50 protein-coding genes and 1 pseudogene are annotated in these 55,001 nt (G+C 54.9%); 15 read left to right on the forward strand and 36 right to left on the reverse strand.

Annotated features, from left to right (window positions below; all coding sequences use genetic code 11):
* The 9 genes from M8006_RS12430 to M8006_RS12470 form a co-directional block, all read right to left on the reverse strand.
* The coding region (locus M8006_RS12430) for a retention module-containing protein (RefSeq protein ID WP_250082662.1) at nt 1–1,443 on the reverse strand (1,443 nt) is incomplete at its 3' end.
* Between the two features lie 233 nt (nt 1,444–1,676).
* Nucleotides 1,677–2,324 (reverse strand): response regulator transcription factor, encoded by a 648-nt coding sequence (locus tag M8006_RS12435; RefSeq protein WP_250082664.1) that lies wholly within the window; start codon nt 2,322–2,324, stop codon nt 1,677–1,679.
* Complete coding sequence (locus M8006_RS12440) at nt 2,324–3,751, reverse strand: HlyD family type I secretion periplasmic adaptor subunit (RefSeq protein ID WP_250082665.1); 1,428 nt, start codon at nt 3,749–3,751, stop codon at nt 2,324–2,326. Before M8006_RS12440 ends, M8006_RS12435 begins: the two co-directional genes overlap by 1 nt.
* A complete protein-coding gene (locus M8006_RS12445) occupies nt 3,751–5,919 on the reverse strand; it encodes a type I secretion system permease/ATPase (protein WP_250082667.1) in 2,169 nt (722 codons plus the stop codon). The genes M8006_RS12440 and M8006_RS12445 overlap by 1 nt, the downstream gene beginning before the upstream one ends.
* A gap of 123 nt (nt 5,920–6,042) precedes the next feature.
* Complete coding sequence (locus M8006_RS12450; protein ID WP_250082669.1) at nt 6,043–8,178, reverse strand: TolC family outer membrane protein; 2,136 nt, start codon at nt 8,176–8,178, stop codon at nt 6,043–6,045.
* 476 nt (nt 8,179–8,654) lie between these two features.
* Entirely contained in the window at nt 8,655–10,508 is a 1,854-nt protein-coding gene (gene glmS, locus M8006_RS12455; RefSeq protein ID WP_250082670.1) for a glutamine--fructose-6-phosphate transaminase (isomerizing), read from the reverse strand.
* A gap of 69 nt (nt 10,509–10,577) precedes the next feature.
* Nucleotides 10,578–11,963 (reverse strand): bifunctional UDP-N-acetylglucosamine diphosphorylase/glucosamine-1-phosphate N-acetyltransferase GlmU, encoded by a 1,386-nt coding sequence (gene glmU, locus M8006_RS12460; protein ID WP_250082671.1) that lies wholly within the window; start codon nt 11,961–11,963, stop codon nt 10,578–10,580.
* Nucleotides 11,964–11,967: 4 nt separating this feature from the next.
* Nucleotides 11,968–13,065, reverse strand: a complete 1,098-nt coding sequence (locus tag M8006_RS12465) for an FAD:protein FMN transferase (protein ID WP_250082673.1) — start codon at nt 13,063–13,065, stop codon at nt 11,968–11,970.
* Nucleotides 13,066–13,088: 23 nt separating this feature from the next.
* Nucleotides 13,089–13,889 (reverse strand): undecaprenyl-diphosphate phosphatase, encoded by an 801-nt coding sequence (locus tag M8006_RS12470; protein WP_250082675.1) that lies wholly within the window; start codon nt 13,887–13,889, stop codon nt 13,089–13,091.
* 186 nt (nt 13,890–14,075) lie between these two features.
* On the opposite strand from M8006_RS12470, the gene M8006_RS12475 reads away from it, so the two are divergent.
* Nucleotides 14,076–15,272, forward strand: a complete 1,197-nt coding sequence (locus M8006_RS12475; protein WP_250082677.1) for a cation diffusion facilitator family transporter — start codon at nt 14,076–14,078, stop codon at nt 15,270–15,272.
* Between the two features lie 4 nt (nt 15,273–15,276).
* Here the strand turns inward: M8006_RS12475 and mgtE are convergent, their stop codons facing one another.
* The 19 genes from mgtE to argC form a co-directional block, all read right to left on the reverse strand.
* On the reverse strand, nt 15,277–16,659 hold the full coding sequence (mgtE, locus tag M8006_RS12480; protein ID WP_250082678.1) for a magnesium transporter: 1,383 nt from the start codon (nt 16,657–16,659) through the stop codon (nt 15,277–15,279).
* Between the two features lie 153 nt (nt 16,660–16,812).
* Entirely contained in the window at nt 16,813–17,241 is a 429-nt protein-coding gene (locus tag M8006_RS12485) for a F0F1 ATP synthase subunit epsilon (RefSeq protein WP_250082681.1), read from the reverse strand.
* A gap of 24 nt (nt 17,242–17,265) precedes the next feature.
* Nucleotides 17,266–18,645: a F0F1 ATP synthase subunit beta gene (gene atpD / locus M8006_RS12490; RefSeq protein WP_250082683.1), complete on the reverse strand. Its 1,380-nt coding sequence runs from the start codon at nt 18,643–18,645 to the stop codon at nt 17,266–17,268.
* 75 nt (nt 18,646–18,720) lie between these two features.
* Nucleotides 18,721–19,605, reverse strand: a complete 885-nt coding sequence (gene atpG / locus M8006_RS12495; RefSeq protein WP_250082684.1) for a F0F1 ATP synthase subunit gamma — start codon at nt 19,603–19,605, stop codon at nt 18,721–18,723.
* A 68-nt stretch (nt 19,606–19,673) separates the two neighbouring features.
* Nucleotides 19,674–21,218 (reverse strand): F0F1 ATP synthase subunit alpha, encoded by a 1,545-nt coding sequence (atpA, locus tag M8006_RS12500; RefSeq protein ID WP_250082686.1) that lies wholly within the window; start codon nt 21,216–21,218, stop codon nt 19,674–19,676.
* A 16-nt stretch (nt 21,219–21,234) separates the two neighbouring features.
* On the reverse strand, nt 21,235–21,771 hold the full coding sequence (locus M8006_RS12505; RefSeq protein WP_250082688.1) for a F0F1 ATP synthase subunit delta: 537 nt from the start codon (nt 21,769–21,771) through the stop codon (nt 21,235–21,237).
* An 11-nt stretch (nt 21,772–21,782) separates the two neighbouring features.
* Entirely contained in the window at nt 21,783–22,253 is a 471-nt protein-coding gene (locus tag M8006_RS12510) for a F0F1 ATP synthase subunit B (protein ID WP_250082689.1), read from the reverse strand.
* Nucleotides 22,254–22,331: 78 nt separating this feature from the next.
* Nucleotides 22,332–22,559 (reverse strand): F0F1 ATP synthase subunit C, encoded by a 228-nt coding sequence (gene atpE, locus M8006_RS12515; protein ID WP_179930397.1) that lies wholly within the window; start codon nt 22,557–22,559, stop codon nt 22,332–22,334.
* A 59-nt stretch (nt 22,560–22,618) separates the two neighbouring features.
* Nucleotides 22,619–23,446 (reverse strand): F0F1 ATP synthase subunit A, encoded by an 828-nt coding sequence (gene atpB / locus M8006_RS12520; protein ID WP_250082691.1) that lies wholly within the window; start codon nt 23,444–23,446, stop codon nt 22,619–22,621.
* Between the two features lie 12 nt (nt 23,447–23,458).
* The gene (locus M8006_RS12525; protein WP_347709765.1) at nt 23,459–23,899 is read right to left on the reverse strand and encodes an ATP synthase subunit I; all 441 of its coding nucleotides are present in this window, start codon (nt 23,897–23,899) and stop codon (nt 23,459–23,461) included.
* Between the two features lie 178 nt (nt 23,900–24,077).
* Nucleotides 24,078–25,019, reverse strand: a complete 942-nt coding sequence (locus tag M8006_RS12530) for a ParB/RepB/Spo0J family partition protein (protein ID WP_250082693.1) — start codon at nt 25,017–25,019, stop codon at nt 24,078–24,080.
* Nucleotides 25,020–25,059: 40 nt separating this feature from the next.
* Nucleotides 25,060–25,827: a ParA family protein gene (locus M8006_RS12535; protein ID WP_250082694.1), complete on the reverse strand. Its 768-nt coding sequence runs from the start codon at nt 25,825–25,827 to the stop codon at nt 25,060–25,062.
* A gap of 34 nt (nt 25,828–25,861) precedes the next feature.
* Entirely contained in the window at nt 25,862–26,521 is a 660-nt protein-coding gene (rsmG, locus tag M8006_RS12540) for a 16S rRNA (guanine(527)-N(7))-methyltransferase RsmG (RefSeq protein ID WP_250082697.1), read from the reverse strand.
* On the reverse strand, nt 26,518–28,422 hold the full coding sequence (gene mnmG, locus M8006_RS12545; protein WP_250082698.1) for a tRNA uridine-5-carboxymethylaminomethyl(34) synthesis enzyme MnmG: 1,905 nt from the start codon (nt 28,420–28,422) through the stop codon (nt 26,518–26,520). Before mnmG ends, rsmG begins: the two co-directional genes overlap by 4 nt.
* A 549-nt stretch (nt 28,423–28,971) precedes the next feature.
* Entirely contained in the window at nt 28,972–29,730 is a 759-nt protein-coding gene (locus M8006_RS12550; protein ID WP_284047044.1) for an amino acid ABC transporter ATP-binding protein, read from the reverse strand.
* Nucleotides 29,731–29,740: 10 nt separating this feature from the next.
* A complete protein-coding gene (locus tag M8006_RS12555) occupies nt 29,741–30,412 on the reverse strand; it encodes an amino acid ABC transporter permease (protein WP_250082700.1) in 672 nt (223 codons plus the stop codon).
* A 124-nt stretch (nt 30,413–30,536) separates the two neighbouring features.
* Nucleotides 30,537–31,328 (reverse strand): transporter substrate-binding domain-containing protein, encoded by a 792-nt coding sequence (locus tag M8006_RS12560; protein WP_250082703.1) that lies wholly within the window; start codon nt 31,326–31,328, stop codon nt 30,537–30,539.
* 178 nt (nt 31,329–31,506) lie between these two features.
* Nucleotides 31,507–31,860, reverse strand: a complete 354-nt coding sequence (erpA, locus tag M8006_RS12565) for an iron-sulfur cluster insertion protein ErpA (RefSeq protein ID WP_250082705.1) — start codon at nt 31,858–31,860, stop codon at nt 31,507–31,509.
* Between the two features lie 102 nt (nt 31,861–31,962).
* A complete protein-coding gene (gene argC, locus M8006_RS12570; RefSeq protein WP_250082707.1) occupies nt 31,963–33,009 on the reverse strand; it encodes an N-acetyl-gamma-glutamyl-phosphate reductase in 1,047 nt (348 codons plus the stop codon).
* 181 nt (nt 33,010–33,190) lie between these two features.
* On the opposite strand from argC, the gene M8006_RS12575 reads away from it, so the two are divergent.
* The 8 genes from M8006_RS12575 (at nt 33,191) to M8006_RS12610 (ending at nt 41,159) form a co-directional block, all read left to right on the forward strand.
* Nucleotides 33,191–35,029 carry a chloride channel protein gene (locus M8006_RS12575; protein ID WP_250082709.1) on the forward strand — a complete coding sequence of 613 codons (1,839 nt, stop codon included), beginning with the start codon at nt 33,191–33,193 and terminating at the stop codon, nt 35,027–35,029.
* Between the two features lie 26 nt (nt 35,030–35,055).
* The gene (hemJ, locus tag M8006_RS12580) at nt 35,056–35,487 is read left to right on the forward strand and encodes a protoporphyrinogen oxidase HemJ (RefSeq protein ID WP_250082711.1); all 432 of its coding nucleotides are present in this window, start codon (nt 35,056–35,058) and stop codon (nt 35,485–35,487) included.
* The gene (gene thiD, locus M8006_RS12585) at nt 35,487–36,305 is read left to right on the forward strand and encodes a bifunctional hydroxymethylpyrimidine kinase/phosphomethylpyrimidine kinase (protein ID WP_250082713.1); all 819 of its coding nucleotides are present in this window, start codon (nt 35,487–35,489) and stop codon (nt 36,303–36,305) included. The genes hemJ and thiD overlap by 1 nt, the downstream gene beginning before the upstream one ends.
* A 52-nt stretch (nt 36,306–36,357) precedes the next feature.
* Nucleotides 36,358–37,644: a glutamate-1-semialdehyde 2,1-aminomutase gene (gene hemL, locus M8006_RS12590; RefSeq protein WP_250082715.1), complete on the forward strand. Its 1,287-nt coding sequence runs from the start codon at nt 36,358–36,360 to the stop codon at nt 37,642–37,644.
* Between the two features lie 26 nt (nt 37,645–37,670).
* A complete protein-coding gene (gene rdgB, locus M8006_RS12595; RefSeq protein WP_250082717.1) occupies nt 37,671–38,294 on the forward strand; it encodes an RdgB/HAM1 family non-canonical purine NTP pyrophosphatase in 624 nt (207 codons plus the stop codon).
* Nucleotides 38,287–39,453, forward strand: a complete 1,167-nt coding sequence (hemW, locus tag M8006_RS12600) for a radical SAM family heme chaperone HemW (RefSeq protein ID WP_250082720.1) — start codon at nt 38,287–38,289, stop codon at nt 39,451–39,453. The genes rdgB and hemW overlap by 8 nt, the downstream gene beginning before the upstream one ends.
* A gap of 32 nt (nt 39,454–39,485) precedes the next feature.
* Nucleotides 39,486–40,172: a YiaD family glycine zipper/OmpA-like lipoprotein gene (locus M8006_RS12605; protein ID WP_250082722.1), complete on the forward strand. Its 687-nt coding sequence runs from the start codon at nt 39,486–39,488 to the stop codon at nt 40,170–40,172.
* 141 nt (nt 40,173–40,313) lie between these two features.
* The gene (locus M8006_RS12610; RefSeq protein WP_250082723.1) at nt 40,314–41,159 is read left to right on the forward strand and encodes a 23S rRNA (adenine(2030)-N(6))-methyltransferase RlmJ; all 846 of its coding nucleotides are present in this window, start codon (nt 40,314–40,316) and stop codon (nt 41,157–41,159) included.
* Nucleotides 41,160–41,178: 19 nt separating this feature from the next.
* Here the strand turns inward: M8006_RS12610 and mnmE are convergent, their stop codons facing one another.
* The 4 genes from mnmE to rpmH form a co-directional block, all read right to left on the reverse strand.
* Nucleotides 41,179–42,549 carry a tRNA uridine-5-carboxymethylaminomethyl(34) synthesis GTPase MnmE gene (mnmE, locus tag M8006_RS12615; protein ID WP_250082725.1) on the reverse strand — a complete coding sequence of 457 codons (1,371 nt, stop codon included), beginning with the start codon at nt 42,547–42,549 and terminating at the stop codon, nt 41,179–41,181.
* Between the two features lie 101 nt (nt 42,550–42,650).
* Complete coding sequence (yidC, locus tag M8006_RS12620; RefSeq protein WP_250082727.1) at nt 42,651–44,348, reverse strand: membrane protein insertase YidC; 1,698 nt, start codon at nt 44,346–44,348, stop codon at nt 42,651–42,653.
* A 117-nt stretch (nt 44,349–44,465) separates the two neighbouring features.
* On the reverse strand, nt 44,466–44,831 hold the full coding sequence (rnpA, locus tag M8006_RS12625) for a ribonuclease P protein component (protein ID WP_250082729.1): 366 nt from the start codon (nt 44,829–44,831) through the stop codon (nt 44,466–44,468).
* Nucleotides 44,832–44,844: 13 nt separating this feature from the next.
* The gene (gene rpmH / locus M8006_RS12630; protein WP_009101657.1) at nt 44,845–44,979 is read right to left on the reverse strand and encodes a 50S ribosomal protein L34; all 135 of its coding nucleotides are present in this window, start codon (nt 44,977–44,979) and stop codon (nt 44,845–44,847) included.
* A gap of 523 nt (nt 44,980–45,502) precedes the next feature.
* On the opposite strand from rpmH, the gene dnaA reads away from it, so the two are divergent.
* From dnaA to gyrB, 4 genes are all read left to right on the forward strand, one after another.
* Nucleotides 45,503–46,969, forward strand: a complete 1,467-nt coding sequence (gene dnaA, locus M8006_RS12635; protein WP_250082730.1) for a chromosomal replication initiator protein DnaA — start codon at nt 45,503–45,505, stop codon at nt 46,967–46,969.
* 71 nt (nt 46,970–47,040) lie between these two features.
* Entirely contained in the window at nt 47,041–48,144 is a 1,104-nt protein-coding gene (gene dnaN / locus M8006_RS12640; protein WP_250082732.1) for a DNA polymerase III subunit beta, read from the forward strand.
* 100 nt (nt 48,145–48,244) lie between these two features.
* Complete coding sequence (gene recF / locus M8006_RS12645) at nt 48,245–49,384, forward strand: DNA replication/repair protein RecF (protein WP_250082734.1); 1,140 nt, start codon at nt 48,245–48,247, stop codon at nt 49,382–49,384.
* 73 nt (nt 49,385–49,457) lie between these two features.
* Entirely contained in the window at nt 49,458–51,878 is a 2,421-nt protein-coding gene (gene gyrB, locus M8006_RS12650; protein ID WP_250082736.1) for a DNA topoisomerase (ATP-hydrolyzing) subunit B, read from the forward strand.
* An 80-nt stretch (nt 51,879–51,958) separates the two neighbouring features.
* Here the strand turns inward: gyrB and gmhB are convergent, their stop codons facing one another.
* On the reverse strand, nt 51,959–52,525 hold the full coding sequence (gene gmhB, locus M8006_RS12655; RefSeq protein ID WP_250082738.1) for a D-glycero-beta-D-manno-heptose 1,7-bisphosphate 7-phosphatase: 567 nt from the start codon (nt 52,523–52,525) through the stop codon (nt 51,959–51,961).
* A 353-nt stretch (nt 52,526–52,878) separates the two neighbouring features.
* Between gmhB and M8006_RS18410 the strand changes: the two genes are divergently transcribed.
* A complete protein-coding gene (locus tag M8006_RS18410; RefSeq protein WP_430886828.1) occupies nt 52,879–53,016 on the forward strand; it encodes a transposase family protein in 138 nt (45 codons plus the stop codon).
* 51 nt (nt 53,017–53,067) lie between these two features.
* On the opposite strand, the gene istB is transcribed toward M8006_RS18410, so the two are convergent.
* Both istB and M8006_RS12665 read right to left on the reverse strand, forming a co-directional pair.
* Nucleotides 53,068–53,595, reverse strand: coding sequence for an IS21-like element helper ATPase IstB (gene istB / locus M8006_RS12660; protein WP_284047047.1), 528 nt, complete (start codon nt 53,593–53,595; stop codon nt 53,068–53,070).
* A gap of 220 nt (nt 53,596–53,815) precedes the next feature.
* Nucleotides 53,816–54,307: pseudogene (locus M8006_RS12665) on the reverse strand (IS21-like element ISCARN89 family transposase); the annotation flags it as partial.
* 175 nt (nt 54,308–54,482) lie between these two features.
* On the opposite strand from M8006_RS12665, the gene M8006_RS12670 reads away from it, so the two are divergent.
* Nucleotides 54,483–54,701 (forward strand): hypothetical protein, encoded by a 219-nt coding sequence (locus M8006_RS12670; RefSeq protein ID WP_250082740.1) that lies wholly within the window; start codon nt 54,483–54,485, stop codon nt 54,699–54,701.
* Between the two features lie 98 nt (nt 54,702–54,799).
* On the opposite strand, the gene M8006_RS12675 is transcribed toward M8006_RS12670, so the two are convergent.
* Nucleotides 54,800–55,001: hypothetical protein (locus M8006_RS12675; RefSeq protein ID WP_250082742.1), on the reverse strand; the 202-nt coding region annotated here is incomplete at its 5' end.

Raw genomic sequence — 55,001 nt, forward strand, 5'->3', positions numbered from 1 at the left:
GGCCAGCAGCGTGTCGGGCTGGATGGTCAGCGCGGTGTCTTCTTCGGTGGTCAGCGCGTCGTCGCTGGCATCGGTGGCGTTGTCGTCTTCCGGTGTCGGGGTGTCGTTGACCGGCGTGACGTCAACCGTGACCGTGGCGCTGGCCGTGCCGCCATTGCCGTCGTCAACGGTGTAGTCGAACTGGGCGTCACCGTTGAAGTCGGCGGCGGGCGTGAAGGTGATCGTGCCGTCGCCGTTCAGGGCTACCGTGCCGTTGGTGGCATTGCCCACGCTGGTGATGGTCAGCGTGTCACCGTCGGGATCCGTGTCGTTGGCCAGCAGCGTGTCGGGCTGGATGGTCAGCGCGGTGTCTTCTTCGGTGGTCAGCGCGTCGTCGCTGGCATCGGTGGCGTTGTCGTCTTCCGGTGTCGGGGTGTCGTTGACCGGCGTGACGTCAACCTCAAGAGTCGACTCAACAGTATCCTCACCGTCGGTAACTTGATAGATGGCAGACGCTACTTCGCCGCCGTAGTTCTCCGCAGGTGTGAAATTAAACTCACCAGTCTCGGCAATAGTGAGGGTGCCCACGCCTTCTTCGGTGAGTGTCTCACCAGCCGCTGCGGTTTGTTCGTACCAAGTGAAATCGACCACCGCGGCGGCATTCGGGCCGTCCGGGTTCTGAGTATTATCGAGGACGTTACCGGTGGCGGCCGTGTCTTCGTCAGTGGTAATTAACTCGCCTTCGTCCGTGAGGATATTTATTGGCTCAGGCTCAGGAGTCGGTTCGGGCTCTGGAGTCGGCTCGGGTTCCGGAGTCGGCTCGGGTTCCGGAGTCGGCTCAGGTTCTGGAGTGGGTTCAGGCTCAGGTTCTGGAGTGGGTTCAGGCTCAGGAGTCGGCTCGGGCTCAGGAGTCGGCTCGGGCTCGGGTACCGGAGTCGGTTCAGGCTCAGGGGTGGGCTCGGTTTCTGGGTCGTCGGCGACGGCATCGTCTAGCGCTGCAAACTCAACTGTATCAGGACCACCATCTACACCGCCCGCAAAATCAAACTGCAGGCCTTGAACGGATTCATCGATGCGCGCGAGCTGGACGAAGTCGGAACCTCCGCCGCCGCCACCGGCAGCACCACCGCCTGCGGCAGTCGCTTCTAAGAGCTCGAGCAGGTCACCGTCTTCTTCTTCCAGTGCAGAGAGGAGCGCTTCTACCTCTGCGTCCTGAGCGACGGTTTCTTCTTCGGTAGGGGCGTTTTCGGCATCCACGTCATTGGTGATAGCGACTGCTGCGTCGGCACCAATTGAGGTGGGCGGCAAGCCGTCGTCAAAATCAAGCTGTACATTGCCGTTGGTAGAGGTGACGAGCGTTTCGCCTTCCTGTAGAGCGTCGCCGACGGCCAGTTCGCGCAAGTTGCCGTCAGCATCGCGTGCCCAGGCCTGACCAGTAATGGTAACGACGGTTGCAATACTCATAGGAGTCATCCTCTAACAACAGAAATAAGGTTTTATATTGATAGTTAGATTAGACAAGGATTGGCAAGCTTAATATTGGACCGTGGTACAGGAGGGGGACTATTTCGGTAGGCACTTCATACATGCCGGGCTGATGGCGAGTGCATGCCCGGCGGCAGAGAAAACGCGAATAGCTGAGCGGCGAAGCTGACACATTGCTATCCCAAAATGGTGACATCGCCGCTTGGTACTGACTACTTGGAAGAAGAGAAGATGGGGGTGTCAGTCACCTTTGCTGCGGGACCTTTTCCGGTCAGCTTGATGATCAGCTGTAACCGGTCATGGATATCGAGCTTGGCGAAGATAGCGGTCAAGTGGGCTTTTACAGTTCTTTCGGTGATATCGAGCTCTCGTGCCACGACTTTATTGCTGGCACCCTTGGCAACCGCCAACGCCACTTCGCGCTCGCGTTGGGTCAGCGCTTCCAGCACCGATGTTTGAACCTGCTGGTCACCATTGAGTAACCGCCAGGTACTGCCCATGACGTGCGCCATCAGATCAGGTGGCACCCAAATACCCTGATGCATTACCACAGTGGCGATTTGCTTCAACGTATCAGCGGGGCTTAGCGCGTGGGCGTAGCCTCTTGCCCCTTGTTGCAGCGCGTCCATTGCCGCTGAGTTATTGGGCATCATTGAGAGGACAACGACAGTGCCGCGCTGCGCCAGACGGCGAATAAGAGAAGAGCCGTCAACGGCATGTTCTTCTTTTAGCACCCATACTAGAGTGTCAGCATCCGCCTGCGCCTCAGCTTGTTCGGCAGTAACGCATTTCGCCTCAGCGAAGGCGGCCTGCCAGCGGGGCATTAATGCCTGGTCTTGCGTGATAAAAAGGTGGTCCATCAGCGTTCCCCTAATGAATTATTCCACGCGCGCAGGACGGGTTTCAGGAGAAACTCCATCACTGTGCGCTTGCCGGTCATGATATCGACCTGGGCCGTCATGCCGGGAATGATGTCCATGTCTTCGTTATTGATCTCACCCTGTTCGGTACGTACCTTTACGCGATAGAAGGTGTTGTCATCGTCGTCGGTAATCGTGTCGGCACTGATGTTTTCCAGCTCGGCTTTTAAACCGCCATACTGGGAATAGTCGTAGGCCGTCAGTTTGACGGTTGCCTCCTGCCCTGGTTTCAGGAACGCAATGTCCTGGGGGGCGATGCGCGCCTCGACCAGTAGCCGGTCGTCAGTAGGAATAATATCGACGACTTCCTGACCGGCTTGAGCAACGCCTCCAATGGTTGTGATATGCAGGGTTTGCACGATCCCTTTTACCGGCGAGCGAATATCGGCGAGCTGGACGCGATTCTTTAAGCCCGAACTGCCTTCATTGAGCGCCGATATTTCACTTAGCGTATCGGCCAGGTCGTTGCGCCATTGGCTACGCCGTTCGGCGCCTAACTCGCGCAACTGTGATCGGCTTTCTTCAACGGCCGCTTCCAGCCGCTCAATGGCCGCATTGGCTTGATCCCGCTCACCCCGATTGCGGGACACTTCGCGTTCCAGACGCAGCACTTCGACTTCCGATACCGCTCCAGAGGCTAACAAGGGCCGCGTTAGCTGAAGCTCTTCATTGGCCATTTGTAGCTCGCGGCTGGCCGTATCTCGACGCAGCCGTGCTTCAAGCAGTTCGGCTTCACGCTGACGGATGCGGTCGCGAATGACGGTTTCCTGCTCGCGCAGCTCGTTGAGTCGGCTCGCGTAGACCTCGCGCTCCTGGGAAACGGCCAACGGCGCCTCAGCCAGCAGATCGTCGTCGGGCGAAAAAGGCGTATCGGTTACCAGGGCACGAAGACGTTCAGCTCTTGCGCGTAGTGCCTGGGCCTGGACCCGATTTTCACGAAAATCGGACACAAAGCGCGTTGGGTCGATACGCATGACAATTTCGCCCGCCTCGACCATCTGACCTTCCTGAACGAGGACTTCTTGAACCACGCCGCCGTCAAATGACTGAACGCGCTGCAGCTGTTGTGAGGGGATGACGCGCCCCTGGCCACGGGTGACTTCGTCAATTTCCGCAAAAGAAGCCCAAACGATCAGCGCGATGATGGCCAGTACGATGCCATAAAGAAATCCGCGTGCACGAAGCGGGTCCTGCTGCATGCGCGCCCAATCAGCGTCACTGGCCCAGTCGCGGTTGATATGGGCCGACGTGACGCGCTTGGAAAACAAGCGATCCATAAACGGGCGAAAGGGTTTACCGCCTTTTTCGCTGAACCGTCCCAGCGCTTCAAAGCCTTGCTGTTCGGCAGATTTACGCTTTTTCGCCATTAGCTCGCCCTCCCGACCTGGCCTTTCCGCAAGGCTTCGACGACTTGCTCGCGCGGGCCATCGGCAACAACTTTGCCCGCGTCCATCACGATAATGCGGTCGACAAGCGAGAGCAGCGACGTACGGTGGGTAACGATCACCATGGTTTTTTCTTGACTGAAACGCGTCAGGTTTTTCTTAATCACCTCTTCGCTGGCGTGGTCCATCGCGCTGGTGGGTTCGTCGAGCAGCAGCACGCTCGGGTTATTGACCAGCGCGCGCGCGATGGCGACCGATTGACGCTGACCGCCGGAGAGCATGTTGCCACCCTCACCCACCGGCAGATCGAGACCATGAGGGTGTGATTTCACCAGTGACTCAAGGCCGCTCAATTTGACTGCCTCAAGCAGCGCGTCGTCATCAACGCCCTCGCTGCCACCGCCGGCGACGATGTTTTCGCGCAGCGTGCCAAAAAACAGCGCAATATCTTGCGGCACGTAGCCAATATGTCGCCGCAATTGCATGGGGTCAAACTGACGTATATCGACGTCGTCCAGGAAGATGGCACCGCCGGTGGGCTGGTAAAGCGCTAGCAGCAGTTTGCTGAGGGTTGATTTACCCGAACCGATACGGCCAATCAATGCGACCTTTTCACCCGGTTTAAGCCGAAAGCTGACGTCGTTAAGCGCACTGCGCTCTGCCTCTGGGTAGCTCAGGCTGACGCCGTCGAATTTGATATCGCCGTGTACCACGGGGCGGTTGATATAGGCTTTGCCTTCAACGCGCTCAGTGGGCTTGTCCATTACCTCATTGAGCGATTCAAGCGCCGTGGATGACTGGTGGTATTGGGCCATCAGCCCTGCCGCCTGGCTGATCGGCGCCATCGCCCGAGAAGATAACAGGTAAGCAGCGATCAAGCCCCCTTGGGTCAAGTCACCTTCGATGATCATGTAGACACCGATGATGATGATCGCCACCGCCACCGTATGCTGTGTCCACAGCGCCACACTGGTGACGGACGAACTGACTAGGCGTAATTGCGCCGCCGTGCGCGACAGAAACGCCGACGCTCGCTCCCACATGCCCTGCAAGCGGCTTTCACTGCGCAGCGTCTTGACGGTTTCCAGATTGCCGACAGCTTCTACCAACGTGGCATTTCGCTGAGCGCCGATGCGCCAGGTGGTTTCAGAGAGTTCGTGCAGCTTGCTCTGCGCGGCCAGTGCATAAAGCAAAACAAACACCGCGCCGACCACAATGGGAATTACCAGCGGCACACCGATCAGCGCGATAATCGCGGCAAACATGATGACAAAAGGCAGATCCACAAGCGCGACAATGGTGGCAGAGCCAATAAACGCCCGCACAGACTCGAAAGATTGCAGCGTGGCGGTAAACGAGCCGGTAGACGCTGGCTTGGCCTCCATACGCATACCGAGCACGCGTGACATGATGCTGGAGGTCAGCTTCACGTCGGCACGGCTGGCGGCCAAGTCCACAAAGGCGTTGCGCATCAAGCGCAGCGCCAGATCAAAACACAGCACGATAAAGATACCGACGGCGAGCACCCAGAGCGTTTCGGTGGCCGCGTTGGGGACTACCCTGTCGTAAACGTTCATCACAAACAGGGGCATGGCAACGGCAAACAGGTTAATGACCGCCGAGCCGATCAACACATCACGGTATAGTTTGCGGTTCTCGCGGATAACGCCCCAAAACCAGTGCCGCGAGCGCTGCTTTTTAACCTCGGGGCCACGCGCATCAAAGCGGAACTTGGGCCTGACATAGGCCGCTTGGCCGCTGTAAGCGTCTTGCAAGCCAGCCAGGCTTACAATAGAGCTCGCTTCGCCAAGCTCGGGGAAAATGACGTCCGCCTGGCCATTTTTAAGGTCTAGATTAAGCAGCACACAGGCGCGCCCCGACTCCAGTAGCAAAATCGCCGGAAACAAGGCAGGGTTTAGCTGTGAAAGGCGTGATTTGACGAGCCGAGTCGTTAGATCAGCACGCGCTGCCGCACGTCCCAATACACCGGGCGTCAGCCTGCCTTCCTCAAGCGGGAGACCGGCAATAAGCGCTTCTCGTGTGGCATCGTGATGATGAATAGATGCCACGGCGATTAAACACTCTAGAAGCTCGTCGGTATCAGTTCGATTAGATAGTTCGTCTGATGCTACGTCTTTTTCGTTAGACACACATACCCCAATTCATAAATGCGGCCTGCCCAGATTAGTGCGCCTAGCGATGTTGTCTCGCGCTCTTATCCTTATAAAGAAAACAGAAAGAACGCGAAACAACCTACAGCGCCACCCTCTTACTTAGCTGTTGACGGGAAACGCTTCATCAAACCCCATATCACTCAACTGGCGACGAAGGCTTGGCACGGCATCAGCGGTGGTGCCTACCTGAACGCGGTAAAATCCCCCACCGTCAACGATGCGAATCGGCATACTTAAAGATTGCTCAAGCGTTACTTGCAAGTCAGCGGCAGACGCTGGATCGCTTAAGGCTGCTACCTGAAAGAACGTCTCATCTTGGGGCGATTGCGGCATTAAAGACGTTTGACGCTCACTAAAAGATGGATTGTTGGCTGTTTCTTGGCGTGTTTCGATTGTCACTTCGACACGACGATTTTGTCGGCGACCATTTACTGTTGCATTGCTCGCTATTGGCTCGTTTGAACCAAACCCTTCTGTCTGGATCAAGCCTCCATCAACGCCTTGTTGGGTAAGAAATGCCCCGACGCTTTCAGCACGACGACGCGACAACGGATCGTTGATCGCATCTGAACCAGTATTATCAGCATGCCCAGCAATATAAACACGGGCCACGTTGGCACGACCACGAATGCTGTCAGCCAGTGACATAAGCTCTTGACGCGCACCGGCACTGAGTTCAGCACTGTTAATAGCAAAAATAGCATCAGCCGAAAGCGTTACATCGGGTGCCCGCGCTGGCGGTGCCACTGACGTTAACGTTTGCTGGCCGACCAAGTCTTCCAACGTATAGTTAGCAGGCGCTTGAGTCGGGCAGATAGCCTCGGCATTCAACTCAACGCCATCGCTACCCAGATCTGACAGACTTGGCATATCAGCGCGAGATACGTCCAGGGTGCGCATCAAATGCCCCATTGAAGCTAGCGTCTCGGCGTCGGCTATCGCGACGTCATACTGAGCATTAACGTAAGCCCGGCTGGCTTCAAAGAATTCGTTTTCACTATCCAGCACGTCGAGCAAGGTACGCTCGCCGATGTCGAACTGCTGCTGATAAGCGCCGCGTACCCGGTCAATGGATTGGCGATGCTGATTCAGGTACTGCATCTGCTCACGTAGCCGCTGGGTATCGCCATAGGCGATCTGGGTCGTTTGACGAACGTTGCGACAAGCCAACTCACGATTGTCGACGGCTTCCTCGATGCGTTCGCTCGCGGCACGGAATGAGGCCAGATCTGAACCGCCCCGGTATAGATTCATGCTGGCAACCAGTTCAATGCTGCTTTGATCACGACGACCGATGGCTGACGAATCATCGTTGTTACTACCGGTGCGTCCAACGATATCCACCCGCGGATGAAAACCTGATTGCGTAATATTTTGCTCCGCACGAGATGCGGCAATATCTTCAATCGCGGCATGAAAGTCAGGATTACCTTCAAAGGCAAGATTGACCGCTTCTTGAACCGAGCTGGGCAATTCATCTGACAATTCTGGCGTCGCTTCGAGGTTTTCAACCGGCAGGTCGCCAACGATGCGATTGTAGCGGGCAGAGACGTCATGCAAATTTGACGCCTCTGTCATTAAATTAGATTCAGCAAGCGCGACACGGCCGGTGATTTGTTCCAAATCAACGCCGCGGCCTGCGCCGGAAAGTGCGCGTTCTTCAATTTGGTCGTACACGCGCATGTGTTCACGGTAGTTATCCTGTGCCAGCCTTACCAGCTCGCGATAGCGCAGCACATCCGCGTAAGCCCTAGTCGCTTCCAGGGCAACGGTTTCACTGGCACCTAATAGTTCGTAGTAACGTACTAATTCTGCCCGGTCTAACTGCTCTACTCGACTGGCAGTCGCAAAACCGTCGTAGACCATTTGGGTCAATTCGAGCTGCACAAAATCAGTGTCGTTGCTGCCGCGGCCATCTCCTTCGACGGACTCTCGCTCTACACCAGCGGTGGCATCCACGCTCGGCAGATAACCGCCCCAAGCTTCGTCTCTATCGTAACCCGCCGCATTAAAGGCGCGGAACGCCGCATTAACTTCAGGATTCTGGGTGATCGCCTGTTGGACAGTCTCTTGCAGATTGGCTGACCCCGGTATGGACATACCGGAGGGCAGTGACTGCGCCATCGCCTGGCTGAGTGGAAGAAGTGTCAGGCTGGTGCTGATAGCGGCTGCCTGAATGATACGCGTCAAACCAAATCGTTGGTAAAACGTGTTGGTGCAACTGATTTTTTTCATCTGTGGTCCCCTCATGGAATATGAGACAGCGACTGCAGCAAAACCACCGCAATCACCGATAGCAATTGATACGTTATTTTTCATCGCGGGACTCACCTAACACTTACGATGTTCAGGTGGCGCATCCATTCCCGGCTTCCTTACCTTGGTGGTGCTTGGCTCTAGGGCTTGCGTTGCAGCATCACTCATCAAAAAAGCTTAAGCACTTTGATGACTTTTTGCCTATTTTTTGCCTACAGCTCATAAGCCACATCATAATAATTAATGTAAGCAACTGTAAGCCAAAATTACATCATATACAAAATTTCGATGACTTTCTTATTTAGTGAGACAGCTTCCGAGCCGTCAGTGAGAAGACCAGAGTCGACTGGCAAGAAACCGCCCGTCGCTGCCACATTGTTGGCCGATCACCAACTTTTTTATTTTGTTACCAACTTTATCATCCTCCCACAAACGCTTATCCGCTATTTTCTGCGCTACTCGACTGTCACGCTCTTGGCTAGGTTCCTCGGTTGGTCGACGTCGGTACCTTTGAGTACCGCAACATGGTAGCTCAAAAGCTGTAGCGGCAGCGTATAAAGCAGCGGTGCAAGCGCTTCGTGAATGTGCGGCAGGTGCAGCACTTGCGTATCATCGTGAGCGTGAATGCCGACGTTTTTGTCCGCAAAGACAAACAGTTGACCGCCGCGGGCGCGGACTTCCTGCAGGTTGGATTTCAGCTTTTCCAGCAAGTCGTCGTTGGGGGCGACCGAAATCACCGGCATTTCACTATCCACCAGCGCCAGCGGCCCATGCTTAAGCTCACCCGCCGGGTAGGCTTCGGCGTGGATATAGGAAATTTCTTTAAGCTTGAGCGCGCCTTCCAGCGCGACGGGAAAATGGGCGCCGCGGCCGAGAAACAGCGCGTGATGCTTTTCGGCAAAGGCCTGGGAGAGCGCTTCAATTTCGTCATCAAGCGCCAGTACTTGCTGGCAAATCGGTGCCAACGCCTTAAGCGCCTGAACGATTTTCCCCTGCTCGCCCGCCTCTAACGGCGCATCACAACGGCTTTTAGCCAGCGACAGGGTAAATAGCATCAAAGCGATAAGCTGGGTGGTGAAGGCTTTGGTTGAGGCAACCCCAATCTCGGGCCCGGCGCGGGTCATCAGGGTCAAATCGGATTCGCGTACCAAGGAGCTTCCCGGCACGTTGCAGATACCCAGCGCCCCGATATAGCCAAGCGTTTTGGCGTAGCGCAGCGCGGCCAGTGTATCGGCGGTTTCACCCGACTGTGAAAGCGTGACAAACAGTGTGCCCTCCGGCACCACCGGGTAGCGGTAACGGTACTCAGACGCCACCTCGACCTGCACCGGCACGCCAGCGTAGCGCTCTAGCCAATAGCGCGCCACTAAGCCCGCATGGTAACTGGTGCCACACGCGATAATATGAATGTGCTGGGTACGAGCAAACAATTCTGCCGCCTCAGGGCCAAAGCTTTCCACCAACACCTCGGTCTCGCTTAACCGCCCTTCTAGCGCTGCGTTGATCACCGTCGGCTGCTCATAGATTTCTTTGAGCATAAAGTGACGGTATTCACCTTTACTCGCCGCCCCGTCACCGTGCTCAAACACATGAATCGGGCGCTCAACCGGCTGGCCGTCGCGGTCGACGATGCGAATATGGCCGCCGTCTCGTAGCTCGACCACATCGCCTTCTTCGAGGTAGATAAAGCGGTCAGTAACCGGCAAAAGAGCCAGCGGGTCGGAGGCAAGAAAGGCTTCATCGATCCCCACGCCCACGACCAGCGGGCTACCTTGGCGGGCGCCGATGACTACGTCAGATTCGTTGACGCTCATCACGGCCAGCGCATAAGCACCGCCCAGGTCGTGCACGATGCGTTGCACAGCGGCAAACAATCCGCCGCGCTCGTCGGAGGCGTCACCCAACGCATCGTTGAGTAAGTGAGCGATGACTTCGGTGTCGGTTTCCGAGGTAAAAACATGGCCGGTGGCTTGTAAGCATGCTTTGGTGCGTTCGTGGTTTTCGATAATGCCGTTATGCACTACGGCGACGCGGTCGCCACTGTGGTGCGGGTGCGCATTAGCCTCAGAGGGTTTGCCATGGGTAGCCCAACGAGTGTGGGCAATGCCGATAAGGCCCGGTAGCGGCGTTTTGGCAACGCAGGTTTCAAGGGCGGCCACCTTACCCGTCGCACGATGGCGGGTGAGCGCCCCTTGGTGCATCACGGTCATGCCGGCTGAATCATAGCCGCGATACTCCAGGCGCTTTAAGCCTTCGAGCAAAATCCCTTGCACGTTGCGCTGGGCAACAGCGCCGACAATGCCACACATAGCTTCTCTCCTCTTTTCGCCTTGGCCCTGACTGCCTAGGTGCTTTTTACTTAAGCCCTGCTTTTACCGTCACAAATCGCTACGTTTTTGCGGCCGCGGCCAGTCGGCTTTTTCGATCTGGCGGCCGAGGGTGACCGCCAAAGCGTGGTCGGGCACATCTTTACCAATGGTGGAACCGGCGCCCACGGTAGCGCCAAGGCCAACCGATACCGGCGCGACCAGGGCGCTATTGGAGCCGATAAAAGCACCATCGCCGATCTCGGTGCGGTGTTTGTTAACGCCATCGTAGTTGCAGGTAATCGTGCCCGCCCCCACGTTAACCTCTCGACCTAAGCGCGCATCGCCGACGTAGCTTAGGTGATTGATTTTACTGCCCTCACCCACATCGGCATTTTTAGTCTCAACGAAATTACCCACTTTGGCCTTTACTGCCAGGCGAGTGCCAGGTCGCAAGCGGGCGAAGGGGCCAATCTGGTTGCGCCCGGCCGCCACGCACTGTTCCAGTACGCTGTGAGAGTCGATTACGCTTTCAGCGCCAATAGTGGCGCTTTTAATCACACAGTAGGGGCCGATTTTCACGCCCTCGCCTAGCTCAACATCGCCCTCAAACACGCAGCCGACATCAATAAACACATCGTGGCCGCACGTCAGCGTGCCGCGAACATCCAACCGTGCCGGGTCGGCCAAAGCGACGCCTTGCGCCATCAGTTTCTCAGCCAGTTGGGTTTGATACGCACGCTCTAACCGCGCCATTTGCGCACGATTATTGACGCCTTCCACTTCAACCGGCGTGGCGGGTTGCGCGGTGGCAACGCTGACGCCTTCTTCGGCCGCCATCGCGATCACATCGGTTAAGTAGTACTCGCCCTGGGCGTTGTCATCCGAGAGTTTAGGCAGCCAGCGCTTAAGCTGGGCGCCGGTAAGCGCCATGATACCGGTATTGCATTCACGGATGGCAAGTTCGTCGTCGTTGGCATCTTTTTGCTCGACAATCGCCACCGCCTCCCCGGCGTCGTTGCGCACGATGCGCCCATAGCCAGCCGGGTCATCCAGCGTGACGGTCAAAAGCCCCAGGTGCTGTTTATCGACACGCTCCAACAGGGCAATTAACGTTTCGCGTCGAATCAGTGGCACATCGCCATAAAGAATCAGCACCTTGCCATTGCCAAGCTGAGGAAGCGTTTGTGCCACGGCGTGGCCGGTACCTTTTTGCTCGGCCTGTAGGGCAAACCGTACCGGCGTATCAATGTATCGATCACTCAAAGCATCGCGCAGCATGTCGGCGCCGTGGCCAATCACCACGTGGGTACGCACTGGGTTTAGCGTTGCGGCAGTATCTAGCACATGACGCACCATCGGTTTGCCCGCTAACGTGTGCAGCACTTTAGGCAGTGGCGAGCGCATACGTGTGCCTTTACCGGCGGCCAGAATGACAATATCGAGTTCGGCGTGCATCGCGTTATCCTTTTTCAGCATCCGTGGCAACGTCAATTTCAAGTTCTTCCAACAGCGTTTGACCGAAGAATCGGGCAAACGCTGGGCTCGCGAGGCTACGCCACGTTTCACCATCGCGAATCAACATTAAAACGCTAAGATCGTGTTCGCGCGCCAGCGCCATACCCGACGTTTCTCCCACCACGAGCAGCGCCGTTGCCCACGCATCCGCCCAAGCGTTAGATGGGTGAAATATCGACACCGAGGCCAGTCCATGAGTGATCGGTTTGCCGCTGCGCGGATCGAGGGTGTGCGAGTAGCGCTTTCCTTCTATCTCGAAGTAGTTGCGATAATCGCCCGAGGTCGCCACCGACAAGTTTTCCAGCGGGATAACATGCTGTGCGGTTTGTGGGCCATCGGTGGGTACTTCGATACCCACGCGCCACAACGTTTCTTCATCGGGGTCGCGATAGCCGCGCGCAATCAGATCACCGCCCAGATTCACCAAGTAGTGCTCGATACCTTGCTGGTCAAGATACGCGGCCACGCGGTCAGTTGCGTGGCCTTTGGCCACGGCGGAAAGATCGACAAACACATCGCGCGTGCGCTGCGCCTGCATGGATTGCGTATCAACGTCGAGCGCATCAAACCCCACCTGCTCAAGGCGCTCGTTTAGCACGGTGTCAGACGGCACTTCCTCGGGGCGTGCCTCGGGGCCAAAGCTCCACAGGTTGACCAGATCGCCAATGGTGACATCAAACGCGCCGTTACTGGCCTCAGCGACCGACTGGCTAATCGCCATCACCTCGATGAGCGCGTTGGAAAGCGGCTGCCACTCCCTCAGCGGTGCCTGGTTGAACGCCATCAGCTCGGCATCATCGCGGTAGGTCGACATCGACTGATCAACCTGGTCGAGCTGCGCTTTTATGCCCTCTTCCAGCGTTTTCGCTTCACCTTGAGTGAGCGCATCGGCGATGGTGACTTGATAAAAACTGCCAAAGACGGGACCGTCTAATGTTATCGGTGACGCCAGCGGGCGTTCGCTTTCAGACGAGCAGCCTACTAAGGCGAAGGCGCTGATAACCAGCAGGCCAAACACGGAGTTGAGAGGGCTTGTTCGCACGTTGTTGTTCCCGTTTATTGGGTTTAAGAATGAAAAAACCATAGCAGCCAGGCCCCAAAAATCACGCGATAAAGCACAAAGGGCTGCATCCCCAAGCGTTTTATTAAGCGCAAAAACACGTGAATACACCCATAGGCGCTTATCCCGGACAGTAGCGCCCCAAAGATTAACACGGACCAATTGATCGCTTGCGGCTGCTGGATTAGCCCGACGGTTTCAAGACTACCTGCCAGTACAATCACCGGAATGGAGAGCAGAAACGAAAATCGCGCCGCGCCTTCACGGCTCATGCCGACCAAAAGCGCAGCGGTGATGGTAATACCCGAGCGCGAGGTGCCGGGAATCAGCGCCAGCACCTGCGCTGCGCCAATCACCAAAACATCGCGTAGACAAAGATGATACTCGCTACGAGTGCCGCGCTGATTCCAGTCGGCATACCCCAGAAGCACGCCGAATCCTATCAAGCTCAAGCCAATAACCAGCGTCGAGCGCATATACCCTTCGATCACATCATGGAGCACAAAGCCCACGGCACATACCGGCAACGTGGCTAATACGACCCATAGCGCAAGCATCGCTTCACGGTTCACCCCGTGCCCACACAGGGCCGCTAAGCTGCTGGCCACCATGCCCCACACTTCGTGGCGAAAGTAGACCACCACCGCCGCCAAACTACCGATATGCAGCGCGACATCAAAGGCAAGCCCTTGATCTTGCCAATCGGTGAGTACCGGTACCAAAATCAAATGGGCTGAGCTTGAAATCGGCAAAAACTCTGTTAGCCCTTGCACCACCGCCAGCACAATAACCTGTAACCAATCCATCTAAAGTTCCGTTGTATTAACACGTAGGTTGGATAACCGTCATAATGGAAATGCGACCCTTCAATGGCGTTCAAGGATACACGCCGCTTTCTCACTTGTCCGCACCCTAAGGGCTTGGGCTATGGGGCAATTTGCTGCAATGCGCTACAATGGCACCTCATTGCAAGCGTGCTCGCAAGGTAGCCCATGACACCCAATGCCCAAACACCTCAAGAGCCGACTCACGCAGAAAACAGCCGTGAGGCGAAGCGCGTCACCACGATCGGTGCATGGCTAGACGGTATCTTGAGCGCAGTCAAAGTGGTCGTGGGCTCGTTGGTTGGTTCTGCCGCGCTGATCGCTGATGGCATTCACTCGCTGTCTGATTTGATCACCGACGGTTTTGTTTTCGCGGCGATTCATTACGGTCATCAAGGGCCTGACGAGGATCACCAGTACGGTCACGGCCGGATCGAAACCCTCACCACTCTCCTGCTAGGAAGTGTACTGATCTTTGTCGCGGGCGGTATTGCCTGGTCAAGCCTGGATCGTTTGTTCAGTGGCGCTGATGTTAGCGCGCCAGGTGTGTTCGCCATTGTGGTGACGGTCATTGCATTACTTAGTAAAGAGTGGATCTACCGCTACACCATGCAAGTCGCCAGACGCGTCGGATCTAAACTGCTTGAGGCCAACGCCTGGCACTCGCGCAGCGATGCGCTTTCTACCGCCGTGGTGCTGGTGGCCTTGATCGGGGCACAATTTGGTCTCGGCTGGTTGGATGCGGTCGCGGCCGTCATTGTGGGCCTGCTCGTTGGCAAAGTCGGCTGGGATCTTCTGTGGGATTCCGCCCGAGAACTCGTGGACACCGCCCTACCGGAAGACGCACAACAGCAAATGCAAGCCGTGGCCGAAAGCGTGCCGGGCGTGGATAGCATTCACGACTTGCGCACACGCCAATCCGCAGGGTGGGTCATGGTGGATTTACACGTGGTGGTGGGGCCGAAAGTCAGCGTTTCCGAAGCGCATGAAATCGGTAACGAAGTCAGCCGTCGCCTACGGCGCGCCTTTCCCGCGCTGACCGATGTAATTTTCCACATTGATCCCGAAGATGATGCGGGTGAAGGTGACCCCAGCCGCCTGCCCGGTTTGCCACTGCGCCCGGAAGTGGAAGCCATGCTAAATGAACGCTGGTACAAGCACCCGGTATGGCGCACGCTATCCGATCTTCAGCTACATTATTTAGATGGCAAAATTTCCGTCTCATTAATTGTCGGCGATGCCATTCACCAGCCCCCGCAGTGCCTCGCCAGTCAGCTAAAAGCGTTGGCCAGTGATATCGAATGGCTCGGCAACGTTGAGGTGATGTTTATCACTCGCGCGACCAGTAATATGTCGTCGCGCTAGCGGGCTAGGCGCCTGCCAAAATCGCTGAGGCGATGCTGAAATAAATCACGACACCTGAGGCATCGATTAGCGTGGTGACCAGTGGTGCCGAGGCGGTCGCCGGGTCGACTTTAAAACGTTCCAACACAAACGGCAGGCACATACCAATAAGGCTACCGAACAGCACGATGGTCACCATGCTCAATGCCACGATCATCGCCACCGCTTCGCCGCCGCGCATAATACCTATCGGCGTCACGGCCACTGCCATTGTGATACCCAGCGCACCCGCCACTAACAGCTCGCGTCCAAGCATTCTGCCCCAATCTTTTACTCCCACGTCACCGGTTGCCATCCCGCGCACCATCAGGGTAGCCGCCTGTGCGCCAGCGTTACCGCCTGAGCCAATCAACAGCGGAAGGAAAAACACCAGCGCGACTTCCAAGGCAATGGTGTCTTCAAAATAAGCGATCCCCGCCCCCGAAAACAGGTTGGCAAATACCAAAAGCACCAGCCACAGCACCCGCTTACGGTAGAGGCTCCATAGCGGTACACGGCTAATGCCACTTTCAAGCGCGCCAATGGACATCCCTTTGTGGATATCTTCGGTCGCTTCGGACTCTGCCACGTCCATGGCGTCATCATGGGTGACAATACCTACCATGCGATTGTCGCTGTCAATCACCGGCAGGGCGATTAAATCGTAGCGCGCCACAATACGGGCCACGTCTTCCTGCACTTGATCCACTGCCGTACTGATGACGTCTTTGATCATAATGTCATCAACGAGCGCCCCTGGTCGCGCCACCATCAGTTGACGCAGCGACATCGTGCCGATCAGCTGCCCGTCGCCGGCGAGAATATAAAGCTGGTAGACCGTTTCTGCGTCTGGCGCGGTTTGGCGCACGCGCATCAATGCTTGGGACACCGTCATGCCACTGGCTATGGCCACATAGTCAGAGGTCATGATAGCGCCAGCCGTACCTTCTTCATAACTGGCAAGACGCTTTAAGTCTTCGCGCTCTCGGTGCGCCATCCGCCGCAGAAGCGCCTCGCGCCGATCATCCCCCAGCAAATTAAACAGGTCAGCACGTTCATCTGAGCTCATCTCTTCAAGTAACGTGAGCACCTGGCCGTCGGGAAGTTTGCCCACCACGTCGAGTTGGTTATCCCCAGGTAAATAACCCAAAACGTTAGCCGCGCGCTCATCGGAAAGCAGATCCAAGACGCCAATCGTCGTGCTAAGCGCATCATCCTCTTCGATCAACGCTTCGAGGATCTCACCGATATCCGCTGAGCGAATTTCGCTCAACCGCTCGACAAACGCCTCTTTGTTCGGTCCTTCGTCGGAAAATGCTTCAAGCAGATCGGCTTTTAATGCCTCTAGGGTCTCATCATTTAGCGACATAGTGGTTCCCCCTTTGTGTCGCCGTTACACGTGCCCACACGCGTGGTGATGGACGTCGTTATCGCCTTCATACGCCATAATACCAGACAAAAAAAACGCCCCTTAAACCCAATGCAAGGTTTAAGGGGCGTGCGTTACGCCAAACGCGTGGATTTAGCCTTTACCTGCCTTCTTACGCAGTTGCTGAATCGTACGCAATTGGGCAACCGCTTCAGCCAGCTCAGCAGCGGCACGTGTGTAATCCAATTCAGACGACTTATCGTTGAAGGCACGCAGTGCCTGCTGACGCGCTTCCTGAGCCGCTGCCTCATCGAGATCAGCAGCACGTGAGGCAGCATCGGCCAAAATGGTCACGACATCCGGCTGCACTTCCATGAAACCACCGGAGACAAAGAAATTATCCTCTTTGCCACCGTCATAAATAACACGGATCGGGCCCGGCTGAAGCTCAGTCAGCAACGGAGCGTGCCCCGGCAATACGCCGAGGTCGCCCATCACGCCAGAAGCAATCACCTGCTCTACTGAGCCTGAAAAGATGGATGCTTCTGCGCTGACGATATTGCAAGTGAAGCTATTCGCCATAGCGAATCCCCCTGGTAGACGGGATTACTTCTTCATCTGGTTGGCTTTCTCGACGGCTTCGTCGATGGTGCCGACCATGTAGAAGGCCTGTTCCGGCATGTCGTCGTATTCGCCAGCGAGAATGCCCTGGAAGCTGCTGATCGTATCTTTCAGCGGCACATATTTACCTGGCGCACCGGTAAACACCTCGGCGACGAAGAAAGGCTGCGACAAGAAGCGCTGGATTTTACGCGCCCGGGAAACGGCCAGCTTGTCTTCATCCGACAGCTCGTCCATACCCAGAATCGCGATAATATCCTTGAGCTCTTTGTAACGCTGTAGAACGCCTTGCACACCGCGAGCCACGTTGTAGTGCTCATCACCCACCACCAGCGGATCTAGCTGGCGCGAGGTAGAGTCCAACGGATCAATCGCTGGGTAGATACCTAGCTCGGCGATGGAACGCGCCAGTACCACGGTGGCGTCCAGGTGCGAAAAGGTGGTCGCCGGTGATGGATCGGTCAAGTCATCTGCCGGTACATAAACCGCTTGTACGGAGGTGATTGAGCCGGTTTTCGTCGAGGTAATACGCTCCTGCAGCACGCCCATCTCTTCAGCGAGTGTTGGCTGATAACCTACCGCCGATGGCATACGACCCAACAGGGCCGACACTTCGGTACCTGCTAGGGTATAGCGGTAGATGTTATCGACGAACAGCAGAACGTCGCGGCCTTCATCACGAAATTTCTCGGCGATGGTCAGACCGGTTAGCGCCACGCGCAAACGGTTACCCGGAGGCTCATTCATCTGACCATACACCAACGATACCTTATCGATAACGTTGGAATCGGTCATTTCATGATAGAAGTCGTTACCTTCACGGGTACGCTCACCGACACCGGCGAATACCGAATAACCACTGTGCTCAGTCGCAATGTTGCGGATAAGCTCCATCATGTTAACGGTTTTACCCACCCCAGCGCCGCCGAACAGGCCGACTTTACCGCCTTTGGCGAAGGGGCAAACCAAGTCGATCACCTTGATACCGGTTTCCAGCAGCTCTTCAGATGCTGATTGTTCCGCATAGCTCGGCGCTTTACGGTGAATCGGCATCCGCTCATCTTCACCGATATCACCGGCTTCATCGATTGGCTGGCCGAGCACGTTCATGATACGTCCCAGCGTGGCTTTACCCACGGGGACTGAAATCGCCGCCCCGGTACTGGTCACATCCATGCCGCGTTTGAGCCCCTCGGTGGAGCCCATGGCGATAGTGCGCACCACGCCATCGCCCAGCTGTTGCTGGACTTCCAGAACCGTCTCGGCTCCCGAAATATTCAGCGCGTCGTAGACCTTGGGCACTGAGTCCCGCGGAAACTCTACGTCAATCACCGCGCCGATGATTTGTACGATACGTCCGCTCATCTTGGTTCCTCTCAAAAACCTGCAAATGAAACCTGTCTGCTGGGAGCGCCCTTGCAAGAGCGCACTCCCTAGGCGTTATACGGCAGCGGCGCCGCCGACGATTTCAGAAATTTCCTGGGTAATGGCGGCCTGACGGGCCTTGTTGTAGACCATTTCCAGATCGTCGATCAGGTCGCCAGCGTTGTCGGTGGCGCTCTTCATCGCAATCATGCGTGCCGCCTGCTCACAGGCGCCGTTCTCCACAACTGCCTGATAAACCTGTGATTCAACGAAGCGGACCAACAAGTTATCAAGTAACGCCTTTGCATCCGGTTCATACAGGTAGTCCCAGCTTCTGGGACGGGCGTTTTCATCGTCTTGCTCGTCGGCACCCATATTGGGCGACAGCGGAAGAAGCTGACGCAGCACCGGCTGTTGCGTCATGGTATTAACGAATTCGTTATGTACCACAATTAAGCGGTCCAAACGTCCTTCGTCATACGCTTCGAGCATGACCTTTACGCTACCAATTAGATCTTCGACCGTGGGCGATTCGCCCAGGCCACTTTTTGCCGCCACCAGCTTACCGCCATACTTATTAAAGAAGCTGCTCGCTTTACTGCCCAGCGCACAGAATTCAAGCTCTGCCCCCTGGTCACGCCAAGCGGCGGCATCCTTTAACACGGTCTTGAACAAGTTATGGTTCAAGCCGCCACAGAGGCCGCGATCCGTGGAAACCACAATATAACCAACGCGCTTCACCTCGGTACGCTCGACCATATAGTCGTGCTTATACTCGGGGTTGGCATCGGCAATGTGGGCAACCACGTTGCGGATCTGCTTGGCGTAAGGCTGACTGGCCTTCATCAGATCTTGCGCTTTACGCATTTTCGATGCAGCCACCATTTCCATGGCACTGGTAATCTTCTGCGTATTTTTAATGCTCCCGATCTGGGTGCGTATCTCTTTTGCAGCTGCCATAGCGATCTACCTTTCGTTCGTGGCTCTCAGAAAAGCATCCAGGCCCGCCCGAGAGCAGGCCATAGGCATTACCAAGTCTGAGTCGCCTTGAACTGTTCGAGACCCGACTTCAAGCCGCTTTGAATCTCATCGTTGTAGTCGCCAGTCTGGTTGATCTTGTCGAGCATGTCGCTGTGTTCAGACTTCATGTAATCATGCAACGCACTTTCGAAGTCCAGCACCTTTTTCACATCAACATCATCCAGATAGCCTTCGTTAGCGGCGTACAGCGTCAAGGCCATTTCCGCCACCGACATCGGCGAGTACTGACTCTGTTTCATCAGCTCAGTCACACGCTCACCGTGTTCGAGCTGCTTACGCGTGGCTTCGTCAAGATCTGAGGCGAACTGCGAAAACGCCGCCAGCTCACGATACTGAGCCAATGCCAAACGCACACTGCCGCCCAACTTCTTGATGATCTTGGTTTGTGCCGAACCGCCGACACGCGACACCGAAAGACCCGCGTTGATCGCCGGACGGATACCCGAGTTAAACAGGTTCGTCTCAAGAAATATCTGACCGTCGGTGATCGAGATCACGTTAGTCGGAACGAACGCGGAAACGTCACCGCCTTGGGTTTCGATGATCGGCAGCGCGGTCAATGAACCGGTTTTGCCTTTCACTTCGCCATTGGTGAACTTCTCAACGTAGTCGACGTTGACGCGCGCCGCGCGCTCGAGCAGACGCGAGTGGAGATAGAAAACATCCCCTGGATACGCTTCACGTCCCGGCGGACGGCGCAACAGCAGCGATACCTGACGATAGGCGACTGCCTGCTTAGACAGGTCGTCATACACAATCATGGCATCTTCGCCGCGGTCGCGGAAATATTCGCCCATCGTGCAGCCAGCATACGCAGCAAGGAACTGCATCGGTGCCGGGTCAGCGGCGCCCGCTGCGACAACGATGGTATGCTCCATCGCACCATGTTCTTCGAGTTTGCGCACTACGTTGGCAATGGTCGATTGCTTTTGACCAATGGCAACGTAAACACAGGTAACGCCCTTGCCTTTCTGGTTGATGATGGCATCAATGGCAATGGCGGACTTACCGATCTGGCGGTCACCGATGATCAGCTCACGCTGACCACGACCGATCGGTACCATTGAGTCAATCGATTTGAGACCCGTTTGGATCGGCTCATCGACGGATTGACGGGTGATAACACCGGGCGCCACTTTTTCGACGGCGTCGGTCATCTTGGCGTTAATATCGCCTTTAGCGTCAATCGGATTACCCAGCGCATCGACCACACGGCCGATCAGTTCCGGGCCTACCGGCACTTCGAGGATACGACCGGTACATTGAGCGGTCATACCTTCTTCGAGCTGCAAGTAGTCACCCAGCACCACGGCACCCACGGAGTCACGCTCCAGGTTAAGTACCATGCCGAAAATACTGCCGGGGAATTCAATCATTTCACCGAACATCGCGTCTTCGAGGCCGTGAACTTTCACGATACCGTCGGATACGCTGACGATGGTGCCCTGATTACGGGCTTCAGATGCGACGTCAAGCTTTTCAATTCGCTGCTTGATGATGTCGCTGATCTCGGAAGGATTCAGTTGCTGCATGCCATGTCCCTCAAACTCAAGTGGTCAGCGCGTCAGAAAGGCGGTTTAATCGACCGCGCACCGAACCGTCAATGACGGTATCGCCGGCACGCAGGATGACACCACCAATTAGCGTCTTGTCCACCTGAGTGGTAATGGAGATTTCGCGATTCAGACGTTTTTTAAGCGCGTTAGTCAGCTTGGTTTGCTGCTTACTGTCGAGCTTAAAGGCTGACGTCACGGTTACGTCGATACGCTGTTCGTGTTCCGCGCGAAGTTGCTCGAACTGCTCGGCAATCGCCTTCAACGCTACGAGACGATATTGATGCGCTAGATTTGTCAGAAAACGCTCAAGGGCATCGTCCTGCTTTTCGGGCAACATACCCGTCAAGATCGATACTTTCTTTTCGTTTTCAAGCTTTGGGCTACCCAGCAGATAACGTACGTTGCCATCCGCTACAGCATAACCCAAAAAGCCAAGAGCATAAGACCAGGCATCTAGCGCATTGTGATCACGCGCATATTCGAACGCCGCCTTAGCGTAAGGACGAGCGACGGTGAGTAGTTCCGCCATGGTTCACCTCCTTACAGTTCAGCAGCAAGCTCATCAAGCAACTTGCGGTGCGCTTTTTCGTCAACGGAGCCTTCAAGTATTCGCTCAGCACCGATAACCGCTAGATGAGACACTTGTGCGCGCAAATCTTCTTTCGCACGCTGCATTTCTTGATCAATCTCGGCACGTGCACCGACTAGCAAACGTTCGCCTTCAGCACGTGCTTGCTCCCGTGCTTCTTCAACGATCTGGGCAGAGCGCTTATTCGCCTGTTCCAGAATTTGAGAAGCTTGCTCTTTGCTCTCTTGCAGCGTCTGTGACGCCTGCTCTTGAGCGAGCTCAAGGTCACGGGAAGCACGGCTTGCCGCGTCCAAACCGTCAGCAATTTTCTTCTGACGCTCGTGGAGCGCAGTGCTGATGGGTGGCCACACGTACTTTATGCAAAACCAGACAAAGATCGCGAAGGCGATCGTTTGCCCGATAAGCGTCATGTTGATATTCACAGGGATGTACCTCTGACTGTATTCGTGGCGACCGGAGTGTGGCAAAACCGAGCGGAAAGCCGCCCGGCAGTGCTGTTATTAACCGGCAACAACGAAGATCAGGTACATCGCAATACCAACACCGATCATCGGAACGGCGTCAAGCAGACCGGCCATGAGGAAGGTTTTGGTTTGCAGCTGATCGCTCATTTCCGGCTGACGAGCGGTAGATTCGATAAGCTTGCCGCCCAAGATAGCGAAGCCAATGCCAGTACCCAGGGCACCAAGGCCGATCATGATAGAAGCGGCAATGTAGATGAGTTCCATGGTAGTACTCCTAGTTTTTCAAGTTGAGGTTGAAGGTTTGGGGTTAAGGCGTTGCTCAATTAGTGATGTTCGTGTGCAGAACTTAGATACACAACGGACAGCACGGTAAAGATAAATGCCTGCAGAACGATAATAAGGATATGGAAGATCGCCCACGGCACATCCAACAGCCAGATGGCCCAGAACGGCAACAGGGCAATCAGGATGAAGATAACTTCCCCGGCAAACATATTACCGAAAAGTCGCATAGCGAGACTGAAAGGCTTTACCAGTAGCGCAACAACTTCAAGGAGAAGATTGAAAGGAATTAGAGCCCAGTGGTTAAACGGGGTAAACGATAATTCTTTAGCAAAACCACCCACCCCTTTGATCTTGATGCTGTAGTAAATGATCAAACAGAAAACGCCAAAGGCCATGCCCAAGGTAGCGTTCGGATCGGTAGTGGGAACAATCTTCATGTAATCCACACCCAATCGTTTGAACAGTTCCGGGAAGTAGTCAACCGGAAGGATCTTGAGCGTGTTCATGAACAAGATCCAAACAAAAAGCGTCAGAGCAAGAGGTGCAATCTTCGAGTTCTTACCGTGAAAGGTCGCTCGCGTCATGTTTTCGACAAATTCGAACACCATTTCGACGATATTTTGCAACGTTCCCGGAACGCCGGTGGTGGCCACTTTACCCGCTTTACGGAAAACCCAGATGAACAGCAGGCCCATAGCAATCGACCACCCCATGGTATCAAGGTGAATCGCCCAGAAGCCCATTTCGCGCGCTTCTTCTGCAGAGTGGGCCAGCGACCAGCCGTTTTCCGGGTGCTTGCCAAACGTTAAGTTCTGCAAGTGGTGCTGGATATAGTAAGCCGGCGAGACTTCGTTTCCTGCTGCCATGGAACTATTACCTCAATCAGTTGGGCGGTGTTTGGGCATTAGCCAAGGTGCCAGCCAATGTGTCAGGACAACCGCTACGTAAGCACAAAAAAAGAAAGCGGGGTTTGAGGGGGGCACTGTGAGGAACACCGTAATAAACAGCACCACCGTCAAACCGAACTTACCCATTTCAGCACGAAAAAGACGCTTTGCACTTTGCGAGGCGCGAACCTGATGGTTGAGTACACCAGAGCGGGCGATAAACAGCCCGTTAGGTATTACCGCCAGAGCTATACCCAGTAAAGACGATAATGCGCCCGTGCTTCCCGATACGGCAAATCCAAGTAGCACGCTGGTTAACGCAACGCTTGCTTGTATCGTAACCAGTCGACGTATATACACCTGCCGTCGCGTGACTTCTCGCCGTTGCCGCATTTTCGTCGCTACTCTTGCACGGTGATTGTGATTCGTCATGAACCGCGCCTTACGTCAGCAAGCCTATGTTTACAGCTTGCACAAATCTTGCGCGATTATAGGGAAGCGCTATCGCCCCTTCAACCAAAGTCATTCGCTTTTTGCCCGTAAGATTGGCGACTTGCGACCAAAGGGGGAAAGAATATTCACATTTCACCCTTCGAGCCTATTTTTCTCGTTACTGAATATGACCGAGTATGCCATCGAGCTCTTCTAGGCTGGTGTAGCGGATGGTGAGCTTACCTTTGCCTTTTTGTCCGTGTTGAATCGATACGGGTGCACCGAGCTGCTCGCTTAAGCGCGTTTCTAACCGGGCGACATCTGGCGACGGCGTTTGGCGACTTTTAGCGCGCGCAGGCTCGCCTTGGGTTTGACGTTTTTTCACCAGGGTTTCTGTTGCCCGAACGGTAAGGTCGTGATTGACGACATCGTGGGCCACTTGACGTTGTTCGGCGCTATTAAGCGAAAGTAACGCGCGAGCATGGCCCATATCCAAATCCCCGCGCTCAAGCAGCGTTTGTACTTCTGGGTCAAGCGCGAGTAAGCGGAGTAAATTTGCTACTTGCGTACGCGATTTACCCACCGCATCGGCGATTTGTTGTTGGGTTAGCTCGAACTCTTCGCCTAAGCGCTTGAGCGCGATGGCTTCTTCTACCACGTTCAGGTTTTCGCGTTGAATGTTTTCAATCAACGCCAAGGCCAGGGCGACTTCATCGCTGGCCTCGCGAATAACCGCGGGAATAACGTCTAGCTCAGCCAGCTGGGCGGCTCGCCAACGCCGCTCACCGGCGATAATCTCATAGCGGTTTTCCGCCACCGGACGCACCACAATGGGTTGCATAACCCCCTGTGCGCGAATGGAATCGGCAAGTTCTTCCAGCGCTTCAGGCTGAATATCGCGCCGTGGCTGATACTTCCCGCGAACCAGTTGGCCCAGCGGCAAGCGCACAAGCCGATCCGGCTCACTTGTGGACGCTTCCGCCCTTGCCGGTGTGGAAACCGATGGCTCGGAATCGACCGGTACGGGATCGCCGATGGTGATGTCTAAACTGTCTCGGCGGCGGGCACCGGCGCCGATTAGGGCGTCGAGGCCGCGTCCGAGCGCACGTTTACGCGTCATTGTTTTCCCTCATGAAACGACGTTTGCCAACAGCGTCTGTTTAAAGCGTTAATCGACGAATCAACTCTTTAGCCAACACGCGGTACGCCTGACTGCCCCGCGAAAAGCGTGCATAGTGCGTAACCGGCAGGCCGTGGCTGGGCGCTTCTGCGACTTTGATATTGCGCGGAATGGTGGTTTTTAGCAGCGCATCGCCAAAAAAGTCGCGCAGCTGCTTATCCACTTCGCGCGTCAAGCTGGTGCGTTTGTCGTACATGGTGCGCAAAATACCGGACACGCTAAGCGCTGGGTTGATGTTTTCTTTGATCTGCTCAACCGTATCCAATAACGCAGAAAGCCCTTCAAGTGCATAAAACTCGCATTGTAACGGGATAAGAACACCATTGGCGGCGGTCAGCGCATTCACCGTGAGCATATTAAGCGATGGTGGGCAGTCAATTAGCACCACATCATAGTTAGCGCTCACCTCATTCAGCGCTGACGATAAACGGCTTTTTCGTGCTTCGCTATCCAGCAGCTCAACTTCGGCGGCGGTTAAATCACCGTTTCCCGGCAATACATCAAACCCCACTGGAAGGTTCTGCGCGATCACATCGCTTGCCTTGGCGTCACCTAACAGCACATCGAGCACGCTAACGTCTAATTCGTGTTTATCGATGCCGCTGCCCATGCTGGCATGGCCTTGTGGGTCAAGATCCACCAGTAGTACGCAGCGGCCAAGCTGCGCAAGACTCGCCGCCAGATTGACGGCGGAAGTGGTTTTGCCCACGCCGCCTTTTTGGTTGGTCAGGGCGATGATCTGGCTCACTTACGCAACTCCTTGTGGATTTACCAGGGCGGTACTAAAACCGCGAGGACAAGATCAGTAGCTGCCGCGTGGCGGCTTCAAACGGTACTTTAAGCGAATGCCGCGCTTTAATTTCGATATCAGCGGGCAACCCTTGTAGCTCGTCGTCAGCGCCGGGGCCTTTCATTGCTAGCCACTCGCCGTGGGCAGCGGGCAGTTGACATGTCAGCGTGACAAAATCCTTGATACTGGCAAAGGCGCGCGAAATCACCTGATCAAACGTAGCGGCGTCAAACTGCTCAACGCGAGTTTGTACGGGAGTGACGTTTTCAAGTCCAAGCTCCATGATGGCTTGACGCTGAAAGCGCACTTTTTTGCCGTTGCTGTCGAGCAGCGTAACGTTAAGCGCCGGGTTAAGAATCGCGAGCACCAAGCCGGGAAGCCCCGGCCCGGCTCCTACGTCCAATACGCGCGGTCCGTGCACAAACGGTGCCACCGCGGCGCTATCAAGAAGATGGCGCGCAACCATGTCATTCACGTCACGCACTGCGGTGAGGTTATAAGCCCGGTTCCACTTGTGCAATAGGGCCAAAAGACCCAGCAGGCGCTCTCGCTGCTCACTTGTGGTCGTTTGGCCTAGTGCCTCAAGCCCTTGGCCCAGGCGTTCGGCGATACCCTGTGGTAACGATGCGGTCAGCTTTGCCAGCGCGCTCATCCGTTGGCGACCTCGTTTTTTTCCACCAATCGGCGCTTTTTCAAGTGAATCAGCAAGACCGACACCGCCGCTGGCGTTACCCCAGAAATGCGCGCCGCTTGGGCGAGTGTTGCCGGGCGTGCCTCGATAAGTTTTTGGCAGATTTCGTTGGAAAGCCCTTCGACTCGTTGGTAATCCAAACTATCGGGGAGCGGTGTCGCTTCGTGGCGCTTGAGCTTGTCGATTTCGTCCTGCTGACGGTCGATATAACCCTGATATTTGGCCTGAATTTGCACCTGTTCGGTAACGGCGTCGTTATCTACCGCCTCACCTTCGATACCCGGTAACGTTGCGATATCGGCATAGGTAAGCTCGGGGCGCCTGAGCAAATCGCTTAAGCGATACTCCCGTGTTAACGCTTTGCCGGTTTTTTCGCCAAGGCGTTCGGCCGCTGGGGTATTGGGCTGCACCCAGGTGGCGGCGAGCCGTTGATTTTCTCGCTCAATGGCGTCGCGCTTTTGGCTGAAAGCATCCCAGCGGGTCTCGTTCACTAACCCCAATTCACGGCCGGTTTCAGTCAAGCGTAAATCGGCGTTGTCTTCGCGCAGCAACAGGCGGTATTCGGCACGCGAGGTAAACATCCGGTAAGGCTCTTTGGTGCCCATGGTGATCAGGTCATCGACCAGCACGCCCAAATACGCTTCATCGCGGCGCGGCCACCAGGCCTCCAATGCTTTCGCGCGGCGAGCGGCGTTCAAACCGGCAAGCAGCCCTTGTGCACCGGCTTCTTCATACCCGGTGGTACCGTTAATTTGCCCGGCAAAAAACAGGTTGTGGATAAATTTGGTTTCCAGCGAGTGTTTCAGATCGCGGGGATCAAAGAAATCGTACTCAATGGCGTAGCCTGGCCGCGTGATATGCGCGTTTTCCAGCCCCTTGATCGAGCGCACCACCTGAAGCTGAATATCAAACGGCAGCGACGTGGAGATCCCGTTGGGATACAGCTCGTTAGTATCTAAACCTTCTGGCTCGATGAAAATTTGGTGGCTTGATTTATCCGCGAAGCGATGGACCTTGTCCTCAATCGACGGGCAGTAACGCGGGCCGATGCCCTCGATCACGCCGGAGTACATCGGCGAGCGATCCAGGTTTTTTAGAATGATGTCATGCGTTTGCGTATTAGTATGCGCAATATGGCAGCTCATCTGGCGTGGATGCATTCCGCGGTTGCCGAGATACGACATCACTGGCGTAGGCGAATCTCCCGGCTGCTCTTCGAGGTGGGAGAAATCCACGGTTTTAGCGTCAAGACGTGGCGGCGTGCCAGTTTTTAGCCGGTCAACACGAAACGGCAGTGCGCGTAGCCGTTCGGCTAAGGCGTTGGAGGGAGGATCCCCGGCGCGTCCACCGCGACTTTGATTAAGCCCGATATGAATCACACCCCCGAGGAAAGTCCCCGTGCAAAGCACGACAGATTCGCCGTGAAAGCGAATGCCGGTCTCGGTTTCCACACCGCGAACGGTGTCGTTGTCCACGATCAAATCGCCCGCTGCTTGCTGGAAAATCGTCAGATTCGGCTGGTTTTCCAGCATGCTGCGGATAGCCGCTTTGTAACGCACCCGGTCAGCTTGAGCACGGGTAGCGCGCACCGCCGGCCCTTTGCGAGCATTAAGCACACGAAATTGAATGCCACCTAGGTCCGTGGCTAGCCCCATTGCACCGCCAAGTGCATCGATTTCTTTGACTAAATGGCTTTTGCCGATGCCGCCGATCGCGGGGTTACACGACATTTGCCCTAAGGTTTCGATGTTGTGAGTGAGCAGCAGGGTTTGACAGCCCATGCGAGCAGAGGCCAGCGCGGCTTCGGTCCCCGCATGGCCACCGCCGATGACAATCACGTCAAAGCGGTCAGGATAGTTCATGACACCTCGTCTTGCGCGTTTTAGCGCGACTTTATTCAGCATGCATCAGTAAGCCCGGCAGTATAAACCTCCTGTGGGTAACCGTCAGGTTTTTCTACACACGGATTTCTTCACTCGACCCACTATTAATAACAATATATTTATAAATAAAAGAAGTTTTATTGTTATTGTAATTACTGGTGTGGATAAAATCTGTGGAAAAGAGTTTTTATGTTATACATATCAATTGTTTACTGTGTGGGTAGATAAGTTAATAAAGCGCGTACTAGACGCGTACAAACGGTGCTAAGCTTGTGGATGGAAAGGCGATTTACCCACAGGTCAAATTACTGACGGCTTTTCCACCGCTGCATACCTGACTTGTTACCGTGGCTGTGAACAACCTCGCGTTTTCTCCACAATGGCAATTAAACACCGGCATGCGGACACTTAAGGCAGATACATGAAGGCGCAAAAAAATATTATCCACAGGCAAAAAAAAGCCTGTCACGAGGACAGGCGATAAAATAGAGCGATTTTTGGCGCTTTTCTTAGCGCTAATATGGCTAATTAGTGTTTTAAAACACGTGCCAAAAACGACTGTGTACGTTCGTGTTGGGGTTTATCAAATAGCTTCTCGGGTGGGCCTTGTTCGGTAATTTCCCCGTGGTGAATGAAAATTACCCGGTCGGCGACTTCGCGAGCAAAGCCCATTTCATGGGTAACAATCACCATGGTCATGCCCTCTTTTGCCAACTCGCGCATGGCGTCGAGCACTTCACCGATCATCTCCGGATCTAGTGCTGACGTGGGCTCATCAAAGAGCATTAATCTCGGTTCCATGGCCAGGGCGCGGGCAAGTGCTACACGCTGCTGCTGGCCGCCTGAAAGCTGTGCCGGGTACTTATCCGCCTGGTCGGAAATACCCACGCGCTCAAGTAGACGCTGGGAAGTTTCGAGGGCATCTGCACGGCTCCAACCGCGCACCTTCATCGGGGCAAGCGAAATATTGTCAATGACGCTGAGATGGGGAAAAAGGTTGAATTGCTGAAATACCATGCCCACTTCAGTGCGGATTTTTTGCAGTGCCTTGCCGCTTTTGCCGTGAGGTAATAGCGCTTTGCTATCCACCATCAGGCTACCTTGCTGAAACTCCTCAAGCCCGTTGATACAGCGAATCAGCGTGGATTTTCCCGAGCCGCTGGCGCCAATAACGACCACCACTTCGCCGGGCATAATTTCAAGCTCGATATCTTTAAGCACATGCAGGCTACCGAAGTGTTTGTTCAGCGCTTGCATGGCCACGATCGGTTGTGTCGTCTCGTTCATGTCCGCGTCCTTATTGTCCGGCTAGGCCTCTGCGCTCTAACTGGCGCAGGAGAATGGAGAGGGTCCAGGTGATCGCCAAATAAAGCAGAGCGACCATTAAATAGACCTCCATCGCGGTAAATGTCGTAGCAATGTAGATCTGCCCTTGGCGAACAAGCTCGCCCACGCCGATAACCGAAAACAGCGACGTATCTTTGATGCTGATAATGGCTTGGTTACCTAGCGGCGGAACCATACGGCGAAAAGCCTGGGGCCAGATGATGTAGCGAAACGCTTGTGTGCGCGAGAGCCCCAGTGAGAGTGAGGCCTCGCGCTGGCCGCGCTCAATGGACTGCACGCCACCGCGTACAATTTCAGAAATATACGCGCCTGAATTGATCGCAATGGCGGCGATCCCGGCGGTAAGGGCGTTGATAGGGCTGCCCAAAATTTGCGGTAACCCGTAGAAGATAAACAGTACTTGGACCAGGATCGGTGTACCGCGAAAAACTTCGACATACACAATAGCGGGCCAACGAAGCCAGCGTAGCGGGCTAATGCGTAGCAAGCCAAAAAAGATGCCGATAAAAAAACCAAAGGCAAGGCCGCCAAACGAAATCAATAGTGTCCAGGGAATCCCTGGCAGTAGGTGAGGGATTGAGCCGAACGCGGCGGCCCAATCAAATTCAAACGTAGCGTCCACGTGTGCTCTCCTAAAAAAGCCACAACATAACGACACAAGGCCGGGGGCGAGACCACCCGGCCCTGATGCGTATAAAAAGGAAGTATTGTCGTTAGCGATTAACGAATAAGAGAATTAGCGATGATTACTCATCGCTAGGGGTTTCGCCAAACCACTTGGTGTAGATCTCATCGTAGGTGCCATCTTTATGCATGTCAGCGAGTGCCTCGTTAGAGGGTTCTACCCAGTCACTGCCTTTATTGAAAACGATACCGTATTGTTGACCTTCGTAAAGTGGGCCAACCACTTTGGTACGTCCTTCGCCGCGCGTTTGCGTGAAGTAGCCTACGTTGGGGGCATCGTAGAAAGCGGCATCAACGTTACGGCCTAAAAGTGCCATGTACATATCTGAGGTGCCGGGATATGGGGTGACATCGGCGTCATCGCCAAACTTTTCGGTCAGATAGTCATAACTGGTGGAACCGATTTTAGTGGCGATGGACATGCCTTCGAGGTCGTCGATGGTGGTGACTTCGTTGTTGTCATCACGGACGATAATGCGCAGGCCGGAATCATAGTAGGGATCGGAGAAATCCACGATTTCGGCGCGCTCATCGGTAATGGTGATACCGGCGATGGCAATTTCCTGGCTGCCGGTTTGAACGGCGGGAATAATGCCGTTGAATTCCATGGTAGTGAGGTCGACCTCAAAACCAGCGCGTTCGGCGATTTCGTTGATGATGTCCATATCGAAGCCGGTCATTTCACCGGTTTCTTGATCCATCATCTCGAAAGGCACAAAGCTTGGGTCGGTCGCCACGTTAACGGTGGGCTTATCTTGGGCGACGGCGAGACTTGCGGTGCCTAAACCGAGCGCTACAGCAGCGGCGAGGGCGGTTTTTGGCAGGCTAGTGTGGAAAATTGCGGTTTTTTTCATGGTATTCCCCGTGCGTTATTGGCCTGAATGGCACGTCGATAGCGCTATGCAATGCGCTATCAAAACGGCCGTAAGACTGTTATTGACCTTTTTAACCTTGGCGAGAAACCACCATGGCGTCAAGTCACGGGGAGAAGCCGTGGTAAACGTTGCGTAGACGCAAGCGCGCTTGTGGGATTTACACCATAAAAGAGGCGCCACAGCCGCAGGTGGTGGTGGCGTTAGGGTTTTGTACGCGAAAACGGGCGCCCGCCAGACCCTCTTCGTAATCGACCGTGGAGCCCACCAAATATTGGTAAGACAGTGGGTCAACCACGAGTGACGCCTCGCCAAACTTGATCAAGGTGTCGTCTTCGGCGACGTTGTCGGCAAAATCAAACCCGTATTGAAACCCCGAACAGCCGCCGCCCGTCACGTAGACGCGCAGCTTCAACGTGGGGTTACTCTCTTCTGCAATAAGCGCCTTGATGCGTGTGCGTGCACTATCAGACAGCATCAGCGGCGTGGGGACAAAGGATTCGGCACTGCTCATGGAACCTCCCGCGAGCGTGAGGGAATATTGCTATTTAAAACGCAATTATGGGTAATTCCTAGTAAAACAGTCAACTTTATCGAGATATTAGCGTGCCACCGTTCAGGGCATCAGCGCTGGGGCGTCAAGGCCTAGCGTCTCTTTTAACCCGAACATCAGGTTAAGGTTTTGAATTGCTTGACCGGAAGCGCCTTTCACCAAGTTATCAATCACCGACAGTACCACGGTATTGCCGTTATCGGGGCGATGAACCGCCAAGCGGCAGGTATTAATGCCTTTTACGCTGCGGGTTTCCGGATGGCTGCCGGTGGGCATCACATCGACAAACGGCTCATTGGCGTAGCGCGCTTCAAACAGTTCTTGAAGTTCTTGTGCTTGAAGTTCTTGCGGCTCGGCCTTGAGCTTGCCATAGAGTGTAGCGTGGATACCGCGAATCATCGGCGTTAAGTGCGGCACAAAGGTAAGCCCTACACTGCTGCCTTGAATATCGGCTAGCCCCTGGCGGATTTCTGGCAGGTGGCGGTGGCCAGAGGCGCCGTAGGCTTTCATGGATTCGCTCGCTTCGGCGAGTAGCGATGGCACTTTGGCACCGCGCCCCGCGCCAGTAACGCCAGATTTACAGTCAGCAATAAGCTGCGTTGAATCAATTAGGCCGGCTTCTAACAGCGGCAAGTAACCCAGCTGTACCGCGGTGGGGTAACAGCCAGGCACGGCGATCAAGCGCGCGCGTTTGATCGCTTCGCGATGCATCTCAGGCAAGCCGTAAACGGCTTCATTGAGAAGCTCGGGGGCGCCGTGAGGCTGGTTGTACCAGTGACTCCACTCATCCACATCGCGTAGACGAAAGTCGGCGGATAAATCGATCACGCGGGTGCCATTTTGTAAAAGCTCACCGGCCAAGGCGTGGGCAACGCCGTGGGGCGTGGCGAAAAACACGGCGTCCATCGCGCCAAGCATTTTGGCGTCGGGCTCGCTGAAAGTGAGCGTGTTGTAGTGGCCGCGTAAGTTGGGGTACATATCGCATACCTTAACGCCTGTTTCCGAGCGCGAGGTGATCGCCTCGACACTAACTTCAGGGTGCTGGGAAAGCAGCCGTAAAAGTTCAACGCCGGTATAACCGGTACCGCCGACAATACCTACTTTAATCACACTCAACTCCTTACGGTTTGCGCTATTTGTGCCTCGTTGATAACAGTCTGAGCTTGAAAACAACCTGTTGCACGCTTTTTAGCTATGATACACAAGAGAGGGATAGGAAATAGAGTCGTCAGAAGCGTCGTAACAAGTGTGGTAACAAAAGAGCACAAGATTAAGAACAAGGATGGTGTGCGTGTCACGTTTTTCGCGGTCAGATTTTACCCTTGAGGGTTTTCGTCGCCAGCTCGCCAATGTGGATGCACTTCCGCAGCTTTGCGTGCTGGGGCTGGCGTCCGGGGTTATTACGGGGGCATTGATGGTGGGTTTTCGGCTACTGCTGGAAGCCGGTGCCACGCTATATATGCCGGAAGGCAAACCTGAGGCGTTTGAGGGGCTTTCTCCCTGGTTGCGTGCACTGTTACCTGTGATCGCCGTTACGCTCGTGGGGGGGCTGCTTTATCGGCAGAAAGCCAAAGCGCGCAATCTTGGCGTTAGTCATGTGATTGAGCGCTTGACCTATCACCAAGGGCGCTTTCCACTGTGTAACTGGCTTAACCAATGGTGGGTGGGCGTGGTGTCGGTCCTCGGTGGCCTGTCGGCGGGGCGCGAAGGGCCGGCGATTCATCTGGGTGCGGCAGCGTCGAGCGGTTTAGGCCAACAACTGCGCCTGCCGCACAATAGCCTGCGAGTGCTGGTGGCGTGCGGCACGGCAGCAGGTATTTCCGCTTCGTTTAACACCCCGATTGCCGGGGTCATCTTTGCCATGGAAGTGGTGATGATGGAATACACCTTGATGAGCTTCATGCCGGTTATTTTGGCATCTACCATGGGCGCATTGGTGGCGCAGTTGGCGTATGGCAGCGCGCCGGCGTTTAGTATTCCAGACGTCGCGCTGAATTCGTTTCTGAATTTGCCGTGGGTGGTTGTCATGGGGCTGGCGATTGGTCTCCTGGCGGGGCTTTTTATTCATGTTTCTCGTAGTGTGTGGATTCGACACCAGCCATTGTGGTTGCGCTTAGGCGCAACGGGCGTGTTAACCAGCGCGGTTGCCTGGTTTTTCCCCGAGGTGCAGGGGATCGGCTACGATAGCGTAGCGGCCGTGTTGGATAATCAGCTGACGATTTCCGTGTTGCTCGCGCTGGTGGTATTTAAACTGATTCTCACCGCGTTAACCGTGGCGGGCGGTGTGCCGATTGGCATTATTGGCCCAGTACTGGTGATTGGTGCTGCCGTTGGGTCACTTACCGGGCTATTCGGTGGGATTATTTGGCCTAATAGAGCGGCTGACCCGGCGATATTTGCCATGCTGGGAATGGCCGCGATGATGGGGGCTGTGCTACAGGCGCCGCTTGCGGCGTTGATGGCACTGTTAGAACTGACTCATACACCCAATATCATGCTGCCGGGGATGCTGGCGGTGGTGGTAGCGTGCCTCACCTCGCGCCAGCTCACCGGCTGCGAAGGTTTTTTTATCAGCTCGGTGCGTTACGGCTTGCATCCGCTTCAGCAGCCGCTGATGCAAGCGCTTTCACGGGTATCGGTACCGGCGGTGATGGAGCGCAGTGTGGTGCGTACCGAGCGTATGGTGTCCCACGCGCAGGTGCGCAAACTATTGCAAACTAACCCTGTTTGGATCGTGATTGAACGTTCGACGCGCGAGAAACCGGTGCTGGCGCTTAAAGCCGCGGAACTGGCCCGTTGGTTGATAGACCATGAAGTTTCTCAAACGCCGGAAGAAATCGCACAAGAGAAGATCGACCTATTGGAAATTCCGGGCAAGCGCCTAGAGATAGCACCCATCAGCCTGCAAGCCACCCTTTCCGAAGCGTTTATAACGCTGCAGAATGACGCCCTTGGCGCTCTTTATGTGGTGCATGGTTACCGGCCGAAGCAGCGCCGCATTTCGGGTATCATCACCCGTGGCGCCATTGAGCGTTATTATCAGTACTCCTATTCGCAGCACGCACAAGACAAAAACGCGGATACACCCAACGACACCTCAGACAGCAAGCGAGAAGGGGGACAGCGCTAAGCGACCCCTATGCGCAAGGAGCCACAATGTATTTATGGGTAAAAGCGATCCACTTGATCGCCATGGTCACTTGGTTTGCCGCGCTGTTTTATCTGCCGCGCTTGTACGTTTATCACGCCATGGCGCGAGATAAAAACGAGACGACCAGCATGGAAACGTTCAAAATCATGGAGCGTAAGCTCTACCGCGGCATTATGACGCCCTCCATGATTGTCGTGCTGATCTTCGGTGGCTGGATGCTGTTTCTCAACCCCGCTTGGCTCAGCCAAGGCTGGATGCACACCAAACTCTTACTGGTCGTGCTGCTGGTCGCGTATCACCACGTTTGTTTGATCTATTTAAAGCAATTCGCGCAAGATCGCTGCAAAAAAGGCAACGTTTTTTTCCGCTGGTTTAACGAGCTGCCGGTAGTGGCCCTGCTTATTATCGTTATTCTGGCCGTGCTTAAGCCGTACTGATGCGAAAGCCGCTACCCCCTGTTGTATTGGTATTAGCTGGCCATGACCCCACCGGTGGCGCTGGCATTATCGCCGATAGTGAAGCCATTGCCGCCGCCGGTGGCTGGGCGGTTACGGTGCCCACAGCCCTCACGGTGCAGAATCTTCACGATGTGCAACGCGTTATCCCTACCAGCCCGGATTCGATACTCGCGATGGTAGACGCGCTGGGTGAGTGGCCGGTGGCGGCGATTAAACTCGGATTGATCGCTGATGAAGCCACGCTTTTTGCGGTGGAAAAGGCCGTGCGGCGTTTTCCCGGTGTGCCGGTGGTGGCGGACCCGGTGATAAAAGCCGGCGGTGGAACTGAGTTATCCACACCCGCTTTGTGCCGAGCCTACAGACAGCGCTTGTTACCCCTTGTGGATATCTTAACGCCCAACCGTTACGAGCTTACCCAGCTGACACCGGACGTCCAGAAACCCGATGACGATACCGCCCGCGCGGTGGCGTTGATGTCACACGGTTGCCAAGCGATTCTAGTGACTGCCACTGATAACCCGCGCCCAGGCTGCGACCAGCAGCAAATTACCCACACCCTGCATATGCCCGATACCACACGTCAATGGCAGTGGCCGCGCCTGCCGGAACAGTTTCACGGCTCGGGTTGTACGCTGGCGTCATCGCTTGCCGCGCGTTTGGCCGTCGGTGAACGCTTACTAAGTGCCTGCGAGCAGGCGCAACACTTTACCTGGGAAAGTCTGTCACACGGCTATTATCAAGGCAGTGGCCAAGCGTTACCCCATCGCTTTTTTGACGCCCATTTTTTTACCCGATAAGTTTTATATAAACGTTTACATATAATCCATTTCTCATCACCGAGAGGACGCCATGACCACATCAGCCGAACTGTTTGACCGTGCCAGTCGCCATATCCCCGGCGGCGTTAACTCCCCCGTGCGCGCGTTTAAAGGGCTGCACCGCCCGCCGATTTTTATGGAGCGCGCCCAGGGCGCGTATCTGTTTGACGTGGAAGGCAACCGCTATGTCGATTATGTCGGCTCGTGGGGGCCAATGATTACCGGCCACGCCGACCAAGATGTGCTCGCCGCGGTGCGCGCGCGGCTGGATAACGGCCTCTCTTTCGGCACGCCGACAGAAATCGAAACCACCATGGCCGATTTGATTTGCGAGATGATTCCGTCGATGGAAATGGTCCGCATGACAAGCTCCGGCACCGAAGCCACCATGTCGGCGATCCGCTTGGCGCGCGGCTACACCGGCCGCGATAAGATCGTGAAGTTTGAAGGCAACTACCACGGCCACTCCGATTCATTGCTGGTCAAAGCCGGCTCCGGCGCGCTCACCCACGGCGAGCCGAGTTCACCGGGTGTGCCAGCGTCTCTTGCCGAGCATACGGTCACGCTGTCGTTTAATGACCCTGAAGGCGTGCAAGCCTGCTTTGACGAGATCGGCGATCAAGTCGCGTGCATTATTGTGGAGCCGGTGGCAGGCAACATGAACTGCATCCCGCCACAGCCCGAATTTCTTGAAACGCTGCGCCGGGTGTGTAACGAGCACGGCAGCGTGCTGATTTTTGACGAAGTGATGACCGGCTTTCGTGTCGCCCTCGGCGGTGCCCAGGCGCACTACAATGTAACGCCGGATTTAACCTGTTTGGGCAAGATCGTCGGTGGCGGTATGCCCGTCGGTGCCTTTGGTGGTAAGCGCGCGATTATGGAACAGATTTCCCCGCTTGGGCCGATTTACCACGCAGGCACGCTTTCGGGAAACCCGCTGGCGATGGCGGCGGGAGTGACACTATTGAATAAGCTTCAGGTACCGGGCTTTCACGATGCGCTGGCTCAACGCGTCGATACCTTACGTTTCGGCTTGCAAGAGCGGGCCGATGCCGCCGGTGTGCCGATGATCACGCAATCCGCTGGCGGTATGTTCGGGGTATTTTTCACCGCGCAATCGCGGGTGGATAACTTCGCCCAAGCCACTGCGTGCGACCCGGAAATGTTCCGCCGTTTCTTTAGCGCCATGCTGGATCACGGCGTGTATTTAGCCCCTTCCGCATTTGAGGCCGGCTTTATGTCCAGCGCCCACACTGCCGAGGATATTCAGCTCACTCTGGATGCGGCTGAAAAAGCCTTTGCGCTGATGGCGTCGTAACTGTAAGTCGATGTCAGGAGATTCCGATGACAGTAGACAGAACGTTGGTACTGGCCAGCGGTAATGCGGGAAAGTTACGTGAGTTCAACCAGTTGCTTGCGCCGCTGGGGATGGATGTGCGCCCGCAGGCGGATTTTGGCGTGGCAGATGTTGCCGAAACTGGGCTGACGTTTGTGGAGAATGCGCTGATTAAAGCACGGGCGGCGAGCGCGGCAAGTGGTTTGCCGGCGCTGGCCGACGATTCCGGCCTGGAAGTGGATGCCTTAAACGGTGCACCGGGGATTTATTCGGCGCGCTATGCCGGTGAGCCGAAAAGCGATGCGCGCAACAACGCCAAACTGATTGACGCTTTGCACGACGGCGTTGAAGGCCAGCGCAGCGGGCGCTATTGGTGTGTATTGGTGTATTTGCGCCACCCGGAAGACCCGGTGCCGATCATTGTGCAGCGCAGCTGGGAAGGCGAGATTCTCGCCCACCCACGTGGGGAGGGTGGCTTCGGTTATGACCCACTTTTTTGGCTGCCCGATCACGCCATGAGCGCCGCTGAAATGCCCGCTGAAAGCAAAAACCGTGTTAGCCACCGCGGCCGTGCGCTTAAGGCCCTGGTGGACATGCTAGAGGTGGAAACATCGCAGGTGGCGCATGGCTGAATTGCCGCCGCTATCGCTTTATATCCACACGCCGTGGTGCGTGCGCAAGTGCCCGTATTGCGACTTTAACTCTCATGAGTCCAATCATCGCGAGTTGCCTGAAGAGGCCTACTTGCGCGCACTGATTGCCGATTTTGATGCGGATCTTCCACTTGCCGCCGAGCGCCCGTTAGTCTCGATCTTTATCGGCGGCGGCACACCGAGTCTTCTGTCGCCGCGTTTTTATCATGTGTTGCTTGAGGCAATACAAGCGCGGTTATCGTTTGCCCCTGACATCGAAATCACCTTAGAAGCTAACCCCGGTACCACCGAGCAGCACCGTTTTACAGGCTATCGCGAGGCGGGCATTAACCGGCTTTCGCTGGGTGTACAGAGTTTTCATGCTGAACAGCTTGAAGCGCTGGGCCGTATTCACAGCGGCGAGGAAGCAGCTGCTGCCGTCGAGCAGGCAAGGGCGGCGGGTTTTCGCAACATTAATATCGATTTGATGCACGGCTTGCCAGGGCAGACCCCCGAACGTGCGCTTGCCGATATCGATCAAGCACTCGCGCTCGCGCCTGAGCACCTTTCCTGGTATCAAATCACTCTTGAGCCCAATACCGCTTTCCACTCTCACCCGCCCGTTCTTCCCGAAGAGGAGGCACTGTGGGAGATTCAAGACCAAGGGCACGAGCGCCTGGAAACCGCCGGTTTTTCACGTTACGAAATTTCCGCCTATGGCAAACCCGGGCGCGAAAGCCGTCATAACATGAACTATTGGCAGTTTGGCGATTATCTGGGTATTGGGGCTGGCGCGCACAGCAAGCTCAGCCATATGCGTGATAACAGCGAATGGGTCATTGAGCGACGTTGGAAAACCCGCCAGCCCGAGGCTTACCTGCAGCGCTTGGGTGACCTTCGCGGTTTTGTTGCCGGAAAACGTGAAGTCAACGTGGCCGAGCTTCCGCTTGAATTTTCTATGAACGCGCTGCGTTTGACCGACGGTGTGCCGATAGCCCTATGGTCGGCGTACACGGGTCAGCCAGAAGCTGTGCTAAATAAACGCTTACAAAGTGCCTACAAAAAAGGACTTTTAGAGGAAACAGCGAAAAGTCTTAGGGCATCCCCGCAAGGCCTACTATTCTTAAACGAGTTGCTGGCCGAGATCAGCGATGAATAATGAATTCTTTGTGACACATGAAGGAGTGAGTGATGCGTTTTTATCGTCTTTTAACGCCGATTGCGGCCGCTTTATTGGTGGCGGGTTGCGCCACCAATGACCCCTACGGTGGGCAAACGCAGCGCTCTAGCACCGCAACGGGTACCGGCATTGGTGCCGCTGTTGGTGCGGTTGCCGGGGCCCTTTCGGGTGATGGCAGCACCAGCCGCCGTGACCGTGCGCTTATTGGTGCCGCTGTTGGCGCGGCAGCCGGTGCTGGCGTAGGTGCTTATATGGATCGCCAAGAGAATCAACTGCGCGATAGCTTACAAGGCTCGCGTATCGAAATTGACCGCCGTGGTGACGAAATTGTGCTCAACATGCCAAGCAGCGTGACCTTTGGCTTTGATTCCAGTGAGCTAACCTCACAAGCACGCAGTTCGCTCAACGACGTATCTAACGTGCTGCGTGAATACACCGATACGCGCGTCAATGTTGCTGGTCACACCGATAGCACGGGCAATGCTAATTATAATCAACGCTTATCCGAGCGTCGCGCCCAAGCCGTGGGTGGCTATCTTAGCCAAACCGGGGTTTCATCCACACGCTTAAACATGATGGGTTACGGCGAGGACCAGCCTGTTGCCAGCAATAACACAGAGCAAGGACGCGCGCAGAACCGCCGTGTTGAGATTACCCTCACGCCGACGGAAGGCGCCCAGGACTATCAGGCTCAGTAATGATTAGTCTCAGTAACACGTATTAGCGCAATAAAACGATCCACAGCCGGTTACACTAAGCGGTTGTTAATAAGTGTTTAAACTTCAGCCCGCTACTTTTTGGCGGGCTTTTCTTTGGTTTTATTAATTTTTTAGGGTCACATGCTTTCTTATCAGCACGCCTACCATGCCGGTAATTTTGCCGATGTGCATAAGCATTTAACGTTATTTGCCGTCGTTGATTATTTATTACGTAAAAAAACATCCATTACATATATCGATACGCACGCCGGTCGTGGTGTTTATCCTCTTGTATCCAAAGAGAGCCAACGCTTGCAGGAGTATCGCGAAGGCGTTGAGAAACTCTGGCAAGCCAAGCGTACCCTTAACGACCCGCTTTTGCGGCAGTGGTGCGATGCCCTATCTTCCCTTCAACCCTCATCCGCGGCGATAACGCACTACCCAGGCTCGCCGTGGTGGTTGCATCAGCGTTTACGCGGGCAGGATACGCTGCAGCTTTTTGAGCTCCATCCCGGTGAGCACCGCTACCTAGAAGACCAAAGACTGAGTGAGAACGCCACGCGCACCTATGGTGATGGCCTGGCCGGTTTGACGCAGCGCTTGCCCGTGGCGACCCCACGGCTATGCGTGCTGATTGATCCCAGTTACGAACGTAAAGGCGAGTATCAAGAGGTTGTTGAGGCGGTGGTGCAGGCAATGAAAAAAGCGCGCCACGCCGTCGTCATGATTTGGTACCCGCTGCTGCCGGCGGCGCACCACCACGCGTTGCTTGAGGGGCTTGCTGCCAGCGGTATACGCAAAATCTGGCATAGCGTGCTCTGCCTTCGCTCACCTGGCGAACAGCGCCACGGTATGTACGGCAGCGGCATGCTGGTGATTAATCCGCCCTGGGGGCTAGATGAGCGCCTTGCGGCGGCTATGCGCGAAATGACGCCACTTTTAGGGCCATACTGCCACTACCGCGCCGACTGGTTGGTAGGGGAATAGCTGCGTGGGGCTAAAGGCATTATTTGCCGATGCAGAAGCTGCCAAAAATCTCACCGAGGAGATCATCGGCGCTAAATTCACCGGTAATTTCGCCTAACGCTTGTTGCGCGTCGCGCAGGTCTTCGGCAAGGAGCTCACCGGCGCCGAAGCCGTCTAACTGCGTTCGGCCCGCTTCTAGCGCAGCGTGCGCGCGGTCGAGGGCATCGAGGTGGCGGCGGCGGGCGGAGAAGCGTCCTTCGGTGGTTGCGGAAAACCCCATGATCTCTTTGAGGTGTGTTTTTAGCTTATCCACACCCTCGCCGGTTTTTGCCGAAAGCCGCAGCGTTGGATGCGCTGTGGATACGTCGATTTCTGCGGGTTCTTCGCTGGTATCGATTTTGTTGCGCACTAGCGTTAGGCGCCCGCGGTCTGGCAAGCGTTCGACAAATTCCGGCCAAATCGCCATTGGATCGGTGGCGTCTGTGGTGGTGGCATCAACGAGCAGCAGCACACGGTCAGCCTTTTCGATCTCCGCCCAGGCGCGGGCGACGCCGATTTTCTCCACCGCATCTGGCGTATCGCGCAGCCCTGCGGTATCAATGATGTGCAGCGGCATTCCGTCGATGTGAATATGTTCACGCAGCACGTCGCGGGTGGTGCCAGCAATATCGGTCACAATCGCGGTTTCCTGCTCGGTAAGCGCGTTTAACAGACTTGATTTACCCGCGTTGGGGCGACCCGCGATGACCACGCTCATGCCTTCACGCATGAGCGCACCCTGACCTGCGGCGGCGCGCACTTGAGTAAGCTCTTGCTCAACGCCGTTGAGCATGTTCGCGACGTTGCCATCGGCAAGAAAATCGATCTCTTCTTCGGGAAAATCGATCGCTGCTTCCACATAGATGCGCAGCTCAATTAGCCGCTGCACCAGTGCGTGAACCCGTTGAGAGAAATCCCCTTGCAACGAACGCACCGCATTTTCTGCCGCGGAGCGCGAGGTGGCGTCGATCAAATCCGCTATTGCCTCGGCCTGGGCAAGGTCGAGTTTGTCGTTTAAAAAGGCGCGCTCGGAGAACTCGCCGGGCCGCGCTAGGCGCGCGCCAAGCTGTACACAGCGCTCCAACAGCAGATCCATGATCACCGGGCCGCCGTGCCCCTGTAGCTCGAGTATGTCTTCGCCGGTAAAAGAGTTCGGCCCGGCAAAGAAGAGCGCAATTCCCTCGTCGATAATGTCGTTTTCACCGTTAAACGGCCCAAAGTGGGCGTAGCGCGGCCTGGGGCAGTGGCCGACAATCTCTTCGGCCAGCTGGCGGCTATCAGGGCCTGAAAGGCGAATAATTCCGACCCCGCCGCGCCCGGGTGGCGTGGCAAGCGCGGCAATGGTGTCAGCGGTATAGAGTCGTTCTGCCATGATGTTTTCCATGTTTTTCGCTGTATTGTGATTTCCTTCGCCCGCAAACGCCAGACCCCCGCACAAGGCGGGGGTCTGATTAACGTAAGCGAAGCGATTGGCTACTTGGTTCGCTTGCCTTTGCCGACGTTGGGATCATTCTCTATTTGGCGCGTAATAAGGTACTGCTGCGCCACTGAGATAATGTTGTTCACTACCCAGTAGATGACCAGCCCCGCCGGGAACCAAAGGAAGAAGAAGGTAAAGATAATTGGCAGCATCTTCATGATCTTCGCCTGCATCGGGTCTGGCGGTGTCGGGTTGAGCAATTGTTGCACGAACATCGACGCGCCCATCAGGATCGGCAGAATGAAGTACGGGTCTTTTATCGACAGATCCTGAATCCAGAACATGAACGGCGCATGGCGCAGCTCAACCGATTCCAGCAGCATCCAGTAGAGGGCGATAAAGACCGGCATCTGTACCAGAATGGGGAGACAGCCGCCGAGCGGATTGATCTTCTCTTTCTGGTAGAACTTCATCATCTCTTGCGACATTTTCTGACGGTCGTCGCCGTACTGCTCTTTGAGGCGCTGCATCTCTGGGCCGAGTTTTCGCATCCGCGCCATCGACTTGTAGGCTTTGGCCGAGAGCGGGAAAAGCACAAGCTTGACCAACACGGTTAGCAGTACGATCGACCAGCCCCAGTTGCCCACCACATCGTGGATTTTATCCAACAGCCAGAACAACGGGTTGGCGATGAACCACAGCCAGCCGTAATCCACGGTGAGCTCAAGATTCGGAGCGACTTGCTCCAGGTGGTCTTGAACCTTAGGCCCCATATAGAGCGTCGCGCCAAGCGTGGCTTCACTCTCTGGTGAGATCTGCTGAATCGGACCGGCAAACGCCGCGACGTTGCGATTACGTGAATCGGTGCTTGCATAGTAGAGGTTCTGCTGATCTTGCGGCGGCGCCCAGGCTGAGACGAAGTAGTGCTGAATCATCGCGACCCAGCCGCCTTCGGCCTCGCGGTTAGAAAACTCGCCGTTTTGGATCGTTTCGAAATCAACCTTCTGGTAGCGCTCTTCTGGCGTCGAATAGGCCGCCCCTAGATAGGAGTTCATGCCGATTGCCACGCCGCTCGATGGATCGGCGCTATTGTCGCGTGCTAACTGGCCGATAAAACGCGCGCTCACCGGTTCTTCAGTGTTGTTAGCGAGGTAATAGTTGACCTCAACCGCGTAGCTTCCGCGCTCAAACGTCAGCCGTTTGGTTATGTCAATGCCATTAATATCGGCACTAAGATCCACCGTTAGCTTTTCTTCACCGTCATGTAGCACGTACTTCGTTTTTTCTGGCGAGTAGGCAATACGATTTGCTTCATCATTAAGCTGGATACCTGAGCGTGCGACATAGCTGCGTAGCTGGTTGTCGGAGAGCAACACGTAATTGCGCTCAGCATTGAGGCTTAATTTATGCTGCGGTAACGCGGCATAGAGGATATCGCCGCCGAAAGGGTCGATACGCACATCAAGTACGTCGGTCGTGACGGCAATAAAGTCGCGGCTGTCCGTTTCACTTTCTTCAGCCGGCATGCTGTCGTCGATATCGCCCTGCTGAGTGCCGCTAGAGGGCACGCTAAGGCCGCCATCATCTTGCGTTGATTCTTGCGTTGCTTCTGGGGTCGAGCCGTTACGCTGTACGATTTCGGTGGAAGACGGCGTATCAACCGGCTGACTATAGTCCTGACTCCATTGAACAACCAAGAGGTAGGCTAAAACAGCCAATGGAATCAGTAGGATAAGTCGTTTTACGTCCATGAGGGTTCTGCCCGCTGGGTGGTGAACATGCTGATGGCGCAGTGTGATTTTACTCGACCTATGACACACAAAAGCCTGCCAAGCGGCAGGCCGAGGTCGAGCGGTAAAACGTAGCCGTCAAGCGTCACGTTGCGCTTCGCACTGCAGACGTTTCCACATGCCGTGTAGCTGGCGATGTAACGTTTCGTTATCGAGATCATCAACGCCTCGTCGTGCCAGAACCACGATATCAACCGCAGGTAACTGGTGTTGGCGTAAGCGAATAGATTCCCGTACGAGCCGTTTGAAACGGTTGCGTTGCACGGCAAGCTTCACATTCTTTTTGCTGACCACAAGCCCAAGTCGGGGATGCCCGAGAGTATTCCAGCGTGCTAGTGCCATCATACCCTTGCCATGAACTTTAAGATCAGCGTGTTCGAAAACGTGACGGAAATCCTCGGGGCTGAGTAGTCGTAAGCGCCGAGGATAGCCTTGACTGAGCACACGCAATCCGAAATCAGGCGCTCAGACGCTTGCGGCCTTTGGCACGACGGCGTGAGATCACGGCACGGCCGTTTTTGGTTGCCATACGAGCACGGAAACCATGCGCGCGCTTGCGCTTAAGAACGCTGGGTTGAAAAGTGCGTTTCATAACTCGTTATTCCCACGTGGTTTTTGGACAGAATGTCGATTTTAAGAGACCTAAACCAGCAGGCACTGGCATAGGGAGATCCAATTCAAGACCGGAAATTGTAGAGCCTTACCGCGATAGGTGCAATTTTTTTGTCGAGCCACCGTGATGGTGTTATGCGCCGTTATGCTTCGTTCTGATCAAAATGACACTGTAATTACTATAATAGTATTATTTAAATATAGCTGTTATTAATAGTGGGGATATGATTTGTGGATAAGTGGTTTTAATCATTTATTAACAATTATTTAGATGATTTAAAAATGTGTGGATAAGCGGTTATTTAACAGGGGAGTAGCTGTGGGAAAGCGGTGCAAAAGCAAGGATAAATCGCGGCTATTAAAAAGCCTACCATGCTTATTCAAGGGGTGTTTATGACTTGGTAAGAGGGTTATCCACAGAAAATATTTAGCGGTGCGCTGTGTGGATAACTGGCTTTTGGGGCGCTACAATGTTCGGCCGTTTTCAACCGAAGGTGAGTTGAGTGTCTCTCGCGCTATGGCAACAGTGTCTGGACTATCTACAGGACGAACTGAATTCACAGCAGTTCAATACCTGGATACGTCCCCTTCAAGCAGAGGAGGGGGAGTCCAACGAGCTGCGCTTGTTAGCGCCTAATCGCTTTGTACGCGATTGGGTGAGTGACAAGTATGCCAAGCGTATTAGCGAACTGATACGAGAGCTTGCGCCGAGCAAACCGCCAAAAGTGAGCTTAACGGTAGGTAGTCGCCGCGTAGCTGCTGCGCAACCCCAGCCGCGTGATCTTGGTAACCCGGTTTCCGCATCGCCGACACAACCGTCAGCACCGGCAGTGAGCACACCGCCGCGCGGCGATATCGCCGACGAGCGCGAGATTGATCAGCTGCGCGAAGAGCAGGCGTCAAGGCGCCCCAAGGAGCGCCAAGTTCAGGTAGAAGGGGGGCTGAAACACAATAGCGGCTTAAACCCCAATTTCACCTTCGACACGTTTGTAGAAGGTAAATCTAACCAGCTGGCGAGAGCCGCCTCGCGCCAAGTGTCAGAAAACCCCGGTGGGGCTTACAACCCGCTTTTCTTATACGGTGGCGTGGGTCTAGGTAAAACTCACTTAATGCACGCGGTAGGCAATGCGCTGGCCGTCCGGCGCGAGAATGCGCAGGTGGTGTACTTACACTCTGAACGCTTTGTTGCCGATATGGTGAAAGCCCTCCAGCTAAATGCGATTAACGACTTTAAGCGCTTTTATCGCAGTGTGGATGCGTTACTGATTGATGATATTCAGTTTTTCGCCGGTAAAGAGCGCTCTCAAGAGGAGTTTTTCCATACGTTCAATGCGCTGTTAGAGGGTGGGCAGCAAATGATCCTGACCTCTGACCGCTACCCCAAAGAGATTAGTGGCGTCGAAGAGCGCTTAAAATCTCGCTTTGGTTGGGGGTTGACCGTTGCCATTGAGCCACCAGAGCTTGAGACGCGCGTGGCCATTTTGATGAAAAAGGCCGAGCAGACCAAAGTGGATTTGCCTCACGATGCGGCCTTCTTTATCGCCCAAAAGATTCGTTCCAACGTGCGCGAGTTAGAAGGGGCGTTAAAGAAAGTAATCGCCGATTCCCACTTTATGGGCAAGCCAATCACCCAGGATTTTATCCGTGAATCACTAAAAGATTTGCTCGCGCTGCAAGATAAGCAGGTCGGTGTGGATAATATTCAGCGTACTGTGGCTGAGTATTACAAAATTAAAATTGCAGATTTGCTCTCCAAGCGGCGTTCGCGTTCGGTTGCTCGCCCACGGCAAGTGGCGATGGCGTTGGCCAAAGAGCTCACTAACCATAGCCTGCCGGAAATTGGTGATGCTTTCGGTGGGCGGGATCACACGACGGTATTGCACGCCTGCCGTAAAGTAAAAGCCTTGCAAGAAGAAAGCGCGGATATCCGTGAAGACTACAAGAACCTGCTGCGCTTACTGACTAGCTAATCACCGACTAAATCTGTTATCGATCTAATCTGTTATCGACAACCGTGTCACCGACTATTTTTGGAGCGCCGATGAAATTTTCCATTTCCCGTGAGGCACTGCTGCGTCCGCTAACATTGGTGGCCGGGGTGGTCGAGCGCCGACAAACGCTTCCCGTGCTCTCTAATGTGCTGATCGAAATCGAAGGCGATCAAGTCGCCCTTACCGGCACGGATTTAGAAGTTGAGCTGGTGGGACGTACGGTGGCCAGTCACGTTGAGCAGGAAGGGGCAGCGACTGTACCGGCACGTAAGCTGATGGATATTTGTAAATCGCTGCCGGAGCAGGCCGAAATACAGCTAGCGGTAGAAGAAGGACGTGCGGTGCTTCGCAGTGGTCGCTCACGTTTTACGCTGTCGACGTTGCCGGTAGCCGAGTTTCCTAACATTGAAGATAACGAAGGCAGCCAAGAGCTTAGCGTTCCGCGGGGTACGCTGAAACATCTGATTGAGTCGACGTCTTTTGCGATGGCGCAGCAGGATGTGCGCTACTATCTCAACGGCATGCTGTTGGAAATCCAAAGCAATTTGTTACGCGCTGTAGCCACTGATGGTCACCGCTTATCGATGTGTTCGCGCTCAGTCGAGGTGACCGTTGAGCAGCCACACAAGCTGATTGTGCCACGCAAAGGAATCCTTGAGCTTGCACGCCTCTTGGACGATAGCGATGAGCCAGTGAGCTTAACGCTAGGTTCTACGCATATCCGTGCGCATACCGGCGATTTCACCTTCACGTCTAAGCTAATCGACGGCAAATTTCCGGATTACGAGCGTGTTGTACCGCGCAACGGCGACAGAGTGTTATTGGCAGAGCGTGCCGCGTTACGTCAAGTGCTATCGCGTACGGCGATTCTATCTAACGAAAAGTACCGGGGTGTTCGGCTTTATCTAGAGCCTAACAACTTAAAGGTAATGGCCAATAATCCCGAGCAAGAAGAAGCCGAGGAAAATATTGCCGTCGAATATAACGGACCCTCGATGGAGATTGGTTTTAACGTGGGTTATCTCGTTGATGTGCTAACGGTGCTTGATGAAGAGCGTATGCAGATGACGTTCGCCGACCCCAACAGTAGCGCGCTAATGGAAGAGCCCGGTGGAGGGGATGCGCTATACGTTGTGATGCCCATGCGGTTATAAGTACTCAACTCATTAACGTGATGCTGGATTCGAATATTGTTATGGCGGTGTCTCTTGTTTTAGAAGGGACGCCGCCTTCGTGTATTTATTGGCAGCGGCAATGAGTATTGAGCTGTTAAATTTTCAGGGGCTGCGAAACCTTGCGCCGGTTACGATGGCACCTTGCGCACGTATTAACGTGATTAGTGGTCTCAATGGTAGCGGCAAAACGAGCCTGCTTGAAGGTATTCATATTCTGGGGATGGGGCGTTCGTTTAGAACGCGTCAGCTCAAGCATGCGATTCAGCAGGACACGGCACAGATGACGTTGTTTGCGCGTTTATCCGGGGACCCCCCAAGCACCCTTGGCGTGCGCCGCTTGCGCGACCAGCGTGAGCTGGAGCTACGCTTAAAAGGCAATAAAAATACCCGCCTGGCCGAGCTTGCAGAAACATTGCCGCTTCAGTTGATTAACCCTGATGCGTTTCGGTTGCTTGAAGGTTCGCCCGCGGGCCGGCGTGAATTTCTCGATTGGGGTGTGTTTCACGTGAAACATGACTTCCTAACGCTGTGGAAGCGGGCGCGTCGGGCGTTGAAACATCGGAATGCCCTTCTTAGGCGTGGTAGAATAGCCCCTTATGAGCTGGACGTTTGGGAGCATGAGCTAGCCAATAGTGGTGAGCTGATGGATCAACGGCGGCGAGAGTGGTTTAGCGCATTTTTACCCGTTTTTGAAGACACGCTTTCGACGCTGCTGCCGATGAAAGGGTTAACACTTCACTACGCACGCGGTTGGGATAAAAAGCGCGCTTTGGCCGACGTATTGACATCAAGCCGCCCAACCGATCAGCAAATGGGGTTTACCCAGCAAGGGCCGCAGCGCGCGGATTTGCGGATTAAAATCCACAAGCAACCGGCAATCGAGGTGCTTTCCAGAGGTCAACAGAAACTTGTTGTGAGCGCGTTGAAGCTTGCTCAAGGGCGATTTTTGGAAAGCAGCGTCAATCGGCACTGCGTGTATTTAATTGATGATTTGCCCGCTGAGCTTGATGAAAAGCATCGCCAGCGGTTTTGCGAACTTCTTGAAGCGATGCAGTGCCAAGCATTTATTACCAGCGTCGAACCGACCGCCTTAAATAACCGATGGCTTTCTGGCACCACGGTGCAAATGTTTCACGTGAAACATATTGAACAGGAAAACGCGTTGGCAGGAGAAAGCCTGTCGACGCTAAGTCAACTGGTGAGCGATAGCACATTGTGACTCAGTGTTGACAACGGTGTCAGATAAACAAGGCGATACGGACAAATAGACTTCACGATGGAGTGATTAGTCAATGAGCGAGCAAGCTTACGATTCATCAAGCATTAAGGTGCTCAAAGGGCTGGACGCAGTGCGTAAGCGTCCTGGCATGTATATCGGTGATACCGACGACGGCACCGGGCTACACCACATGGTGTTTGAGCTGGTGGATAACTCCATCGATGAAGCGCTGGCAGGTCAGTGCAGTGAAATTCGCGTGATTATTCACCCAGATGAAACAGTCACGGTGACTGATAACGGTCGCGGTGTTCCGACCGAGCTGCACGAAGAAGAAGGCGTTTCCGCAGCTGAAGTGATTATGACCGTGCTGCACGCAGGCGGTAAGTTTGATGATAACTCGTATAAAGTCTCCGGCGGCTTGCACGGGGTGGGCGTTTCCGTGGTTAACGCACTTTCAGAAGAGCTGCGCCTAACGATTTGGCGCCAAGGCGACGTGTTTGAGCAGGTGTATCGCCATGGCGTACCACAAGCGCCTCTTTCCGTTGTAGGGCAAACCGAGCAAAGCGGTACCAAGGTGCACTTTCGCCCATCGACTGAAACCTTTGCCAATATCGAGTTTCACTACGACATTTTGGCTAAGCGCCTGCGGGAACTGTCGTTTTTAAATTCGGGCGTTGCGATTCGCCTAACAGATGAACGCAGCGGAAGAGAGGAGCTTTTTCATTACGAGGGTGGCCTTAAAGCTTTTGTTAATCACCTCAATAAGAACAAAACCGTATTGAATCCGGTATTTCATTTCAACGCCATACGTGAAGATGGGGTTGAAGTTGAGGTGGCGATGCAGTGGAGCGATGCCTTCACTGAAAACATCTTCTGTTATACCAACAACATTCCTCAGCGTGACGGCGGTGCTCACTTAGCGGGCTTTCGTGCGTCGCTGACCCGCACCCTTAACCACTATATCGAAGCGGAAGGGCTGCTGAAAAAAGCTAAGGTGAGTACGGCGGGTGATGACGCGCGGGAAGGCTTGACGGCGATTATCTCCGTCAAAGTACCTGATCCGAAATTTTCTTCGCAGACCAAAGACAAGCTTGTCTCCAGCGAGGTAAAAACCGCTGTTGAACAGGAAATGGGGCGTCTGTTTTCGGATTACTTGATCGAGAAGCCGAATGAGGCCAAAGCGATCGTCAACAAAATGCTGGATGCGGCACGCGCACGTGAAGCGGCGCGTAAAGCGCGCGATATGACGCGACGCAAAGGCGCACTAGACATCGCCGGGCTGCCGGGTAAGCTTGCCGACTGCCAGGAGAAAGATCCAAGCCTTTCAGAAATTTATTTAGTGGAGGGTGATTCAGCTGGCGGCAGTGCGAAGCAGGGGCGCGACCGTCGCACTCAGGCGATCTTACCGCTCAAGGGTAAAATCTTGAACGTTGAGAAAGCCCGCTTTGATAAAATGCTCTCTTCTGCGGAGGTGGGTACGTTAATCACCGCGCTAGGTTGCGGTATTGGTCGTGAAGAGTTCAACCCGGATAAGCTGCGCTATCACTCGATCATCATCATGACCGATGCGGACGTTGACGGTTCGCACATCCGCACGTTGCTGCTGACGTTTTTCTTCCGTCAGATGCCGGAGCTGATTGAGCGGGGTCACGTGTTCATTGCCCAGCCACCGCTTTATAAGATTAAGCGCGGCAAGCAGGAGCTCTATCTTAAAGATGAGCAGGCGATGGTGGATTACTTGACCACCACCGCGCTTGATGGTGCGCGTCTCTATGTGAATGCCGATGCGCCGGGTATTTCCGGTTCGCAGCTGGAAGCGTTGGTGAATCAATACCGCAACGTCATGAAGCGCATTGACCGGTTATCGCGCGTTTATCCTATCGAAGTGCTTAAGCAGGTAGTGCACGCGTCGCGTCTAGACGGTGAAGTTAGCCTGAAAGATCGCGTGACCATGCAAAACTGGATCGATGAGCTGCAAAAAGCCATGGATGATCAGGTCGCTTATGAAGGTGGCCCGCGCTATCACTTCCACCTCAAAGAAGATTACGAGCGTGGTTTGCTACTTCCTGCCGTATCACTTATTGCTCACGGGGTGACCACGGATTATACGTGGGGACTGGATTTCTTCGAGAGCTTAGATTATCCCGCAATGGTGGCGTTAGGTGAGACCCTAGACGGCTTGCTAGAAGAGGGCGCCCACATTGCTCGAGGTGAGCGCCAGAAGTCGGTATCCACGTTTGCCGATGTGCTGCAGTGGTTGATGCAAGAGGGCCAGCGAGGCCTTTCCGTGCAGCGTTACAAAGGGTTGGGTGAGATGAATCCTGATCAGCTCTGGGATACCACCATGGACCCAGAGACGCGGCGTATGCTGCGCGTCAATATCGAAGACGCCGTTGCCGCTGATATGATGTTCAATACCTTAATGGGCGATGAGGTAGAGCCGCGCCGAGACTTTATTGAATCTAATGCGCTGGTTGCGAACCTCGATATTTAAATGACAGCTTAAGTGTTTCACGTGAAACATTTGTCATTGAAACAACGGGTACAAGGCTTACAGCCTTGTACCCGTTCAATTTAGGACACAGGATTTTCGTTAATTAGCCAGTCTGCAAAAGCGCTTAGATCATCAAATACCTGCGCTTTTTCTAAACCTATTCCCTTCGCTTCGGTTTTTTGGCCTTTCCCCGTTCTGACCAATATCGAGTGGCAGCCCACCGCTTCACCCGCTTGCAAATCGCGTAAGCTATCGCCAACCATCCAGCTTCCTTCTAGTGTTTTGCGTCCAAGTTTTTTCTGGATGTCCTCAAGTAACCCTGGCAGTGGCTTACGGCAGTGACAGATATCATCGGGACCATGGGGACAGTAAGCAATATGAGCAATCTCACCGCCTGCGTTGCTGACAAGCTTTTGTAAGCGCTTATGCATCGTCCCAAGCGTCTTTTCATCGTAATAGCCGCGTGCAATGCCCGATTGGTTAGTTGCCACGGCAAGGGTGTAGCCTGCTTTATATAACCGAGCCATAGCGTCAATAGCACTAGGATAGGGGATCCATTCTGCGAGTGATTTGATATAAGCATCAGAGTCTTGATTGATGACGCCGTCACGGTCGAGAATGATTAAGCGTTCGGGAAGTAAAGACATTGAGGGTCTCGGACAGTCAGATAACGTCAATCAATTATATATGTTTCACGTGAAACATCCTTTGATAAGCCCAGGGTAAACAGAGATCACACTGGTCACTCTACGTTTTTCGGAAAGTGACCTTGCTGAAAGACGTCAGGGATCAATGGTTCGGACAGTTTTAAAGAAAGCCTGATGCTCAGATAATAGGGTCTCTGACAACACCACGACCCGAGCACAGGCTTTCACGGAAGTAGTCAACACGGTCTTGTAGCAGATGTCCAGTCTCAAAAAAGCAGGGCTCCCGAATAATCGGTTTCGTATAGACAGGTAGTTACGTAACCTACCTCATCTTCAACAAGATGAGGTGTGATATGTCTTCGGATCTGATTCCCCATCTATCGCTCATCAAGGACTCTTGCGCCGACAAAAACAAGCCATACCCCTTGGAAGAGATTCTACTGCTGTGCATCTGTGCTGTCATGAGTGGCGCCGATGGGTGGTATCAATAGCCATCAGAATTAACCACCTAGCGGTCATTAATTTTGACCCACCCGTGATCGTCAGCTGAGCGTCTTCTGCTTCAGCCGGTAGCTTTCCCCGCCGAGCAGGTAGAGAGGCGAGTGGTGGATGATCCGATCGACGATCGGCACCGCCACGTTGTCATCGTGGAAGAACTCCCCCCAGCTGGTGAAGTCCTTGTTGGTGGTGATGATCAGCGACCGGTGCTCGTAGAACCGGTTGATCAACTGGAACAACGCGTAGCGCGCCTGACGGCCCATTGGCAAGTACCCCAGCTCGTCGATTACCAGGGTGTCTACCTTGGCGAGCCTGTGGAGCGCCTTCTTCAGCTCGCCCTTCATCTCGGCGATTTCCAGTTCCTCGACCAGATCCAGCGCATTGCGGAATAGTACTCGGTAACACGCCTCGATAGCCTTCTGGCCGATCCCGATGGCTAGGTGGGTCTTGCCCACGCCCGGTGGCCCGATGAACACCAGGTTCTCGCGGTTGTCGAGGAAGGCGAAGTCGAGCAGGGCGTTAACCTGACGCTTGGTGATGGTGGTCTGGTGCCGATAGTCGAAGCCTTCCAACCGCTTGTCGCTGGGTAAGCTGGCCTGGCGCCTTGGCCAGTCGGGCCGCTTCCAGGCGTGTTTTCAGACCACTGGCGGTGAGGCACTCGCGGGTGACCCAGTCGCCGATCAGCGCCAGGTCAAGCGCCGCTTTGTTCGCCTTCCAGTAACTTCCTCGCCCCCTCCCCCTGCAGCTGCTCCTTGTAATGGCGCGGCATGGCGTCGCGCAGGCGAGCGCAGAGCTGACGCCGACGTAGGAAAGGCGCGAGTAGGAAAGCACGAACACCACGAAGTAGACCGTGCGCGGCTCGCCACCGATCTGAACCTCACGCAGTTCACCGGGATCCACCTGACACTGCAGGCCGGGCATCATGTCGAGTACCGGTTCGTAATAGCGGCGCTGACGACTGACGACTGACGACTGACGATGGGGGTGGGCGTAGCGGCGCAGGGAGCGCTCGGACACGTACAGTTCCCCGACCTTCTCACGCAACTTGCGGGCGACCTTGACGCTGCTCAGGCGCGGGAAGGTGCGCAGCAGATAGGCGATGTAGTCACGGTGAGCATCAAGTTTCTTCTCCCGCTCCCGGTTCGACTGGGCCGCCTCTATCGCCGCCATGTCCTGGCGCAGATACTTATGCATGGTGTTGCGGGAGATGCCCAGCGCATGGCCGATGACACGGATGGACAGCCCCTGTCCGTCGTCATGTAGTGCTTTGATCTTGTGAATCATTCCCCAGTCCTTCACGTCTCCGTCCCGACTCTTGGCTGAGTCGACACGGTAGGTGGATGGTGGCAGCAGTGCTACCTCGGGGTGGGCCAACAGCGTTGGCCATTACAGGGTCAGTTTACTTGGCCACTAACAGGTGGGCTTTGGTGACGTAAGTCGATTCACGCTAGCAGGCAACATGAACGAGACGCAGGTGTATACCGCTATTGTGAACAGCGCGCATTTCAAACGCGATCTGCGGGTGGTGTATTTAGTCAAGCGTTGTGGCAGCAAGGTGGAAACCGACTTGGTGTTTTCGACGGATACGTCGCTGGACGCCATGACATTAGTGACGTACGACAAGGCGCGTTTCCAGATTGGTTTCTGTTTCGCGATGCCAAGCAGTTTCTGGGGTTGAACGACTGTCAGGCACGCAAGGAAAAGGCGCTGCACTTCCATTTCAACGCGTCAATGACCGCGCTGAACTTACTCAAGCTTGAAGATCGGCAGCATTAATCAGGCGATAGGCGAGTGATTGCTATCGCCCGCTGGAAAACCCGAAAAGCCAACGCGCATCTGCCAAAACGCTTTGAGATATAGTCGGATGTTGTGTATGGAGGACAGAAGGAAGGGTGGCGTATCCTGTTGATTGATCACGACCAAGATTTCAACCAACACAAATGGATACGCCATGACAGATTCTACCCTCCAAGCCATG

Source organism: Halomonas llamarensis (assembly GCF_023555005.1).
In the GTDB taxonomy this organism is placed as follows: Bacteria; Pseudomonadota; Gammaproteobacteria; order Pseudomonadales; family Halomonadaceae; genus Vreelandella; species Vreelandella llamarensis.

Excerpts from the sequence above, each read along its gene's own strand:
- rsmG (WP_250082697.1), bottom strand. The coding sequence starts at position 26,521 with ATGAGCGCGCTGGCAAAGCTGACCGCATCGTTACCACAGGGTATCGCC.
- atpB (WP_250082691.1), bottom strand. The coding sequence starts at position 23,446 with ATGGCAGCAGGAAACGAAGTCTCGCCGGCTTACTATATCCAGCACCAC.
- M8006_RS12560 (WP_250082703.1), bottom strand. The coding sequence starts at position 31,328 with ATGAAAAAAACCGCAATTTTCCACACTAGCCTGCCAAAAACCGCCCTC.
- hemJ (WP_250082711.1), top strand. The coding sequence starts at position 35,056 with ATGTATTTATGGGTAAAAGCGATCCACTTGATCGCCATGGTCACTTGG.
- atpE (WP_179930397.1), bottom strand. The coding sequence starts at position 22,559 with ATGGAACTCATCTACATTGCCGCTTCTATCATGATCGGCCTTGGTGCC.
- thiD (WP_250082713.1), top strand. The coding sequence starts at position 35,487 with ATGCGAAAGCCGCTACCCCCTGTTGTATTGGTATTAGCTGGCCATGAC.
- glmS (WP_250082670.1), bottom strand. The coding sequence starts at position 10,508 with ATGTGTGGCATTGTCGGCGCTGTTGCCCAGCGCAACGTGCAAGGGATT.
- dnaN (WP_250082732.1), top strand. The coding sequence starts at position 47,041 with ATGAAATTTTCCATTTCCCGTGAGGCACTGCTGCGTCCGCTAACATTG.
- glmU (WP_250082671.1), bottom strand. The coding sequence starts at position 11,963 with ATGCACGCCGAACTCGATATTGTCATTCTGGCCGCCGGTAAAGGCACA.
- hemL (WP_250082715.1), top strand. The coding sequence starts at position 36,358 with ATGACCACATCAGCCGAACTGTTTGACCGTGCCAGTCGCCATATCCCC.
- M8006_RS12605 (WP_250082722.1), top strand. The coding sequence starts at position 39,486 with ATGCGTTTTTATCGTCTTTTAACGCCGATTGCGGCCGCTTTATTGGTG.
- gmhB (WP_250082738.1), bottom strand. The coding sequence starts at position 52,525 with ATGTCTTTACTTCCCGAACGCTTAATCATTCTCGACCGTGACGGCGTC.
- M8006_RS12485 (WP_250082681.1), bottom strand. The coding sequence starts at position 17,241 with ATGGCGAATAGCTTCACTTGCAATATCGTCAGCGCAGAAGCATCCATC.
- M8006_RS12505 (WP_250082688.1), bottom strand. The coding sequence starts at position 21,771 with ATGGCGGAACTACTCACCGTCGCTCGTCCTTACGCTAAGGCGGCGTTC.
- rpmH (WP_009101657.1), bottom strand. The coding sequence starts at position 44,979 with ATGAAACGCACTTTTCAACCCAGCGTTCTTAAGCGCAAGCGCGCGCAT.
- M8006_RS12475 (WP_250082677.1), top strand. The coding sequence starts at position 14,076 with ATGACACCCAATGCCCAAACACCTCAAGAGCCGACTCACGCAGAAAAC.
- M8006_RS12670 (WP_250082740.1), top strand. The coding sequence starts at position 54,483 with ATGAACGAGACGCAGGTGTATACCGCTATTGTGAACAGCGCGCATTTC.
- erpA (WP_250082705.1), bottom strand. The coding sequence starts at position 31,860 with ATGAGCAGTGCCGAATCCTTTGTCCCCACGCCGCTGATGCTGTCTGAT.
- rdgB (WP_250082717.1), top strand. The coding sequence starts at position 37,671 with ATGACAGTAGACAGAACGTTGGTACTGGCCAGCGGTAATGCGGGAAAG.
- M8006_RS12440 (WP_250082665.1), bottom strand. The coding sequence starts at position 3,751 with ATGGCGAAAAAGCGTAAATCTGCCGAACAGCAAGGCTTTGAAGCGCTG.
- mnmG (WP_250082698.1), bottom strand. The coding sequence starts at position 28,422 with ATGAACTATCCTGACCGCTTTGACGTGATTGTCATCGGCGGTGGCCAT.
- mnmE (WP_250082725.1), bottom strand. The coding sequence starts at position 42,549 with ATGGCAGAACGACTCTATACCGCTGACACCATTGCCGCGCTTGCCACG.
- recF (WP_250082734.1), top strand. The coding sequence starts at position 48,245 with ATGAGTATTGAGCTGTTAAATTTTCAGGGGCTGCGAAACCTTGCGCCG.
- M8006_RS12550 (WP_284047044.1), bottom strand. The coding sequence starts at position 29,730 with ATGAACGAGACGACACAACCGATCGTGGCCATGCAAGCGCTGAACAAA.
- hemW (WP_250082720.1), top strand. The coding sequence starts at position 38,287 with ATGGCTGAATTGCCGCCGCTATCGCTTTATATCCACACGCCGTGGTGC.
- M8006_RS12450 (WP_250082669.1), bottom strand. The coding sequence starts at position 8,178 with ATGAAAAAAATCAGTTGCACCAACACGTTTTACCAACGATTTGGTTTG.
- M8006_RS12525 (WP_347709765.1), bottom strand. The coding sequence starts at position 23,899 with ATGACGAATCACAATCACCGTGCAAGAGTAGCGACGAAAATGCGGCAA.
- M8006_RS12530 (WP_250082693.1), bottom strand. The coding sequence starts at position 25,019 with ATGACGCGTAAACGTGCGCTCGGACGCGGCCTCGACGCCCTAATCGGC.
- M8006_RS12610 (WP_250082723.1), top strand. The coding sequence starts at position 40,314 with ATGCTTTCTTATCAGCACGCCTACCATGCCGGTAATTTTGCCGATGTG.
- atpA (WP_250082686.1), bottom strand. The coding sequence starts at position 21,218 with ATGCAGCAACTGAATCCTTCCGAGATCAGCGACATCATCAAGCAGCGA.
- M8006_RS12435 (WP_250082664.1), bottom strand. The coding sequence starts at position 2,324 with ATGGACCACCTTTTTATCACGCAAGACCAGGCATTAATGCCCCGCTGG.
- atpG (WP_250082684.1), bottom strand. The coding sequence starts at position 19,605 with ATGGCAGCTGCAAAAGAGATACGCACCCAGATCGGGAGCATTAAAAAT.
- yidC (WP_250082727.1), bottom strand. The coding sequence starts at position 44,348 with ATGGACGTAAAACGACTTATCCTACTGATTCCATTGGCTGTTTTAGCC.
- mgtE (WP_250082678.1), bottom strand. The coding sequence starts at position 16,659 with ATGTCGCTAAATGATGAGACCCTAGAGGCATTAAAAGCCGATCTGCTT.
- M8006_RS12470 (WP_250082675.1), bottom strand. The coding sequence starts at position 13,889 with ATGGATTGGTTACAGGTTATTGTGCTGGCGGTGGTGCAAGGGCTAACA.
- gyrB (WP_250082736.1), top strand. The coding sequence starts at position 49,458 with ATGAGCGAGCAAGCTTACGATTCATCAAGCATTAAGGTGCTCAAAGGG.
- atpD (WP_250082683.1), bottom strand. The coding sequence starts at position 18,645 with ATGAGCGGACGTATCGTACAAATCATCGGCGCGGTGATTGACGTAGAG.
- M8006_RS18410 (WP_430886828.1), top strand. The coding sequence starts at position 52,879 with ATGTCTTCGGATCTGATTCCCCATCTATCGCTCATCAAGGACTCTTGC.